This is a genomic window from Halobacillus kuroshimensis DSM 18393 (assembly GCF_000425705.1).
GTDB lineage: Bacteria > Bacillota > Bacilli > Bacillales > Halobacillaceae > Halobacillus > Halobacillus kuroshimensis.
Genome location: NZ_AUDY01000014.1, coordinates 169,982 through 213,318, shown reverse-complemented (window position 1 = coordinate 213,318; position 43,337 = coordinate 169,982). Strand labels below are relative to the sequence as shown.

The window sequence follows — 43,337 nt, the reverse complement described above, 5'->3', positions numbered from 1 at the left end:
TTGCTCCGTCAGACTTTCGTCCATTGCGGAAGATTCCCTACTGCTGCCTCCCGTAGGAGTCTGGGCCGTGTCTCAGTCCCAGTGTGGCCGATCACCCTCTCAGGTCGGCTACGCATCGTTGCCTTGGTGAGCCGTTACCTCACCAACTAGCTAATGCGCCGCGGGCCCATCTGTAAGTGATAGCGAGAAGCCATCTTTCAACTTATCTTCATGCGAAGAAAAGTATTACCCGGCATTAGCCCCGGTTTCCCGGGGTTATTCCGATCTTACAGGCAGGTTGCCCACGTGTTACTCACCCGTCCGCCGCTCGTTCCACGAGCTTCACCCCGAAGGGATCCACTCGCTTCCCGCGCTCGACTTGCATGTATTAGGCACGCCGCCAGCGTTCGTCCTGAGCCAGGATCAAACTCTCCATAAAAGTAGTTTGACTTGCTCATTTGCACACCGAATGTGCTTTGTTTCAAATTTCTTCATTAAAGAAGAAATGTTTTGACGTACTGGTTGGTTCGTTCAGTTTTCAAAGATCAAATACTGCCTTGTGCGACAGTAATCAAATTCTAGCACAACTACTCTTATTTCGTCAATAGCATTTACTAGATTTTGTTGAAAGTTTTATGTTGCTGTTACTTTCTCTGAAGCAACGTTTACTATATTACATGTTTCACACCGTTACGTCAATAGAATGATAGATATCTTTATCAACTTTTTATATTCTGCTACTATCATGGTTTTCTTATATGGATATGATCCGGACAATTAAAAAAATGAGCCTCTTCTATAGTCGAAGAGGCTCATTCAGGCTGCAAGTAATAGACGGCCTTTCTTTTTTTCTTTCTGATGATACGTGCGGCCATCCGAGCGGCCCGTTTATTGTCGGAAATGACTAAGATATCTTTTGTGCAGTCAAACCGTTCCTTTAAAGCCCGGGGCAAATAATTCAATGGAATGTTCTCGGCTCCAGGATAGGGGGAGCGGTGGGCGATGATGTAATCCCTGATATCAATCACACAGACGTTATCCCCTGAATAAGACTGTTCGAAATAAGACTTCAGAGATGATCTCCGATTATAGTAGAACAAGGTGGTCAGGAATATTATTATGGCCGATCCATATACGAATTCCATTGATCTCACAACCCTTTCAGGATTAAAAGACGAGTTCTCCGTCCCATTTCAACATGCCGCCTTCCATATTCGATACATTGGAGAAGCCCTTTTCCTTCATAAATTCTGATGCGTTCATGCTTCTGCGGCCGGAGCGGCAGACCATCACATAGGATTCATCTTTTGGAAGCTGATCTACAGACTGCGGGATGTCGCTTAGTTTAATGTGTCTGGCACCAGGAATCATACCTTGAGCCACTTCATCATCTTCCCTCACATCTATGACTTTAATATCTTCATTATTGTCCAGTTTGTTTTCGACTTCCTGTGGTGTTATTTCTTTAATTTCGTTCACGATAACCCCTCCAATTGTATTGATCCATGTTCATTTTAATTCATCATATTTCAAAGTCAAGACATCTGTTCAAGAGGTGGTTTCCTGCATAAAAAGAGTGCCACAGGCAATTTACCCAGCGGCACTCTTTCTAAAACGATCAGTTGGCTACAATATTCACAAGTTTTCCAGGGACTGCAATGACTTTTCGAACCGTTTTTCCGTTCAGCCATTCCTGAACGTCCTCATTTTCCAGCGCCTGCTTTTCAAGATCCTCTTTGGAGGCCTCCACAGGCACCATCATTTTCGCTCTTACTTTACCCATGACCTGAACGACAATCTCTACCTCATCTTCGACAAGTTTGGATTCATCGAAAGAAGGCCAAGGTTGATAAGTGATGGTTTCCTCATGTCCAAGCTTTTCCCATAGTTCTTCTGCAACGTGAGGAGCAACAGGGGAAAGCAGCTGTACAAATCCTTCCGCATAGGCTTTTGGAATCGTATCGGCCTTATAGGCTTCATTAATGAAGACCATCATCTGTGAAATGCCTGTATTGAAACGCAGTTCCTCAAAGTTTTCCGTCACTTTTTTCACCGTCTCATGGTAGACCTTCTCCAAGGGATGGCCGGATTGTTCCGGTTGAATTGAGCTTGACAGCTCACCATCCGGCATGAACAACCTCCATACACGATCAAGGAAACGACGGGCGCCGTCAAGACCGTTTGTCGACCAGGCAATAGATGCTTCCAATGGGCCCATGAACATTTCATAAAGGCGCAGGGTATCGGCCCCGTGTGAATAGACGATATCATCAGGGTTCACGACGTTCCCTTTGGATTTACTCATTTTCTCGTTATTCTCTCCGAGAATCATCCCCTGGTTGAACAGTTTTTGGAATGGTTCTTTTGTTGGAACGACACCTGCATCATATAGAACCTTGTGCCAGAAACGGGCATAAAGAAGGTGAAGAACGGCATGTTCAGCCCCACCGATATATACGTCGACAGGAAGCCACTTCTTCAAGGCTTCATAATCTGCAAATGTTTCTGAATTAGCCGGATCAATATAACGAAGATAATACCAGCAGCTTCCGGCCCACTGCGGCATGGTGTTTGTTTCTCTGCGGCCCTTCATCCCTGTTTCAGGGTCCACAACGTTTACCCAGTCATCAATATTAGCCAGCGGTGACTCCCCGGTCCCTGATGGTTTGATTTCTGTTGTTTTCGGCAGTTCAATAGGAAGATCCGCTTCTTTTACCGGTGTGATGGATCCGTCTTCCCAGTGGATGACAGGAATCGGCTCTCCCCAGTAACGCTGGCGGCTGAACAACCAGTCACGCAGACGGTATGTCGTTTGTTTCTGTCCCCGGCTGTTATCCTCCAGCCATTGTATGGCTTTTTGGATGGCTTCTTCTTTTTGGAGGCCGTCAAGGAAGTCGGAATTGATGTGGAGTCCGTCTTCTGTATAAGCCGCTTCCTCTACATTCCCGCCTTCAACAACGGGGATGATAGGCAGACCGAAAGCCTGGGCGAATTCATAATCCCGCTCATCATGAGCCGGGACCGCCATGATTGCTCCACTTCCATAGCTCATAAGCACGTAGTCCGCCACCCATACCGGAAGTTTTTCACCGTTGATCGGGTTGACGGCATAGGCTCCGGTAAATACTCCGGTTTTATCCTTCGCTAAATCTGTCCGCTCAAGGTCGCTTTTGTTTTTCGCTTTTTCAATATAAGTGCCTACTGCTTCTTTTTGTTCACTTGTTACGATTTCATCGACTAATGGGTGCTCAGGTGCAAGAACCGCGTAAGTGGCCCCGAACAATGTATCCGGACGCGTTGTAAATACATCAAAGGTAAGCTCTGTACCGTCCAGCGCAAAGGTGACTTCCGCCCCTTCGGATTTACCGATCCAGTTGCGCTGCATATCTTTAATGCTTTCCGGCCAGTCCAGCTCTTCCAGATCATCCAGAAGACGATCCGCATAAGCCGTGATTTTAAGCATCCATTGTTTCATCGGACGGCGCTCAACAGGGTGACCTCCACGCTCACTCTTTCCATCAATGACTTCTTCATTGGCCAGAACCGTACCCAGGGCAGGGCACCAGTTTACAGCGACTTCATCGATATAGGCGAGCCCTTTTTCATAAAGCTTCAGGAAGATCCACTGTGTCCACTTGTAGTAATCGGGGTCTGTTGTATTGACTTCACGATCCCAGTCATAGGAAAAACCCAGCTCCTGGATTTGACGACGGAAGTTATCAATATTCTGCTTTGTGAATTCTTCCGGATCATTTCCTGTATCCAGTGCATACTGTTCCGCCGGAAGACCAAAGGCATCCCAGCCGATCGGATGTAGAACTTCATATCCCTGCATCCGCTTCATACGGGAAAGGATGTCTGTTGCCGTGTAACCTTCCGGGTGCCCGACGTGCAGACCTGCTCCGGACGGATACGGGAACATATCCAATGCGTAAAATTTCTGTTTGTCTGAATGACTGTCTGTTTTGAACGTTTTTTCGTTCAACCAATGATTCTGCCACTTTTTCTCTATCGTTTTATGATCAAAAGCCACTTCATTTCCTCCTTTATCTCTCTCGAATAAAATATAAAAAAGCCCCTCATCCCAAATGGGACGAGAGGCTTGATTCCCGCGGTACCACCCAAATTAACACAACTTATGTGTTCAACTCGACATCTGTAACGGCGATGAAACCGGCAGAAACTACTCTTCGTTCACTTCTGCGACATCCAAGGCGAGTTCAGGACAATTAAGGACAGCTTCCACCAGCCGCTGCCTCTCTGGTACTTAATCAGAACCTTACTACTCCTTTTCAACGTCATCATATATATTCGTATCTTAATGAAAGGGCAGGCCTTTGTCAAGCGCTCCTCTTATCACCCAGCCATTCATGCTACAATAAGGTGAAATCTATTGTTTGGAGGCACAGCATGATTTTAAATAAAATACTGGAGCAGGCTCACGCTCTTATGAAAAAGGCTGTTCATGAAGGCGGCGCTGTCATTGACGGGACGTGCGGCAACGGCCATGACACCTTATTCTTATCCAACCTCGTCGGAAACGATGGTCACGTCTATGCTTTTGATATCCAGGAACAGGCCGTTGAAAATACCAGGGCACGTTTGAAAGAGCACGAAGTACTGGAAAGGGCCACGGTCATTCATGACTCTCATACGCACATTGAGAAGCACCTGCAGGAGGAGCATAAAGGCATGATCCAGGCGGCTATCTACAATCTTGGATATCTGCCGGGCAGTGATAAAAGCATCATCACAAAGCCGAATGACACCATTACGTCCATCCAAAACGTCTTGAAATCCTTAAAAAAAGGAGGCCTTGTCGTCCTCGTCGTCTATCACGGACACCCGGGAGGAAAAGAGGAAAAGGAAGCCGTCCTCCGTTATGTCTCCTCACTGGACCATAAGAACTATGAAGTTCTCAACTACAGCTTCATCAACAAGGATCGGACCCCTCCCTTTATTATCGCCATCGAGAAAAACGTATAAAACAAGCCTGGCAGTTTTAACCCCTGCCGGGCTTTAATTTATGGTACATTTTCGTATTGAAATAAAAGAAAGCCGTCTTCCGGCCGCTGATTTTCAGCATATCCTTTACAAAGCTCTTTGCATTGGACAACCGCCCGACTTTCCTGTCAGCCAGATACATCCCAACAAGGCCTTTATGGATCATTTGATGAAAGGCCCGGTCCGGAAGCTTCTGAACCTCTTCATCCGTCCTGCGCACAAAGTATTCAAATCTCCCTTTCATCTGTTCCTGATGGTCATAATAGGAACAGAAATTGAGATCTCCTTCCCGTTCATCCTCTTCCTGATCAATATAATAGTCAAGCAGAATATGAAGCCCCTGCATAAACGGAAAATAACTGTCCTCCACATTACGGGCCAGATCCTCATCCATTTTGTTCCCCAGCGCATAAGAAACCAGGCAGAAAATGCCCAAGGTGGAGCCGGTGCAGGCGGAAAATTCATACCATTTCAATTCCGGCCAGTCGGTCTGGTGATGTTCGAACCACTGCTGTAGTCTCGGAATCCTTTCCTCTTCGATCACGTGCTTATGTACCTGAAGGTCGCAGTACAAACGCCCAAGCTTCAGTGCCCGCCCATGGACAATCTGATAATTATCAGCCTGACCCAGCACATCCTGACAGGTTTTCACAAGCTCATGAAGATACCCGCCGTCATCCTTTTCTTCCCTGTATTTATAATAGTCTCGGCACGGATTTCCCGGGGTTAATGCATCAGCCATCGACAAGTGGAGCCTTTCAAAATCATCAGGATCCATGGAGGTGCTCCGGTCACATAAATTATCGAGATAATCACTGATCGTCTGATAAGCGACAATAAAGCGGACAGCAAGATCCGGGCGGTCACCGGAAAGCACGGAATAAATCGCCCCACCTTCGCAATGAAAGGTTTTATCCTTAATACTGGCCTCGGCCTGTGCTCTTAATTCTTCATTAGGGATACGGGAGGCAGCTTCTTTCCAATAGGCTAGCTCTTTATGTACTCGCGGAAACACATTCCGATACACTTCATAAAGCAGATGGACAGCATTGCTTGGAACGGACTCCTTCAAGGGTGGACACTCCTAACGTTCATTTATTATGTTGCTCAAAAAAGACTGTGTATAGTGATAGACCTGGTCATTTTCCGGCTCATTGAAAATTTCATGATAAAGGCCCGGCCACAGCTTATAACTTTTTTCACTGGTATCAACATGATTGAACCATTCTTTCGTGCGTGCCGGATCCACTAAAAGGTCTTCCTCTGCCTGCATCACTAAGAGAGGAACATCAGGAAAACGATTGACTTGTTGAAACGCCCGGCTTCCCGCCTTTTGAAACTCACGGTACCACCGCACCGATACTTTATCAATGACAAGAGGATCCTGACGGAATTCTTCAACCTTGATTTGGTTTCTAGTTACATTTTCGGGATTCTGTCCCGCTTTCATACGCAGCGAAGGTGTAAAAACATTCATTAGATATGATAAAGCTTCCAGCGGCCGGGTCGTTTTATTCCGGATCTGTACAGCTGGAGAAGACAAAATCACACCATCCAGCTGGGGCTGCTTTTCCTCCATAAAACGAATCACAGCCAGTCCACCCATGCTGTGGCCGAGAAGGAATATCTTTTTATCCGGATCCGCCTGCTCATACCAGCTTTGAATGGTTTCAACGTAATCACCAAACGAACGAATATGACCTTTCTTCCCATCGGACAACCCCTGTCCCGGCAGGTCTCCATAAATCACTGAAAAACCGTCCTGACGGAAACGATCGGCAAGTTCCTTATACCTTCCCTTATGCTCAAAAGCGCCATGGACGAGAATGATCGTTGCGCGATCACGGGTCGATTCCAGTTTTTCCACAGCCGATCCCTCTTTTCATTTGATATACTGATGTTATTCATATTATAAGGGGGCTTCGTATGATTTGCGAATATAAAGGGAAACAACCTCTCATCCACCCATCAGCTTTTACAGCAGAAGATGCCGTCATTACCGGGGATGTTGTCATAGAAGAGAACGCAAGCATCTGGTTTAAGACGGTCATCCGCGGCGATGTCTCATCGGTACATATCGGTAAAAACACAAATGTCCAGGATCTGAGTATGCTGCACCAAAGCCCTGACCAGCCTCTCATACTGGAAGACGGCGTTACGGTCGGGCATCAGGTTACCCTGCATTCTGCACACGTTAAACACGACGCTCTGATCGGTATGGGATCCATGATTCTTGATGGCGCTGTCATAGGGGAGCGGGCCTTTATCGGAGCAGGAAGCCTTGTTCCGCCCGGAAAAGAAATCCCTCCGGATACACTGGCCTTCGGGCGTCCGGCCAAGGTGATCCGTTCCTTAACAGAAGAGGATTACAAAGAAATGGACCGGATCCGGAAATCGTATGTCGCAAAAGGGCAGTACTATAAGAACCTTCGGGGCTGAAACGCTTTTCAGCTGGATGCCTGCATGAATAGAAGACAGGCGGAGGGAAATGGATACAATCTCTCAGGAAGAACAAGGGATGGCCGTATCGTAGATTGAAAGACCAATACGTACTCTTCCGTTTGTACAGTCATGAAAATAAAAAAAGCTGCTTCCTCCAACAAGGAAACAGCTTTTTTTTATTGAAAACGTCCGCTGAGCTCTTCCGCTTTATCCGTTCGTTCCCATGGAAACTCAACATCTGTCCGGCCAAAGTGGCCGTAGGCAGACGTATCACGGTAAATAGGCTTACGAAGATCGAGCATTTTAATGATTCCAGCAGGACGGAGATCAAACAAGTCACGCACAGCGCCCACCAGCTTTTCTTCCGACACTTTGCCGGACCCGCTGGTATTGATGGAAATGGAAACCGGCTGGGCCACCCCGATCGCATAGGCGAGCTGGACTTCCACCGTATCCGCAAGACCTGCGGCTACGATGTTTTTCGCAACATAACGAGCTGCGTATGCAGCGGAACGGTCCACTTTGGTCGCATCCTTCCCACTGAAGGCACCACCACCGTGACGCGCATATCCACCGTACGTATCTACGATGATCTTACGTCCTGTTAAACCGGCATCCCCTTGAGGACCGCCGATTACAAAACGCCCGGTCGGATTGATAAAGTATTTGGTTTCATCATCAATATAGCCTTCCGGTACAACCGGCCCGATCACCTGCTCTTTCAAATCCTTCTGGATCTGTTCGAGCGTGACCTCTTCAGCGTGCTGAGTCGAAATAACAATCGTATCCACGCGGACCGGATGATCATTTTCATCATATTCAATCGTTACCTGCGTCTTGCCATCAGGACGAAGATAATCGAGTGTTCCGTCTTTGCGGACATCAGAAAGACGCTTGGAGAGTTTGTGGGCAAGAGAAATAGGCAGCGGCATCAGTTCAGGTGTTTCATTGTTGGCAAACCCGAACATCAATCCCTGGTCACCAGCACCGATGGCTTCTATTTCATCATCGCTCATTTTCCCTTCACGGGATTCAAGCGCAACATCCACCCCACCCGCAATATCCGGGGACTGCTCATCAATAGCCGTCAAAACGGCACATGTATCTGCATCAAAGCCGTATTTTGCTCGTGTATATCCAATATCTTTAATCGTCTGGCGCACGATTGATGGAATATCAACATAGGTATTCGTACTGATTTCACCGGAAACCAGGACAAGTCCCGTAGTTACTGTTGTCTCACATGCCACCCTTGCATTCGGGTCGTTTTTTAAAATTTCATCTAAAATAGCATCAGAAATAGCGTCACAGATTTTGTCCGGATGACCTTCTGTCACGGATTCTGATGTGAATAACCGGCGGTTCGCTGGCATTCTAAAAACTCCTCCTTCTGTAAGTACAAAGTATTAGACGGAACTCTTTACCAGTATGTGTAGAAAAACATAAGTTCATTTCATGAGTGTCACCCTGGATCCGAAAACGTTTTCGTGCACGTTCTCAGTCAGAAATAATAAACAGGCGGCAAGGCCTGGTCATGGACATTTCCTTCATATAAAAAGAAAAAACCCTTCCTATTACCGAGGAAAGGGGCTGCTTCCTTTCGCTCTTATCGTCCAAGGAGCTGACTCCTTGCTTCAGGTTAGCACCATGTCCCTGAGGACGGTTGCTGGGTTTCAAAGGGCCTGTCCCTCCACCAACTCTGGATAAGAGAGTTTCCGTTCTCAGCTATCGTATCGAAAAGCGTGTTTAATGTCAATTAGATTCATCGGGTTTCGAAAAACCCTTTCCATCCAAATTCATCCTGGATAAACGTTCTGATAAAACCATCATAGGATAATAACAGCCATGAAATAGGGCAGAATTGAAAACTTTCCCACAATCCACTGAATAGTATGGACGATTAAAATAAATGTGTTATACTAATCTCACATTATTAAACTGCAAAGGCGGGACGATGCATATGAGTACAATAAACCAACTGTCAGAACTTAATCTTCTACTTTCCCAGGACCATGTCCACCACCAATTATCTGTTCCACATTTAGTGGAAAAGATCTTATACCGCAATGAAGGTACACTCACGGAAAGAGGGGCTGTTCAGGCTACGACCGGTACCTATACGGGACGCTCACCAAAGGACAAATTCATTGTCCGCGACGACGTAACCGAAGATAAAGTTGAATGGGGTGCTGTGAACCAGCCTATTGACGATGATACGTTTGTGAAATTATACCATAAAGTGCTCGATTATTTGAAAGACCGCAGGGAGTTATTCGTCTTTAAGGGATTTGCAGGAGCGGATGAGCGCTACCGCCTTCCTATGCAGGTACTTACAGAATTCGCCTGGCACAATTTATTCGCCCGCCAAATGTTCATCCGGCCGGAGGCATCCGAATTGGAGGAGCATGACACAGAGTTCACTGTCATATCTGCTCCAACCTTCAAAGCAGATCCTGACGTGGATGGCACGAATTCCGAAGCGTTCATAATGGTTTCGTTTAAACACCGCGTTGTCCTCATCGGAGGAACAGAATACGCAGGGGAAATCAAGAAGTCCATCTTCTCCGTCATGAACTACCTGCTTCCGGAAAAGAACGTCCTTCCGATGCACTGTTCGGCCAACATCGGCAAAGAAGGCGACGTTGCTCTGTTCTTCGGTCTGTCAGGCACAGGAAAAACGACTCTGTCCGCTGATCCTCAGCGTCGCCTGATCGGTGACGATGAGCACGCCTGGTCCCCCTACGGTGTCTTTAACATTGAAGGAGGATGCTATGCCAAGTGCATCAACCTGTCCAAAGAAAAAGAACCGCAGATCTATGATGCCATTCATTTCGGATCCGTTTTGGAAAACGTCGTCCTTCAGCCGGATTCACACGCACCGGATTATGACGATACGAGCCTGACGGAAAATACACGGGCTGCCTACCCACTGGATCACATTGATAATACAGTGCAGCCAAGTATTGCCGGCCATCCAAATGCCATCATTTTCTTGACAGCCGATGCCACGGGAGTCCTCCCACCGATCAGCCGTTTAACAAAAGAACAGGCGATGTACCATTTTCTAAGCGGCTATACGAGTAAACTGGCTGGCACAGAGAGAGGGATTACCAAGCCGGAAGCTACTTTCTCCGCCTGCTTCGGTTCACCTTTCCTTCCGCTTGCTCCCTCAGCATATGCAGAGATGCTCGGAGAGAAAATTGACCAGTTCAATACGGACGTCTTTCTTGTCAATACAGGCTGGTCAGGGGGAGCCTACGGAGAAGGCGAGCGTATCAAACTGAGTTACACACGTTCCATGATCCATGCAGCTCTGGAAGGTGAACTGAGTTCTGCCGAAACTTATAAAGACCCTGTGTTCGGGCTTCACATCCCGACCCACTGCCCGGGAGTACCGGACGAAGTCTTATTTCCGAGAAAAACATGGAACAATCCGGCCGCTTATGATGAGAGTGCCAAGGAACTTGCCGAGAAGTTTCATGCCAACTTCAAAAAGTTCACATACGCCAGTGATAAAATCAAGCAGGCCGGCCCGACCCACCACACAAACTAAATACAAAAAATCCGCCGTTATCCAACGGCGGTTTTTTTCTGTTCAGCGGTGTTCCAGCCGCTTTAAACATTCCGGAAGAACCTCATCCTTCATCATGAAGCTGAACCGGTCGTTATTTTTCAAGTTTCCCGGCAGGTGCCGGAAAAGAACAGGGCCATGCGTTTCAAAATAATGATCTTGATCAGCCAGCTCAGATATTGTAGCAAAATAGACATTCTTGATGACAGTTCCGCCTTTTCCATCGACATGATACTGCCCAAGATAAGTCAGATCATCAATATCGGCTCCTGTTTCTTCTTTCACTTCTCTTACTGCTGCCTGTTCCGCCGTCTCCCCTTCTTCTACTTTCCCACCAGGGAATTCGAGCCCTCTGTCTTTGTGCCGGGTTAACAGCCACTGATCACGAAAGCGGCAGATGATCCACACATGTTTTGGCTCTTCAGAAAAAGGGTGATCCTCGAAGGATAACCGGACAGGATTTTGATAAAAATCATAAAAAGTTTTCATGTCTCTTCAACTGCCTTTAATCCTTGTTATACGTTCGCTTTCCTGTTTAAATCGTACCATAAGCAGCCGCAAATACAAACCAGTCCCTCTCCACTTATAGGATTTCCGGTCCGTACCGACACAAAATCCCCCTATTATGTAGGAAAGAACCGCTTCAAAAGGGGAAGCGGCCCTTCTCTCAACTTTTCAATACGCCCATTTCCTCAATATGCTTCTTCGTCATTTCATCACCCAGATCATAGATCTGTTGGAAAGCCTTATGCATATCGGCATCGGTATCATCGTTATCCTGATCCTGATGGTAAGGCATAAATGGAATATGAGCCCTGTAAAAGGACCGGACGTCTGCATGAGCAATCTCATCAAAAACTTCACGCAGAGCCGTCACTTCTTCAGGGGTGGCGTAGATAATAAAATCATCATTGTTGGCATCATGATTTATCGAAATCTCCCGCGTACCGATGTTAATGTAATACGGATCTCGTCCCATCTTCACCCTCCTTTCCCTTAGTGTGAACCATGAAGGGGAAGGTTATGAATCCATTTAGGAAAGGGTGTGGGTGGAAGACTGCTGCGTCACCTCTGCCAGCTTTTCCTCATCGACTTCTATGCCGATCCCATGACCTTGAGGCACAGGTAAGGCGCCTTTCTGCACCTTCAACGGAGGCTTTACAATATCAGCTTCAAAATAACGTGTCGACCCGGACAAGTCTCCCGGTATGGTGAAATTAGGCAGCGAGGCAAGGGCAAGGTTATGGGCTTTGGATATTCCCGATTCCACCATACCTCCGCACCACACCGGCACTCCCGATGCAGCACAGAAATCATGGATTTTTTTGGCGGCTGCCAATCCTCCTACACGACTGATTTTCACATTGATGATCCGGCAGCTGCCCAATCCAACCGCCTGTACAGCATCTTGATAAGAGGTCACCGATTCATCCAGGCAGATCGATGTCTGCATTCGTTTCTGAAGCTGCTGGTGCAGGTGAAAATCGCCGGAACGGAAAGGCTGCTCAATCATCAGCAGGCCATAACGATCCAAAGCGGTCAAGTTCTCCATATCCGTTTCATCGTACTGCCCGTTCCCGTCGATCATGATGGGCAGATCCGGAGAAGCAGCCCGGACCGATTCAATCATCTCCTGTTCCTTCCCTTTGATGATTTTAAGCTTATACCTTTCAAAGCCCTCCATCTGCAGATCAGTAATATCCTCTTCAAGGTGGTCACTCAGGCTGAGGACAGCTCCCGCCTGTACCATCTTTCTCGTTCCTCCGATCAAAGAGGAAAGGCTTGTTTCCTTCTGTTTGGCATACAGATCCCAGACAGCGCCTTCCAATCCTGCTTTAGCCATCGGGTGTCCATGCACGGAAGCTGCGATTTCCTGAAACTGCTCGGGGTGGGAAAGCGGGTTATCCGCGAATAGAGGGATAAGAAAATCCTTGAGGATATGCCATGCCGTGTCTGTCGTTTCATACGTATAAAAAGGCTCTGGAAATGCCGTCACTTCTCCGTATCCGGTCAAGCCTGAGCGATCGTGAGCTTCAACGATAATAAGTGGACGTGACGTTAGACTCCCCCTTTTTGTACGAAAGGGATGTTTCATCTTCAGCTCAATCTTTTTGAGGATGATTCTCTCGATATTCATTGGTCACCGCCCTCTGTCAGGGAAAACAATTTCCTTCTCAGTAATTTGTTGGAGGCGTTTCGTGGCAGTTCCTGAACCCAGTAAATATCAGCCGGCTGCTTATATTTCGCCAGCCTATCACCAATATAACGGTAGATGTCCTCATTCCTGATCGTCTCTTTCTCCGCCACAAGAAAAGCTGCCGGCACTTCACCCCATCGATCGTCCGGACGCCCCGTAACTCCAGCCTCTTTAACACCGGGGATTTCTGAAAGCACGCTTTCTATTTCAGCAGGATAGACATTTTCCCCACCGGATATAATCATATCCTTCACACGGTCGACGACGTATAAAAAACCGTCCTCATCCTGATACCCAAGATCTCCGGTATGAATATAAGGTTCCTGCCGTGCCCGACGGTTATAATATCCTTTCGACACCATAGGACCTTGGACAATGATTTCTCCAATCTCCCCTGGGACAGGAGTGTCGATCCACAGCTGAGCAAGGCTCAATGCTTTTCCTGCCGATCCCGCCTTATCAAAAGCGGAAGCAGGGCTCAATGTTGCAATTTGTGAGGAGGTTTCCGTCATCCCATAGGTCTGGAAAACAGGGATTCCCTTTTGAGAGCAGTTCTTTAACAGCACGTTCGGAACGGGACCGCCCCCGAGCAGCATGCAGCGGAACGTATCCGGATAACCGGATGAACCCGCCCGTTTGACAAGATGCTGGAGCATCACCGTAACGACAGACGCATGGGTCACATGCTTATCCATCACAGCTTCATGGACCTGCTCTTGATCGAATTTATCCATAAGGTACACGGACATTCCGTAAACCACACTCTTGATCAATACAGAGAAACCGCCGACGTGAAAAAGCGGCAGGCAGATGAGCCACTTATCATCAGGCGTCAAACCAAGGTTGAGAGCGGAAGCAGCTGCACTATACCAATGGTTGCCGTAGGTGTGAATCACGGCCTTTGGATTTCCTGTCGTTCCGGATGTGTACATCATCGTATAGGGAGCATCAAAATCAATCTCTTTCTTCAATCCCCCTTCCTCTCTGGTCACGGAAGGTTCATTTATACATTCCACAGCCTTCACCCCTGTACCTTCCACAGCTTGGTATGCTTTCTCTGTTAAGGAGACTGCGAAAAACAATCGGGAGACATCGGCATCCTCAAGCTGATAGGAGATTTCGGGCGCTGTCAGCCTTGTATTCAGCAAAACGACAACAGCTCCTATATAGCTGACCGCATGGATGAACACAGGAAAATGAATATCGTTTCCTGAAAGAAAAGCAATATGATCACCTTCCTCCACTCCCATACGTTTTAAATCATAAGCCATCTGCCGGCTTCTTTCCTGAAGCTCAGAAAATGTCCAAACGTGTCCTTCTGGTGTTTCCAGTGCTGTTTTTTCCGGATTTAAAAAGGCTTGTTTATCCAGCCAGTGAGGAATCTTTTCCCCCATATTGTTCTCTCCTTTCCTTCATTGGAAAAGGGGCATTCCCTTCTTTGGAATGCCCCTTCACTTATGATGTCCAGTTATTAAGGGAAACGAGGGAACTGATCGAAATCAGGTTTTCTCTTTTCCTTAAAGGCGTCGCGGCCTTCTTTTGCTTCATCTGTTGTGTAGTAAAGAAGTGTTGCGTCTCCACCCATTTGCTGCAGACCAGCAAGACCATCTGTATCTGCGTTGAAGGAAGCCTTCAAGAAACGCAGGGCTGTCGGGGACTTATCCAGCATTTCACGGCACCATTGAACCGTTTCTGCTTCAAGCTCCTCCAAAGGAACAACCGTGTTGACAAGGCCCATGTCCTCCGCTTCTTTGGCACTGTATTGACGGCACAGGTACCAGATTTCCCGCGCTTTCTTATGGCCGACGATACGCGCAAGAAGACCAGAGCCATAACCGGCGTCAAAGCTTCCGACTTTCGGTCCTGTCTGGCCGAAGATCGCATTATCAGCAGCAATCGTCAGGTCACAGACAATATGTAGGACGTGACCCCCACCAATAGCATAACCGGAAACCATAGCTACGACCGGTTTAGGAATAACACGGATCAAACGTTGTAGGTCCAGGACGTTCAAGCGTGGAATCTGGTCGTTGCCGACATATCCACCGTGCCCACGTACTTTCTGGTCACCTCCGGCACAGAACGCATCATCACCGGCTCCTGCAAGAACAATCACACCGATTCTGGAATCGTCACGAGCATAGGCAAATGCGTCGATCAGTTCGGAAACCGTCTGCGGGCGGAACGCGTTGCGGACCTCCGGACGATTTATCGTTATTTTAGCAATTCCTTCGAAACGCTCGTACATAATATCTTCGTACTCTCGATCTTGAATCCAATCAAAAGACATATCATTTCCTCCTTCATTATGTTTCATCTATATACCCTCATGAAAAACGCTTTCATTGACTATTTTAACATGAAGCTATCTACAATTTTAGCAAAAATTCGCGGTTTCTCAAGGTGTACGGCATGTCCGGCCCCTTCCACCTCTTCCCAATGGACTTGCGGAAGCAGTTCAGACATCTGTTTGTTGATGTTTTGGAACTTCTCATCCTCCACCCCTGTAATAAGCCAGACTGGAACGGTTAAAGTAGTTAACTGTTCCCACCACGACGGTTGATGGCCTGTCCCCATCCCCGAAAGTGATTCCGCAAGACCCTGCTTCTGCTGGCTGAGGCGCTCACTCCGGATCTGCTGCTTCCTCTCTTCCGGGAGGCTTTCCTGGGTATGGAAGAGCGGAATCTGCTCCCAGTAATCAACGAAAGTATGCAGACCTTCCCGAAGAAGCATATCAGCCAGCGCTTTATCTTTGGCCTGTCTGGCCAGCTGTTCTTCCGTCGAAGCAAGACCAGGTGAAGCACTTTCCAGCAGGACACTTTTCACTTTATGCGGATAAAGCATAGCAAAGGAAAGCGCAGCCCGGCCTCCAAGTGAATAGCCAAGCAGATGAACCTGTTCGATTTCCAAGCGATCCAGTAGTACATGAAGATCCCTGCAGAAACGCTCCATGGAAATCGTACCCAGCGGCCCGGTGTTCCCATGGCCGGGCAGGTCGACTTTAACGATATCATAAGATCCTGTTACGTACGACAATACCTCGTCAAAGGTCCCTGACGTACCGGTAAATCCGTGGAGGAGAAGGAGAGGCTCCCCTCTTCCTGTCCGCTCCACGCCGTATTGGCGGCCGTTTATATTACTGTTCATCGTTTTCCCTCCAACGGATCACTGCGTCATGAACATCATTCCACCGGGTATTATGAAAGTCGACATGGTCATCACGGCTGACCATTGCTTCAATCACCGTCAACTGCTGAGACGATGCGCTTTCAGCAACCGCATGCCGATACTCTTCCCATGTCTGCACACACATGTGACGGCCGCCATACATTTCAACCGCCGGCTTCAAATCAAGTCCAAGCGGCGTACCAAAGAGCTCTTCAAAATGCTTCGGATCCTTGGACTGGGGCAGGTAAGAGAAAATGCCTCCCCCATCATTGTTAATGACAACGATGGTCAAAGGAAGGCCCTGACTTTTCGCCATCCATAGACCGTTCATATCGTGGAAGAAGGAAATATCCCCAAGCAGCAGAGTCGTTTTCTGACCGGCCGCGGCTGTACCGAGCGCTGTACTAATGACACCGTCAATTCCGTTGGCTCCCCGATTGGCCATCATGGTCACCCGCTTCGGTGTCGACATGAAAAAGCTGTCAACATCCCGGATCGGCATGCTGTTTCCAATAAAAAAGGTGGACTGATCAGGAAGAGCCTCGGCGAGATAAGCCACTGCATGACCTTCATTCAAGGCTGCGGACGGATCTTTCATCATTTCGGTTTTGGCGATCGTGTTCATCTGCTGCCACTCTGCAAGCCACGTTGTCTGAACATTTCCTTCAGGAAGTTCAGCGGCTAACTGCCGGCAGAGTTCCACGGCTTCTGCCCAGATATACTGGACAGCAAGACCGGCCGGCTCCCTGTACCCCGGCTCATCATCGACAACGACATGGTCTACGGTATCCTTATGGTGCTGGACCCATTTTAAATACGTTTTAGATACAGGCATCGCTCCAAAACGAAGAATGTAGTCCGGCTTCATGGTTTCTTTTACCCAGGGAGACTTCAGGAGAGCTCCATAACTCTCAATGACATGCCGTTTATCGTGATCTCCGGCCCTGAGCTGGGATAAAGGATCAGCAAAAACCGGAACGCCAAGGCGGGCAGCCAGGTCCGTGACAGCTTCCGCGAGCTCCTCATCGATTTGAGGGCCTACGACGATCAACCCTTTATCCGAACGCCCGAGCTGCTCCAACAGGTCACTAACGGCCTGAGAATCCAGTTGTTTTTTCCCTGCAGCAGGAACCGGAACCGGCAGGGTGTCTCCACGCCATGCCCCTTTGAGAGAAAAATCAGGAATAAGCGGTTCCCTGAACGGAAGATTCAAGTGGACAGGCCCCGGCTGTCCGGAAACAGCTTGATCTACCGCTCTGGCCGCCTGCCTTCTTGCATATATGAAATTATTTTCCTCGGGCAGAGCCAAATCCGCATGAAATTTCACGTAATATCCGTACATCTGGAGCTGGTTGATCGCCTGCGGAGCACCGGTTTCACGGAGCTCATGCGGCCTGTCCGCAGTCAGAACAACTAGCGGAACACGACTATAGTACGCTTCAACAACAGCCGGATAATAGTTGGCGGCGGCTGTGCCGGACGTACAGACAAGAGCTACCGGCTCCTTGGTCTGCCTGGCTATCCCCAGGGCAAAAAAAGCAGCTGACCGTTCATCAAGGTGAACCCAGTGTTTCACCTCTGAATGCTCAGCAAATGTCAGGGCCAGCGGCGTAGACCGGGACCCTGGGGAAATAACGACCTGCCTCACTCCTGAAAATGCGAGCTGGTCGACAAAATGTGTAACATACTTCGTTAAAGCTTCCACGTGTCCCATTACAAGCCTCCTAAAACTGTCAGCATCGGCTTAAGTTTAACAGCGGTTTCCTCATATTCCGCCTGTGGGTCGGAATCTTCCACCACTCCACAGCCCGCAAATAAGGACGCCTTATCCTGTTGAATAAGCGCTGAGCGGATGGCCACCGCAAACTCACCGTTATTCTTCGCATCAAACCAGCCCACAGGACCAGCATACCACCCTCTGTTCAACCGTTCATACTGACGGATATAGGAAACGGCTTCCTGCTGTGGCATCCCGCCTAAAGCTGGTGTCGGGTGAAGTTTTTCAACAACGTCCAGAAGCGTATACCCTTCATCCAGTACGGCCGTTACAGGTGTATACAAGTGCTGAAGATTCTTCAACGGATACAGCACAGGAGCATCCGGGATCGAGACAGCGCTGGAACAGGCTTCCACCGCCTCTTTAATCATATCTACGACAAATTGATGTTCCTGGCGGTTTTTTGAATCGTTCAGCAGTTCCAGCCCGAGTGCTTCGTCCTCTTCAGACGTAGCTCCCCGCGGTATTGTTCCTGCCAGACAGGTAGATACAAGCCGGCGGTTTTCAAGCTTGGCAAGCCGCTCAGGAGTAGCCCCGACAAAATAATCCCCCTGGCTCTCAAAGGCGAAAATATAGCTGTTCGGCTGTGAATCAGCGAGCTCCTTGATCACAGAAGCAGCCTGAACAGCATCCTGAAACTTTAGACGAAGTTCCCTGGCCAGGACAACTTTGCTGATTTTTCCGTGTCTGATATCTTCTGTTGCTTTTTTCACCGTTTCCTTCCATTGGGCAGGCGCTATTTCCTTCCTGCTTGTCACTACGGGAAATAACGGTTCAAAAGTGTCGGATTTAAGCAGCGTTTCGCGCTGCTCCAAGAGCTGATGGACCATCTGCTTCAAATGGTCTTCGGGGAAAATGAGAACATTCATCGTTAAATAAGAAGCCCCGTCCACTTTCGTAAGCAGAAAAGCCGGAATCGTCATCTGACTGTCGGGGAAGCTTTCCCACAGGCGTTCATCCGCTTCTCCAGGATCAAAGCTGAACCCCCCCAAAGCGGCCAACCCCGTTCCCTTCTTCTGATAATCGTCATAGACAACAGCATTATCCATAAGCTTCTGCCACAATCTCTGCACTTCCTGAAAACGATCAGTACGTTCGGCGTAAAGCTGGCTGGCCCGTCCGATGCCGACCATCGTCAAGTCATTATCCGCACTCTGCCAGAACGTCCGGTGAAGATCAACCGCCTCACCGGTATGAAAAAACTGAAAAGCATCCATATCATCTATATGTTCAACGATACTTATACATTGAGGTTCCCCTAGAAGATGCGCTCTTTGAAGGGCTTCCCCTGCTATTTCTTCTATATGAGGGGCCTTCGTATGAAGCATATTCATTCCTCCCATTCCTTAAGGGACGTTGAGTAATCCATATTTACTACACAGTTAGGCGTAACTGCATGCACCACTCTCTATTTTATTCTCTTTTTTCTATTGACTCAAGAAATCTTACCTTCCAGGAGCATTTTCACCGAATGATTGACACCCCGGGACTCTTTCCCTAAACTTAAATTGTTATCATAAAAATTGTAGAATGACAAGGGAGAGAACATCGATGAGTTCCATACAAAACCAAAATATAAAAGCTTCCTTGAATGAACGTGAAGGTTTTCAGGTGTGGTGGAGACTGCTCCGCCCCCACACTTTGACGGCTGCTTTTGTCCCCGTTTTCGTAGGGACGATGCTGGCCGCCATCGAACAGTCCTTTGATTTCTGGTTGTTTGCAGCCATGCTGCTGGCTTCCATTCTCATTCAAGCGGCTACGAACATGTTTAACGAATACTACGATTATGTCAGGGGTCTGGATAATGAGAACTCCGTCGGCATCGGAGGGACCATTGTCCGTGACGGGATCCGGCCGCAGATGGTATTGCTGCTGGCTCTCAGCTTTTTCGCTGCTGCCGGACTGCTCGGTGTCTATATATGCGCCTCCTCCAGCTGGTGGGTGGCTGCTGTCGGACTTGTATCCATGTTGTTCGGCTACCTTTACACCGGTGGACCGTTTCCCATCGCCTATACACCGCTCGGTGAACTGACAGCAGGCTTCTTTATGGGCACCATCATAATAGCGATCAGCTACTACATCCAAACGATGACGCTTACCGCTGATGTGCTGATCGTTTCTGTTCCCGTCGCTATCTTCGTCGGCTGCATCCTGTTAGCCAACAATATCCGCGACAGGGAAAACGACGCCGAAAACGGCAGGAAAACTTTAGCGATCCTCTTCGGCCATAAAGGATCCATCCGCTTTTTGACAACTCTCTTTGCCATCGCTTATCTTTGGACGGCTGTCCTTATGATCATCGGCCTGCTGCCATGGTGGTCCCTGGTGACTCTCATTAGTTTAGGAAAAGCCAGAAAGGCCATTCAGGGATTTATAGGAAAAAAAGAACCCCTGGAAATGATGCCGGCTATGAAAGCAACAGCGCAGACGAATACCCTGTATGGATTCCTCCTCGGATTGTCGCTGCTTATACAACTGTACTTCCCTCTTTGATATAAAAGGGAAACGACGTAAACACATTACACAATTGTCTGAAAGAAGGATGGAGAGCCATCCTTCTTTTCTATAGGTTTGACCATTGGATCAATGGGAATATTACATAAAGGATGGGATGACTATGAATGAAATGATGATGAAGAATACGTTGATGGAAGCCTTGGGGATGGAAGTCATGAAAGCAGAACCGGATCGTGTGGAAATGCGCATGCCAGTGGATGCCCGCACTCATCAGCCGATGGGATTCCTCCACGGTGGTGCGAACGTCGCCCTTGCCGAAAGCGCAGCAAGTATCGGCGGATTTTTAAACATCGATGCCAAAGAGCAGCAGGTCTTCGGTATTGAAATCAACGCCAATCATATGAAGAGCGCGAGAGAAGGATACGTGACAGCGACGGCAGTCCCTTCCCATATTGGTAAAACAACGATGGTTTGGGAAATCCGCATCGTACATGAATCCGGCACCCTGCTCTGCATTTCCAGATGCACCCTCGGGGTCGTTCCTTTAAAAAAGTAAGCCATCCTTACAAAAAGGAAGGAGACATGAAGCATGTTATCAGACAAGCAGATTCAACAATTCAAACAACAGATCATAGAAATGAAAGAAGAAGCTGAACAGGAAATGGAAAAGTACAAAGAGGACGATGCCAAGGAGCTTTATCCGAATGACCGGACAGGGGAAATTTCCAGCGTCGCGGACCACCCGGGAAACCTTGGGACAGATCAGCACGAACGGGAAAAACGCCACACATTTTATGAACAGGCAAGAGAGAAGCACATGGAAGCGGAAGACGCCCTGAAACGAATCGAGGAAGGCCGTTACGGCGTCAGTGAGAAATCTGGGGATCCAATCCCTGTCGAAAGACTTGAAGCTCTTCCAACCGCCCGCTACACCGTTGAAGAAGAACGGGAAATAGAAAAGGATGCCTGATAAAAAGGATGCCGTCATTAAAACGGCATCCTTTTTTTGTCAATCCATCTCCCGACGCTGTTCGGAAGGTTCTTCATCTAAATCCGGCTCTTCTTCGTCCATATTGAACGGCGTATCCCGTTCCCCGCTCTGTCGTACATCCCTTTCATAATCCCGTCTCATTTCATCGATGTCCTGGTGCTCCCGATTGTTGCGGAAACGCTGTTCCTCCGGCATTTCATTCCTATCTGTACGTTCATAACGGGCAGGCTCATAATTGATATCCTCCGGTCCATCCTCGTTCCCGTTCATTCCACAGCCACTTAAGGTAACCATCACCAGCAAAGCAGCTCCCATGATTTTTTTCATCCATGAACACCTCTTTCCAAATAGTAAGAGCATGTTTACTTTCTCCTTTTACGATGGTTTTACACATGGGAGAACGCACTGGTTTTCCAGCTCATAGATAACGACCCTGACATCCCAGCCAGCATCCTGAAAAAAATCCTATGTTTTTCTATAAGTGAAGGACATTCTTTCCTCTATGTCATTTTCCTTTTCAATATAAAAAGAACCGGCGAGTTATTAACTCGCCGGCTTTCCCATTACGCCGCAGATGAGGAACGCGGACTTTTCTGTTCAATCCAAGGCTTCATACGTACAAAGAGCAGCGTGAACAACGCACTTACTATAATTCCTTTAAGAGCGTTGAAAGGAAGAATCCCCGCCACTACCGTAATCCACTTCACCTGGGCACTCATCGTTTCCCATCCCATGAACCAGCTGTAGGCTGGTAGAATAACGAAGTAATTGAGCACGCCCATACCGAACGCCATAATCAAAGAACTCGTCACAAGTCCTGATACAAGCGATTTAACACTCTTGAATTTGTGATAGATCATCGTTACCGGAAGGATAAATAAGAGACCTGCTGCAAAATTTGCAACTACGCCTACAGGGTCTCCTGCACCGGTATATATAAAATAAAGACCATTTTTTAACGCTTCAACAAGGATGCCTGCTGCGGGTGTAAACATGATGCCTGCAAGCAATGCAGGTACATCACTGAAATCCACTTTCAAGTACTGCGGAAGCAGCGGCAACGGAAAGTTCAGCAGCATCAGGACCATGGAAATGGTCCCAAACAAAGCAATCGTAATCAGTGTAAATAATTTTCTTGATGACTGAGCCGGATAACGGTTCATCATCGATCTCCCCCTTCATCTTTACACATTGATTCACATCCCAGATGAAGGTGAGCGGCTGAGCCTGACCAATAAAAAAACCCCTGAAGCATTGGGCTTAGGGATGGTCTTGGTCCACGGCTAAATAGAGGCAGCATATCTAGCATGCGCTGCCTGTTCCGCTCGACATCTTCTCCCATCCAGACTGTAACTGTCGGTCCCGGACTCTCACCAGGTCAGCCATGCAGAAGAACTGCACGGGTCACGGACTTAAAGGTCACTATGCCTTCTTACCGTCGGTCGGGAATTTCACCCTGCCCCGAAGATGGAATCAATATAATTTTGTATCTTTATTTTATACAAAACCTTTGCCCGGTGCAAGCAGGAAGTTCTGCAAGCTGATTCCCCTGACATTTTTTATCAACAGCCTATTCCACCTAACCTATCACACCGGCCTACACCGTCTACCTTTGCAGGAATACTATACCTATGTACTACAAAATTTCTTTGATAAAGGTGGAAAAAATATGGCGAATTGCAGGAAAGTTTCCGTTCCGGGGAAACTGCCGATGAAGTTTCCGAAGAAAAAAGAAAAACATGAGAAGAAGCATTACTGTCCGACTGGATGTAAGTGTCATTTCAAAAAACCTGAACTCAAGCCCGCTAATCTGAACAGCGACTGTTTTGTGGAAAATGCGCTCGTGGGGACCAAACAGGTTCAGAAGGTGGCTGAAGCTACTCTTCCACTTACTCTATTTACTGCTCTAGGCGTTGGCAGCATTGTATCTGTAGAGGTCGTTCCTAACTTGGAGAATATTACAATGAATGCCCGCATCATCAAGAACAAAGTCGTTAATATTGGATTAATTCCAGCTACCATTACACTTAACTTCTTAGATGTAGATGGAGGCTTACAAGTCGGAGTACTGAATACAGCAATTCCTTTTCAAGCTCACACCGATTTTCCAGGCGCCTGTCCGGAAGATAACTTGACCGAAACACCGCTGGAAGTCGAAGGTATCTTCACACAGGAAGGTGTTCCTGTCGTCGACGTTGCAGGAACTGCTTTAGTGGAAGGGATTATTGTGAAAATCATTCTCAAAACAACGATCACAGTTACGCGTCCTGTCATTCGTGACGCGCATGGAAATGTTTGTGATTTGAACCCTGACCGCTGCAAACAGGATACGGACGCCCCATCATTCACCTTCCCAGGGCCAGATGACGACGGAATCCTTTAATGGAAAAGAAAGAGAGCTTATCGGGTGATAAGCTCTCTTTCTTTTCCATTAAACAACGGTCCTTCTTATGCTAATTCCCCAATCAGGAAGCCGGTGTGCTGCATACAGACACATCCGTGATCAGAAAGGTCTTTCAGCCGCAGCTAACCGAATCTTTCAGCCTATTCCAATAAATCTATCACACTGGCCTACACTGTCTATCCCTTCAGGAATAGTATACCTATGTACAACACAAATTCATTGATAAAGGTGGAAAAAATATGGCGCACTGCAGGAAAATTTCCGTGCCCGGGAAACTGCCGATGAAGTTTCCTAAGAAAAAAGAGATATGCGAGAAAAAAAATTATTGTCCGTCCGGATGTAAGTGTAACTTCAAAAAGCCTGAACTTAAGCCAGCCAAATTGAACAGCGACTGCTTCGTAGAAAATGCTTTGGTTGGAACCAAGCAGGTACAGAAAGTTGCTGAAGCTACCCTGCCGCTCAGTGTATTTGCAGCTGCAGGTGTAACCATTGCCAGCCTTGTATCTGTAGAAGTCGTCCCTAATTTGGAAAACATTACGATGAACGCCCGTATCATTAGAAACAAAGTTGTCAACATCGGTCTGATTCCAGCGACCATTACCGTCACTTTCCTTGATGCTCTCGGTGCGTTGACTACTGGAGTTCTTAACACATCCATCCCATTCCAAGCCCACACTGACTTTCCAGGCGCATGCCCAGAAGATAACTTGACGGAAACACCGCTGGAAATTGAGGGGATTTTCACCCAGGAAGGCGTTCCTGTTGTAGGAGCTGCCGGCCTCACTCTAGTAGAAGGAATTATTGTGAAAATCATTCTTAAAACAACAATCACGGTTACTCGTCCGGTCATCCGCGACGCACACGGAAATGTCTGTGATTTGAATCCTGGTCGCTGCAAACAAGATACAGACGCCCCATCTTTCACTTTCCCAGCTCCTGATGACGGGGGTCTTCTATAATGCAAAAGAGAGCTCGCCACATGGCAGGCTCTCTTTTTTCCATTCCAGTTTTATATCAATTCCTTCAAGGACTGCGCTTCTTTGTTAACGGCTTCTCCTGCTTCGACTACCTGCTGATAGCCACGGGATGCACCTTCGAGGTTGTGCAGTGCTTCCACCAGTTCCTTCTGAATCATCTCGGTTCCCTGATTGATACGGGTGATTTCTTCCGTAATCTTGTCCACATTTTCCCGGACTTCCCCAATGGAATGCTCCACTTTGTTGGAGAGCTTCCGGACTTCCTTAGCAACCACATCAAATCCTCGACCGTGCTCCCCGGCCCTTGCGGCTTCTATAGCAGCATTTAATGACAAAAGATTCGTCTGGGAGGCGATTTCCTTGATGGTTTTCACAACCCCCTGGATATTCTGCGCCTGTATTTTCAAACCTGCCAGTGTTTTCGTGTTCTCTTTGGAAGTCTCATTAATGAGAGCGATCTGACTGTTCAAAGCCTTATGCTCCTTCATCCCTTCCTCAGCTCGGTTGTTCAAGTTCAAGGATACATTCTGAAGCTCTTCCACCGTTCCGGTCAATTCATTCTGCCTCGGTGTGATGTCAGAAGCCACCTTCATTATCCCGATAATGCTGCCGTTCTTATATACAGGCATGTAAGTAGCTTCCAGCCACACCTCATGACCTGAAGCATCTTTGCGCTTGATCTTATCCTGAAAGCTTTTCCCATTCCACAACGCACGCCAGAATTGTTCATATGCGTTGCTTTGCGTGAAATCGCTGAAGCAGAATTCCTTGTGATGCCTGCCAATCAAATCCTGGCTCTTCCGATAGTTCATCGTCTGTGCAAAGATATCGTTCGCATAGGATACCCTGCGGTCCTTCCCAAAAAATATGAGGGCCAGATGATCCTCAACCGCTTTAAACAATTCGACATGGGTCGTTTCTTTTTCTACGACATCCCAATCCAAATTTCTCCGCCTCCAGAAATTGCAAAGTTTTAAATCCAATCGTCTTGATTTCAGTATAACAGAGGCGGTTCCTGAACAGTCTTGAAAATGAGCCGTAATTATGTAAAAAAATACATAAAAAAATCCCGCTCCTAATGAGCAGGACCATCCACTTTATCCGTCGCGTCCAGCAGAAGCCTCAGTGTTGCAGAAACCGTTGAGACGTCTACGAGGCCGTCTTCACTGTCTTTCACTTTTCCTAACTGAAGCATAATGTAGTCATCATACCCCTGAACGTGAACCTGGCCGGCATTGATTCTTCCTTTCAACATTACAATCTGCTGATGCAGTGCTTCACGGTCCATGCCGATCACTCCTTAACACTATAGAAGATTATATCGGCTAGTGTCCCCAAATATGCATGAAAATAAACAAAATACTATAGAACGTTGAGGGAGTGGCTGGTATAAAATGATTACACACAGATGGTTGATGATACCGGACTTTGCGAGAGCATGTGTTTTTCATGTAATCATAAGTTCAGCTGTTGAAAATGAATCTCAACAGCTGAAGGAATATACGAGCCCTGGACATGATGGTTTGAACAAAAAGAAGATTATCAAGCGTCTATCATCCCACTCTATTCCCTTTCACCTCAGGTGATTTCACGAGGAGTGCTCGGTGGTGACGCCTCCAGGAACAGCTGAGGCCGTGCCCACGATAAGCATCCACCGATACGCGGTTCGGGAAACCTCTGACTTATTGAAGGAACAGCATATTCTCAGTCATTTTAATCATCCAGTGGATTTAGACTTTCTTTTCCAGTCATGCCGGCGATCAATTCGACAAGAAGGGTGATTTCCTCTTCCATATCCTGAATGCTCGCTGTTTCTACAGGGGAATGCATATACCGAAGCGGCAGCGAGACAAGACTGACCGGCACACCTTTCCCTGTCAACCGCATCTTATCAGCATCCGTACCTGTCGCTCTGGGAGTCAGTTCATATTGAACATCCATATCGAGAGAGGAGGCTGTCTTTTCCAGCAGTTGATTAATTTTGCGGTTGATCGGAGCCCCTTTGGCAAGTACCGGACCCTTCTCAAGACGGACGTCCCCGTGTTTCCGTTTGTCTACACCCGGATAATCCGTAGCGAACGTCACGTCACAGGCAATGGCCATCGTAGGTTCTATGCCTGCTGCTGCAAAATAGGCACCGCCCATATTCGTTTCTTCATTCACCGTGCTCGCTGCATACACACCGACATTCAATTTTTTCTCAGATAAGCGGCGCAGCACTTCCCCGACAACGAACTGACCGGTCCGGTTATCAAGACCACGGCCGGCTATGTATCGGTCCATCAGCACTTCCGGCTCCCTTTTATAAACGGCCAGATCGCCAATCTGTACGAACTTTTCGACTTCCTCCTTGGATTTGGCTCCGCAGTCGATAAACAGTTCTTCAAGTCCGAAGTCTCCCTTCAGTCCACCGTGGTGCTGGGCATTGACACCAATGACGCCGGTTAGTGTCCCGCCGTGACCTTGAATGCTCACTTTCATCCCTACGGCCGCTTTAGGGTTAATGCCCCCCATCTTATCGACATACACATACCCGTTCTCATCGATCCGATTGACGACAAGAGCAATTTCATCACAATGACCCGCCAGCATGATTTTGAAATCCGCTTCCGGGTTGAGCACAGCAATCGCATTGCCGGCATGATCGGTCTGAATCACATCTGCGTAAGGACGCATTTCTTCGATCCAGCGTTTTTGTATTTCCATCTCCATACTCGACGGAGACGGGGTATTTAACAATTCCATTAGAAAGTCCAGACGTTCTTTTTCCACAGGTAAACACCCTCCTTCGTAATTATCTTAACAAAAAAACAGACGGACTTCATATGGATGCATACTTCTGTTCTTTTTAGGGAAAAGGAATAGGTAGGAATTAGAAAGGAGAATTTCTTATGGACTTGAACCAGCAGTTTTACGAAGGAATGCAGCCTCAGGAATATGTGGATCAGATGCAGTCCCATCAAAATGATTTTTTGTACATATATGAACATTTCTCTACACAAGTGGAGGATGTACCTCTTTTTGAAAACGTACAGAACAAACAGTGGAGAGCTTTGGTGCTGACCGAAGACTGGTGCGGCGATGCAATGCTGAACCTGCCTATTTTCCTCAGGATTTCAGAAGCCGGACAAATCGATACGCGCTTTTTCCTCCGGAATGATAACCCGGAGCTGATGGACCGCTATTTAACAAATGGCACCTCCCGTTCCATTCCAAAAATCATTCTGATCGATCCAGAAGGGAAAGAAGCAGCTGTCTGGGGGCCTCGGGCACCGGAACTGGAACAGTACGTAACCGACTCTCTTACAAACCTCCCAGATAAAGAAGCACCGGATTACGAAGAAAAGCGCAGGGAAGTCCTGCTTTTCGTTACAAAAGCCTTCCGTGATAACCAGGATCTATGGAAGTACGTCTATGAAGATATGAAACAGACCCTTCAATCCTGACACACCAAAACCTGCTTTCTCCATGAAGCAGGTTCTTTTTACGTTTGTTTTGCCTGGATTCAAGCCATACTGTAGGTAAAAAAGGGGGCCGGGTTATGCAGCACCTCATCCGCCTTTACTTTCAACTGCCTTTATTTGTCCGCCTTCTAAGTACGGTATTCTTCACGATGACCTTATTCGGCATCATTATCCATATCATCGAACCTGAGAATTTCCCTACCTTTTTTGACGGCTTATGGTGGGCTTTCGTAACAGGTGCCACTGTAGGATACGGGGACTATGTGCCTTTAAGTCCTGCGGGGAAAGCTGTGGCTATTCTATTAATTCTCTCGGGAGGAGGGCTCGTCACCTTTTATATGGCCACGTTATCAGCTTCTACGGTGAAGCATGAAACCAGTTTGTCCGAAGGTCGTGTTCCGTATAAGGGAGCCGATCACATTGTCCTGATCGGCTGGAACGAGCGGACCCGCCACTTAATTGATATGCTGCAGGATCAGAACCTTCACGAACGGATTGTTATGATTGATCAGACCATGAACCAGTTTTATCAGCGCTTGCCAAGCGTCCACTTTATCAGCGGCAGTGCGACAAATGAAGACACGCTGGAGCATGCCAATATTAAAGAAGCCCGGATGGCAATCATCACGGCGGATCCATCCATGGAGGAACAGCAGTCGGACCAGGCTGTGATCCATCAGATTGTTGCCTTGAAAGGGCACCACCCGGAATTGTTCATTATCGCGGAGGTGCTGACAGACCGCCAGAAAATTAATGCGCAGCGTGCCGGCGCCAGTACAATCATCCGTTCCAATGACTTTATGAGCAGCCTGTTTTACCAGGAGCTTTACCGCAATGATCCTGTCAAACCATTCGAGCTCCTCCTTTCCCTGTTGACCGAGCGTCAGTTTCACGAAGAGAAAGTTACCGAAACACTCGCAGGTCACCCGATCTTAACGGCTTATGAATTTTTCTTGAAAAAAGGATGCCAGATTATCGGCATCCGAAAAAATGGAGAGCTGTCCTTTCACCTTGACGAAAACATCGAATTGGAAAAGGGAGATGAGCTCATATTGTTCTCACCTCTGAGGAAGTAGCACTTCTTCTGCCGCCTGAAGGAGCTCTTGACCTGATTGGATGTGTTCTTCCGGAAAAGAGGCATCTTTGTCCACAGGCTCCTGGAACTGGTCAAAAATGGCCCGGATGTTCCCTTCTTTGACATTGTCATCAAGGCCGGGATTGTATTTATGAGAAAGCAGAAACGGCTCCGTCATTTCAATCATGGCGTAATCTGATGGTGCATCAAGGGATCCGGACGTCACTACAAAAGGCAGGCGGATAAATTGATAGCCAACGCGGTCATCAATTTTATAATCAAAATAGCCGTGTTCATAATCCCAGTTGTCCGCCAGTTTAAATCCGATCGTTTTCAAAGCTGCTTCTGCATCCTGAAAAGAAAAGACCTGTCCCGTCAATGAAGAGGTTAAAGGTATCATTGTCATTCCTCCTTTATGTTTTACTATGCCCCAATAAAAAAAGCGCGGCTCATCCAATTCATGGATGAGCCACGCTTTTGCGCTTTACAGGCGTTTTTCGAGTTTTTCTTTTTCTTCTTCAAATCCAGGCTTGCCAAGAAGGGCGAACATATTCTTCTTATACGCTTCCACTCCAGGCTGATCAAACGGGTTGACCCCGAGAAGATAGCCACTGATGGCACAGGCTTTCTCGAAGAAGTATACAAGATAACCAAACGTGTAGGCGTCACGCTTCGGAAGGTGAACAATCAAGTTCGGAACATCCCCATCTGTATGCGCCAGCATTGTACCAAGGTATGCTTTTTCGTTGACCTTGTCCACAGTGCTTCCAGCCAGGTAGTTCAACCCGTCAAGGTTCTGATCATCTTCTTCAATGGTCATGTCAGAGCTTGGCGTTTCCACGTGAAGAACCGTCTCAAACAAGTCTCTGCGCCCTTCCTGAACATATTGTCCAAGAGAGTGAAGATCTGTAGAGAAGTTGGCAGAAGCCGGGAAGATCCCCTTCTGGTCTTTTCCTTCACTTTCGCCAAACAACTGCTTCCACCATTCAGAGAAGTACTGAAGGGATGGTTCATAGTTGATCAGCATTTCAATCGTTTTGCCTTTGTTGTAAAGGACGTTACGAACCGCTGCATATTGATAGGCCGGGTTTTCAGAAAGCTTTTCGGCACTCAGCTCCTGGCGGGCCTTCTGCGCCCCTTCCATCATGGCATCAATATCAATGCCGCTCGCTGCAATTGGAAGCAGTCCAACAGCAGTAAGGACAGAATAACGACCGCCCACATCATCAGGGACCACAAAGGATTCGTATCCCTGCTCATCAGCAAGTGTCTTCAATGCACCTTTGTTGGCATCTGTTGTAGCATAAATGCGTTTCTGCGCTTCTTCCTGCCCATATTTGTCCTCCAGGAACTTACGGAAGACACGGAATGCAATCGCCGGCTCTGTCGTCGTTCCGCTTTTAGAAATGACGTTAATGGAAACATCTTTATTTTTAAGGACATCAAACAGCTCATTCATGTATGGAGCGCTGATGCTGTTTCCTACGAAGAAGACCTGTGGTGTGTCACGGTCTTCCTTCGCCAGCGTGTTGTAGAAACTGTGGTTGAGCATTTCCAAGGCTGCTCTTGCCCCTAAGTATGAACCGCCGATACCGATGACAAGAAGGACGTCCGAGTCGGATTTAATTTTTTCTGCGGATTTTTTAATGCGGGCGAATTCTTCCTTATCATAGTCCTCGGGAAGATCGACCCACCCTAGAAAGTCGTTACCTGCTCCTGTCTTTTCATGGAGCGCTTTGTGGGCTGTTGATACAGCACCCTGCATATATTCCAATTCATGTTCGCCAAAGAATGGCAGCGCTTTTTCATAATCAAAACGAATATGTGTCATGTCATACCCTCCAAATCGTCAATTTTATACCTGACCAATTTCACTTTATCGAAACCTCCATAGCAAATCAAGCAAAGCTCCACTTGTAAACGGATACATCGGCAAAATGTTTTGTAAAAGAAAAAGGCACGGATCCCCGCGCCTTTTTCGATAAACCTTATTTAGACATTTCCAGGATTTCTTGAACGTCTTCTTCGTGCAGCTTGTTAAAGTTACCGAATGGTCCGCGTTTCATCGCACGGTCAACGATTACGTCAAACTTATCATCGCCGATGTCATAGTCAGCAAGCGTTTGGGGTGCACCAAGGGATGTCCAGAATTTACGAAGTTCCTGGATACCTTCTTCAGCCACTTCACGCTCTGATTTCCCTTCAGTTTCTACACCAAACACTTTTTCACCAAGACGGGCAAAGCGTGAAACATTAACCTCAAGGTTATGCTTCATCCAGTTCGGGAATAGAATCGCCAGTCCACCGGCATGCGGAATGTCATAAACCGCTGAAACCGCGTGCTCGATGTTATGGCTTGCCCAGTCTCCGCGGTAACCCATCTGCATCATCCCGTTCAATGCAAGCGTACCTGCATAAAGGATCGTTTCACGATGCTCCAGGGATTCAAGGTCTTGAAGCAGCTTCGGAGCTGTTTCAATGACAGAGCGGAGGACACCTTCAATCATCTCATCCTGCACAGGAGACTGTGTCGGATTGTGGAAATACTGTTCGAATAGGTGTGTCATCATATCGACAATGCCATATACCGTCTGATCTTCAGGAACTGTTGCTGTGTAGGCCGGATCAAGAATAGAGAAGGCCGGGTTGGTCAATGGAGCCGCACCCCATCCGTATTTCTCATTCGTTTCCCAATTGGTAATAACAGCGCCCGCATTCATTTCAGAGCCTGTCGCTGCAAGCGTCAGCACTGTACCGAATGGAAGAGCATCTTCAGGTGTCGCCTGACGGGTTACGAGATCCCAAGGGGCACCCTCATATTTAGCACCTGCAGCGATGGTTTTCGTAGCATCAATGACACTACCGCCACCGACAGCAAGAAGAAAATCAACATTTTCCTGTTTGGAAATCTCCACCCCTTTTTCGACCGTTGTCAATTTAGGGTTTGGTTCAACTCCGGAAAGCTCAAGAACTTCAACCTCAGCTTTTTTCAGCTGGTCCATGACCTGGTCATAAACGCCGTTTTTCTTAATACTGCCTCCGCCGTATACAACAAGGACTTTTTTCGCCCCTTCCGGCAGCTGGCCGGGCAGTTGTTCAATTTGATCTTTACCAAAGATCAGTTTGGTTGGGTTATGAAATGTAAATGTATCCATGGATTGGAAGCTCCTTTCTTTTCTTAACGTGCTTTCCTATTATCCCCGATAATTTCAAGAATCTCAAAAGAAATGCTGTCTGGAATGAACATCGGCTTCGAGATCCATACTAAATACAAGAGAAGAAAAGGAGGTCTGAATATGAGCTGGATACAACGGACGGCTCTCCTGCTGATCATCATCGGCGCCATCAACTGGGGACTTATCGGACTTTTCCAGTATGATCTTGTTGCCGGGCTGTTTGGCGGTGGTGAGCAGCGTGCATTCCTTGCGCGTATCATCTATACGGCTGTAGGGATCAGCGGACTTATTGCGATTTCCCTTTATTTCATCCCCGCAGCACAAAACAGTGATGTACCGGCCGACACAGCTGTTGAACACGAATAAAAAAAGAGACCAGGGCAGGCCCTGGTCTCTTCTTCATTCCTTATTTGCGGAATTTTTCGCGGTCATCAGACTGTTTGATCCAGTCTTCAAGCTTGTCTTTCAGCGTGTTGAAGCCTGCAGCTTCTTCCTGCTGTTTTGGAGCCGCCTGTTTACGTGGACGACGCTCCTGCTGTTTAGGTGCTTCCTGAGTCGCACGGATGGATAGAGAATACTTGTTGCTCTTCTCATCGATGTTCAGAATTTTAACCTGAACTTCATCTCCTTCAGAAAGGTGTTCATTAATATCTTTTACATAACCGTGAGTAACCTCGGAAATGTGTACAAGACCTTGAACCTGCTCATCCAATGCTACAAACGCGCCGTAAGGCTGAATGCCTGTGACTTTACCTTCTAATACTTGACCTTCTTGGAACTTCTCTGACATGCTATACAACTCCTGATTCATTAAATATTCGCTTCTTTTCACGCAATAAATGATTTTACCACAAAGGCGCGAAATAAGCAATATCCCGTCTATGTTCACGAATCGTTCAGACATCATTTGTTCGCATCGTGATATACTAGAAAAAAGAATAAAGGAGGATTCAGCGTATGTCCGTAGGAAACAATATCCGAAAGTACCGGGAAATGAAGAAATTCACGAAAGAGGAACTGGCTCTCAAAGCCCGGATGGGCGTCCACACATTGGAAAGTTATGAATCTAATGAGCGCACACCAGAACTTGATACCGTCTTAAAGATCTCGACGGTTCTGGATATTCCCGCCTCCGAACTGATGGAATTCCACGATGAAGATGAATCTCCTTTTGACGAAGAACTTACACAGCTGGTCCAGGACATCGGCGTCAAAAGCTCTAAACTGATCTTAAGGAAAGCCCGTGACTTTTCAGAACAGGACGTACTTCGGGCTATGAATCTGCTTTATGACCTGAATCAGCAGAAAAATTAAAAAAGAGGTTTATAAACTATGAAACAGGGTTATATTAAATAACGTAAGACTTTCTCGTATTCCCCCTGTGTAAGCAAAGCGAGCGTTCGCTTTGCTTTTTTTTTGGCCAAAATCCCTTCCCGAACAAGTTAGTTTCATGAAGGACCCGGTTTCGGTTATGATAAGGAAAAATGGCTGATGGAGGCGAGAACTTTGGAAGAATTTCAACAATATACCCCAAGAACCGGGACCCGCTCGGTCAAATGGGATCTCATTGAAGACTTTTATCAGGATAAAGATGTTTTACCGATGTGGGTGGCCGATATGGATTTCAAGACGCCGCAAGCGGTTACAGACGCACTGACATCTAGAGTCGAACACGGCATTTTCGGATATACCATTCCCGACCAGGATGTGAAGGATTCCATTACGGGATGGCTTCGCAATCGTCACGGATGGGAAACAGAAACGGACTGGATTACTTTCAGCCCGGGTGTCATTCCATCTCTGCACATGATTATTCAATCGTTGACGGAAATCGGCGACAACGTTCTCATTCAGACGCCGGTCTATCCTCCGTTCTACAGTGTTGTCAAAGACCATGGCCGACATATCGTTAAAAACCCACTCCTTCATAAAGAGGACAGGTATGAAATAGACTTTGAAGATTTCGAGAACAAAATCAAAGATAATCAGGTAACCATGTTTATCCTATGTAACCCTCACAATCCTGTCGGGAGGGTATGGACGAAGCAGGAACTGGAGGAAATGAGTCGGATCTGCCGGAAGCACGGTGTGAAAATCGCAGCGGATGAAATTCATGCCGACTTGATTCTCCCACCGAACAAGCATATACCCATCGCTTCTCTTTCTGAAGAAACGAACCAGCAGACGGTCACATGCCTTTCCCCTACGAAAACATTCAATCTTGCCGGTCTGCAGGCATCTTATGTCATTACTGCAAACAAGGAAGATAAGAAAAAGCTGGATAAACACTTTAAAAATCAAGGCATGATGATGCTGAACACCCTCGGTATTACGGCGATGGAAGCCGCGTATACGCATGGATCCGACTGGGTTGACGCATTGACAGAAGTGCTGAAGGAGCATCGCGACTATGTGATTCAGCGGCTGGAGAATGAAACAGGATCTGTGCGTGCGCTTCCGATCGAAGGGACGTATCTGTTATGGCTGGACTGTTCACAAATGGGACTTTCCCAGACGGAATTGAAGAAGTTCATGCAGAAAGAGGCCCGTGTCGGCTTAAACGACGGTGCGTCCTTCGGAGAAGAAGGCCGCGGCTTTATGCGCCTCAACCTGGCTGCTCCGATGTCTACACTTGAGGAAGGTGTCACACGCATCATTAAAGCTGTCCAGACCTTTGAACAATCTTAATATAGAATAAAAAATAAGGCTGCCGGGAAAAAACGGCAGCCTTATTTTTTTATTATTCCTTCTGTCTGCATAGAGGTATCCGTAAACGCCAGGATGGCCGTCCGTCTAGTTGGCAAAGGGCGTGTTATTCCTGCTGTTTATCCGGTTCCGTGGGATCACTCGTTTCATCCTTGTCTGCGTCCATGGTAATTACTCCACAGGCTGCACGTTCCCCTGCATCTCCTGCCGGCTGGGTCATTCCATCATCTGGTCCGCTCTGGATGATCAAGGAAGTCCCTTCATCCCTCAGAAGCGACTTCTGGTCTTCTTTCAGCTTCGCCTCCGAAAGCATGACCTCAACATCAATCATACCGCTCTGATCAGCCTCCACGTTCGGCATATCCCCCACATGCGCCCCTTTGGGATTCATGAGACCATGCTCTTTGGACATAGGATTGAAATGGTTCCCGGCACTCTTGAACTCAGGCGCATCACATTTTGGAAATTCATGAACAGCTATCCCGTGCATCCCCGGTTCAAGCCCTTCTACTTTCAATTTCACCTGAACGCCTTCAGGCTGTTCGGTCAATACGGCTGTTCCGATTTTGTCATTATCTTTGTTATAGATAGATGTTTCCAACGGCGATCTTTCCTCTCCGGAGCACGCCGTCAAAACAACAGCGATCGTACCGGCACACATAAAGGCACGCTTCATGGGTTCAAAACCTCCATTTGATGAAATCTGCTTTTTCTAGTGTCCCCCATGCTGCTGAAAATATAATAAAGCCGCATTAGGCAGGCACCTAATGCGGCTTTTTCGGTTCGCGATCTTCCTGTTCATTTATGGAGTAATTCTGATCAAATGTATGCTCTTCTTTTTGAGAGGCTTTAATAATCCAGATCATGGTCACCGCTGCAGCCACAATGAACAGCAGAAGCATCAGGACAGCAGGAATATACTCAGACTTATCTTCTGGGAAGTACAGAAATTCCATCATGGTGAACCCCACCCTTCTTCCCCAAGTATATCAAACATCTGGAATTCCGCATCCGTTTTCATAAGATCTACATATTTTTTGTTACAATGAAACAAGAGATGAATTTAGGAGGGAATAAAATGTCTGAGATCCAGGTCGGTTCTAAAGTAAAAGCACACTATAAAACAGGGATATATATGGGAGAAGTGAAAGAGGACCGCGGGAAGTTTTACCTCGTTCAGGTGCTCGCCGTTGATAAACATCCGATGCAGGGCGACCTTCACAACCCAGGTAAAACAGAGAATGTTTTTTTTCATCAACGGAAAGCGCTGAGTTATCTTGAAAAAGCCAACGTCCAAAAAGAAGCCGTTCATCCTTATGAAGGGACAGAAATCCCCGAATACCAGGAATCTCTCAAGCTGTCTGTTGAAAAACTGAAAGAAAAATTAAACCGCCGGGACACCGATTTCAACAGCCATGCGGCAGAGCAGCTGAATGATCTGGAAAAACAATATTTCGGTTGAAACCAACGACATTTGTATTCGCTTTCGTGGTGTGGTAATTTTAAAATGTTGAAAGAAATGAAGGAGGAAAAACCCATGACAACACATATTGGAGCACAACAAGGAGATATCGCGGATAAGATCCTGCTTCCAGGAGACCCGCTCCGCGCCAAATATATTGCTGAAAACTTCCTGGAGGATGCCGTCTGCTATAACGAAGTACGTGGCATGTACGGATACACAGGTACATATAAAGGAGAGCGCATTTCTGTTCAGGGAACAGGGATGGGGGTACCTTCCATCTCCATCTACGTCAATGAACTGATGGACAGCTACGGCGTGCAAAAGTTGATCCGCGTCGGCTCATGCGGAGCACTGCAGAACGATGTAAACGTACGTGACGTGATTCTTGCTTCCACATCGACAACGGATTCCCAGATGAACCGCATGGTATTCGGCGGCATCGACTATGCACCGACAGCGGACTTCAATTTGTTGAAGAACGCCTACGATGCAGGAACAGCAAAAGGGTTGGACTTGAAAGTCGGAAACGTCTTTACAAGTGACAGTTTCTACCGTGACAATGCAATGGATCTATTCAACCTGCTTGCTGAGTACAACGTGCTGGCTGTAGAGATGGAAACAACCGCTCTTTATACGCTTGCAGCGAAATACAACCGCCAGGCGCTGTCCGTTCTTACTGTAAGTGATCATATCCTTACCGGAGAAGAAACGACGGCCGAAGAACGTCAGACCACCTTTAACGAAATGATTGAAGTGGCTCTTGAAGCAGCCATCCAGGATTAACAATCAAAAGCACATACGCTTACAAGCGTATGTGCTTTTTTATATCCACAGTTGAGATGTTGACGAGAAACCCTTCACACGGGGCAAACATGAACAAGGGTTCTGCCGTCGATGATCAGGACACGGTCACCGATGGTCATATAGATTTCCCGCCCCTGCACCATGTCCACCTTCCCGAAGTATACTTGGGAGGCTGTATAAAGCAGCAGCATCGTACCTATATGCTTATCCACTTTGGATAGCAGCAGAGGCGTTCGGACGATCTGCATCAGCTGCCGGGTCTTGTTTCTTATTGAAACAGCAATAGAGATAGGAAGCCCTCCTTGAAAAACCGCTTCCTATACAATATCCATCCACACAAAAAAAGCCTGGGCTGAAGCCCAGACGTAAATAATCGATATAGAATGGCTGCCCCGCATTTCGTTTATACAATCCCGCCGCGCATATTGGTGGATGCCTGCCGCGGCACGGCGTCAGCTCACTTGGACAGGAACTTATGTTTTTTTAATGGTTCACATAATAGGCAAGTGTCCTCGCCATGACTCCTGTAGGTCCTTCAGGGCCAAGGGCGTGCCCGGATTCTGCTACAGACGTTCCGGCAATATCGAGATGCACCCACGGAACCCCCTCCGCAAAAGCCCCGACAAACGCTCCACCCATGATCGCATGAGCTTTGCGTGTTGGAGAATTATTCAAGTCAGCAATGCTGCTTTTCCTTACCTGAGCTTTATAATCATCGTTATACGGAAGAAGCCAGATCCCTTCTCCAGTCTCCTGACCTGCCTTTTCGATTTGTTTATAAAAGGACTCGTCATTCGTCATCGCCCCTGTCATCCACGATCCCAGGGCCGTGACTACTCCTCCGGTAAGTGTAGCCACATCAATAACCCTGTCAGCCCCTTCTGAGCGGGCATACGTTACTGCATCGCCCAGTGCCAGACGCCCCTCGGCATCTGTATTCAGTACTTCAATGGTTTGACCACTCATGGAAGTAATCACATCATCAGGTTTAAATGCTCCACCGGATATCATATTATCCGTAGACGGAATCACAGCCATGACGTTCTTCTCAGGCTTGATGCGCCCTATGGTTTCCATAGCTCCGAGAACGGCAGCAGCGCCTCCCATATCCCCTTTCATACCAGGCATGCCTGTTTTCGGTTTAATGGAATAGCCCCCCGTATCATACGTTATGCCTTTCCCTACAAGAGCAGTGACATCCTCCCACTCCTCCAGTCCTTGATACTTCAGAACAATCAGCTTCGGCGGCTCTACAGAACCCTGATTTACAGCGAGGAGCGCTCCCATGCCCAGGTTTTCCATATCTTCTTTCTCAAGGATTTGGGCATCGAACCCAAACCGCTCCGCCATTTTCAGGGATTGTGCGGCGAGTTCGGATGCAGTAAGAATGTTGGAGGGAAGGTGAACCAGTTTCCTTGCTGTATTGGCCCCTTCTGCATAAGCCATCCCTTCCGCAACGGCTGTTTCCATCGCAGCTTGATCGAACTGAGCAGAAAAAATGGACAGGCTCTTCAGCCGTTTGACTTCATCCGATCCGGTTTTATAATTTTCCTGCTTATAGGTTGATAAACCGATCGTTTCCGCTAACAACGCCGTCCACTCTTTATATTGCTGACCATCAGGAATTAGAGTCTCCAGCAAAAGGGAACACCGCTCCACACCTTGAGCCTCAATCTGCTGAAAAGCCTGTCCCCACAGGTTTCTCCTATCAGTTTTTGTCATCATCTGCCTGGACCCAAGACCGATACATAAGACCCGGACCATTTGATTCTCATACGGAACAATCACATTTTCCACTCGGCCCGGCGGGGGCTGAATGAGACCACTCTTTAAATAATCCGCTGTATGTAATCCTGCTGCATCTTTTATCTTCTCTATCAGAATGCTTTGATTCTCATCCGCAGACACCCCGACGACAAGGGGATCTTCGGGTTTCCACTTCTGTGTTATTGTCAACATAACGCCACCTCCTTCTCCAGTATACAAGATACGCATCCCTCCTTCCTTATGAAGGGACGTTTTATCGGAATGTATGATATAATGTCTTTGTTTATAAGCAACAAACGACTTACATAAAGATCAACCATCTCGATACCCTGCCGGATGAGAAAGGATGTTACAATGCTGTTAGATTTACTGCAAAACTTCCCCCTCTGGGCCTCCATCGCTGCAATCGTTTTTGCCCAGGCGGTAAAAGTCCCCATACAATTCATTGCTTCCAGACAGTTTAATGCCACCCTTGCCTTCAGTACAGGAGGCATGCCGAGCAGCCACTCTGCCGCTGTAACAGCCCTGGCTACAGGCGTAGGGATTGAGCAGGGCTTCGGTTCATCCATTTTCGCTGTCGCCTGCGTTTTCTCTATCATCGTCATGTTCGACAGTACAGGTGTCCGACGGCAGACAGGGGAGCAGGCCATCATGTTAAACATCTTATTGAATGATTTTAACCGCTTCGTCAGTGAAGCGAAAAGCTGGCAGCAGAAAGAAGGGTATCAAAAAAAAGAGGAATTGAAAGAGCTGCTCGGACACCAGCCCATTGAAGTGTTTTTCGGGGGCCTGACCGGCATCCTGCTTACATTCCTGCTTCATTCTCTGATCTATTAAAGGACAAAAACACTTCCGCCATTCTTAACGGAAGTGTTTTTTTATGGTTTGATTGCAGAACGGAATACCTGCTGGGCTTCATTTTCATTCAGAGTGTCCAGTTCTTCTTCCGTCAGCTGACCTTCTCCTTCTTTGATCACATACACGTCCAACGTTTTCTTTCCCCATTGGTCATACACATCCTCCACGCTGGAGAAATAAAGATCCAGCTCCTCCCCTTCAATAGCCCCTCCAATATCAGCCACCACTCCATACCCATATCCGGGAATAAAAAGGATGGTCCCTAAAGGAAACACGTTCAAATCAGCAGCGATTGTGGAATACAGGTCCCTCGTTACATTCACTCCGGAGAACGTAATGCCGTAGGCCTGGTGCTCAGGCGTTTTTCCCGTTGATTCAAACCCGGCTGTATAGCCCGTAGCGGTAACCTGACGGCTTTGATACTGGGACAAATCAATCGACTGTTCCAGCGTCTGAACCGCCTCAACAACTGCGCTTTTCACTTGTGGGTCTGGATCAGCCGTCGTGTTGTTCCTGTCTTTTATTTCACCGATCACCCATTCTCCCAGATCAGATAGAGATAGATTTGTTACATAGGAAGCCGTGCTCACCACAGCCCCTGCGAATAAGAAAGGAAGAAACAGCCTTTTCGTACGTCCTGCAAACATGTCATCACCTCTAGATGTAAGCATGTCCAAGACCGATCATTTTATTCAAATAATTGAACCAGAAGAAGGGGCATCGATCCTTAGATCGATGCCCCTTCTTCTCTTCTCAGAACATTTGATATCCGCTCTTCCTTAATTTCTTAATAACAATGCCAGCTGCAATAGTGCCGACAAAACCGCTGGTCAGGATCACAACGTCCACGACACCTAGACGGCCGAGCTGTTTAAACACAGCCGGGAAGGCTGTGCCCGGCTGCGAGAAATATTCCGTCCACGGAAAGTTATCCACGATAAACAACACGATGACAGGATACACGATGGACATGATCCAGGATGAGCGCAGAATCATATTTAATAGAAAGGATATCCCGAAAAACAGTACAAAAAACAAAAGAATGGATACAGCAAATTGGACAATATTCAACGTCGCTTCCCCCTACTCCCCTTAAAAGGGACGTACAAATCCATTATTCATTCTAAACCGCTTCCTATGAAAGCGCAAGCATATCCGGACGTACGAAAAACGCGAAAGCATGAACTGCTTTCGCGTTTCCTATATCTTTTAGAAGTTAAAGAAGTTCAACTTCCCTTTCTTTAGAACGAGCGGAAGACCGCCTAACTTTAGAAGATAACGGTTGTCGATAACTTTCTTCATGGCAGTCGCTGACCAGCCGAAGAGTTTCTTATCATCAAAGACAACACCGATGGCATCATTGTGCCCAAGGGAAGCAACCGTACCTTGAATATTAGGCTTGAATGGCTCAAGGTGATCGTCACCTTTCACGAGACGGGTAAGGTTTTTCGCTGTATGCTCCGCTTCCTGGATGGCAATCTGCGCTGTCGGAGGATAAGGGCGCTCTGTTTTCTCATTCATAATGAGAGCACAGTCCCCTACGATGAATACATCATCGTATCCTTCTGGACGAAGATCATCACGAACCGGGATACGTCCGCGGTTCGCTTCGAAACCGGCTTCTTCAACCAGTGAGTTCCCGCGTACACCCGCCGCCCATACGACGGTGTTCGTATCGATTTCTTCACGCTGTTCGTCTTTTTCGAAAACCAATCTGTTTTCGGTTACTTCTTTGATCATCGCACCGATTTTGAACTCGACACCGCGCGCTTCCAAAGAGTTCATCGCATATTCAACAAGTTCAGGATCAAATCCTGGAAGAGCTGTCGGGGCAGCTTCGACGTTGATAATACGCACTTTGTCACGTGGAACATCGTATTCCTTGCATAGTTCAGGGATACGGTTCGCAAGTTCACCAACAAATTCAATCCCTGTAAACCCGGCACCGCCGACAACAATGTTCAAACGCTTCTGCTGTTTTTCAGGCTCGTTGTTGTACTTCGCAAAGTTGTATTCAATATGCTGGCGGATCAAACGAGAGCTGTTAATGCTGTTGATTGTGTACGCATGCTCTTTAAGTCCAGGGATACCGAACGTAGCCGCTTCGAATCCAAGACCAATGACAAGGTAGTCATAAGAAAGTTCGCCGTCTTCAAGGATTACCTTTTTATCGGCGGCTTTAATATCAGTCACTGTATCCTGAATGAAGTTGACTTTGCTTGTATCCACAACATCTTTGATTGCGATACGTGTGCGGTCATGGTGAAGCGTACCTGCTGCGTTCTCATGCAGCCAAGTTGTTTGATAGTGGTAGCTGTGCTTGTTCACAAGTGTTATGTTGGCATCGTTCGCCCCAAGACTCTTCTGAAGTTTGACAGCTGTCATGATGCCCCCGTAACCGGCACCGATAATGACAATGTTCGGATTCTTCATGAATAATCACTTCCATCTCGTATTTTTTTCCATCCGTCACCTATATCATTGTGACCTGTTTCACACAAAAAGACATTAAAAAAACCTGTTGAAATCAGGTGAAAAATGTCACAAATCATAACTATATGGTCTATCATCATCTTAGACCTTTTCCCCTTGATTTTCAACCCAAAATCAAGTTATCAAAATTATTGAACAATTAGTGCCTTTGGAAAGGTTTACATATGTTCAGTGTTCCCATTGTAAATTTTTTTATGATAGAATAAATTTTAGTGAAATTTTTTTCAGGAGGTTTATTATGAGCGATAAAATATACGATATTACAGTCATCGGCGGCGGCCCCGTCGGTCTGTTCACAGCTTTTTACGGTGGAATGCGTGAAGCGAGTGTCAAAATCATCGAAAGCCTCCCGCACCTTGGAGGGCAGCTGACTGCCCTTTATCCGGAAAAATACATTTTTGACGTGGCCGGCTTTCCTAAAGTCCGTGCACAGGAGCTGATTGACAACCTGGAGGAGCAGGCGATGGCTTTCAACCCGACCATTGCGCTTGAGGAGGAAGTCATCCATGTAGAGCGGATGGAAGATGAGTCTTTAAAACTGACCACGAACAAAGATGTCCAC

47 protein-coding genes, 1 rRNA gene, 2 riboswitches and 1 other annotated feature (1 of these 51 cut by a window edge) are annotated in these 43,337 nt (G+C 47.3%); of the genes, 17 read left to right on the top strand and 31 right to left on the bottom strand.

Going from position 1 to position 43,337, the window contains the following annotated elements; all coding sequences use genetic code 11:
* The 4 genes from H615_RS0118240 to leuS form a co-directional block, all read right to left on the bottom strand.
* Positions 1-418, bottom strand: a 16S ribosomal RNA gene (locus H615_RS0118240); the annotation flags it as partial.
* A gap of 373 nt (positions 419-791) precedes the next feature.
* Entirely contained in the window at positions 792-1,007 is a 216-nt protein-coding gene (locus tag H615_RS22735; RefSeq protein WP_242520310.1) for a rhodanese-like domain-containing protein, read from the bottom strand.
* Positions 1,008-1,146: 139 nt separating this feature from the next.
* Positions 1,147-1,458: a rhodanese-like domain-containing protein gene (locus H615_RS0118230; protein ID WP_027956487.1), complete on the bottom strand. Its 312-nt coding sequence runs from the start codon at positions 1,456-1,458 to the stop codon at positions 1,147-1,149.
* 139 nt (positions 1,459-1,597) lie between these two features.
* Complete coding sequence (gene leuS, locus H615_RS0118225; RefSeq protein ID WP_027956486.1) at positions 1,598-4,012, bottom strand: leucine--tRNA ligase; 2,415 nt, start codon at positions 4,010-4,012, stop codon at positions 1,598-1,600.
* 53 nt (positions 4,013-4,065) lie between these two features.
* Positions 4,066-4,284: a binding site (T-box leader), on the bottom strand.
* Between the two features lie 105 nt (positions 4,285-4,389).
* On the opposite strand from leuS, the gene mnmM reads away from it, so the two are divergent.
* The gene (mnmM, locus tag H615_RS0118220; protein WP_027956485.1) at positions 4,390-4,965 is read left to right on the top strand and encodes a tRNA 5-(aminomethyl)-2-thiouridylate-methyltransferase MnmM; all 576 of its coding nucleotides are present in this window, start codon (positions 4,390-4,392) and stop codon (positions 4,963-4,965) included.
* Positions 4,966-4,981: 16 nt separating this feature from the next.
* On the opposite strand, the gene H615_RS0118215 is transcribed toward mnmM, so the two are convergent.
* Entirely contained in the window at positions 4,982-6,055 is a 1,074-nt protein-coding gene (locus H615_RS0118215; protein WP_027956484.1) for a tetraprenyl-beta-curcumene synthase family protein, read from the bottom strand.
* Positions 6,056-6,067: 12 nt separating this feature from the next.
* A complete protein-coding gene (locus H615_RS0118210; RefSeq protein WP_027956483.1) occupies positions 6,068-6,850 on the bottom strand; it encodes an alpha/beta hydrolase in 783 nt (260 codons plus the stop codon).
* 59 nt (positions 6,851-6,909) lie between these two features.
* Between H615_RS0118210 and H615_RS0118205 the strand changes: the two genes are divergently transcribed.
* Entirely contained in the window at positions 6,910-7,422 is a 513-nt protein-coding gene (locus H615_RS0118205) for a gamma carbonic anhydrase (protein ID WP_027956482.1), read from the top strand.
* 179 nt (positions 7,423-7,601) lie between these two features.
* On the opposite strand, the gene metK is transcribed toward H615_RS0118205, so the two are convergent.
* Positions 7,602-8,798 carry a methionine adenosyltransferase gene (gene metK / locus H615_RS0118200; RefSeq protein ID WP_027956481.1) on the bottom strand — a complete coding sequence of 399 codons (1,197 nt, stop codon included), beginning with the start codon at positions 8,796-8,798 and terminating at the stop codon, positions 7,602-7,604.
* 230 nt (positions 8,799-9,028) lie between these two features.
* Positions 9,029-9,135, bottom strand: a riboswitch (SAM riboswitch).
* Between the two features lie 250 nt (positions 9,136-9,385).
* Between metK and pckA the strand changes: the two genes are divergently transcribed.
* On the top strand, positions 9,386-10,978 hold the full coding sequence (gene pckA / locus H615_RS0118195) for a phosphoenolpyruvate carboxykinase (ATP) (RefSeq protein WP_027956480.1): 1,593 nt from the start codon (positions 9,386-9,388) through the stop codon (positions 10,976-10,978).
* 42 nt (positions 10,979-11,020) lie between these two features.
* Here pckA and ytkD read toward each other — a convergent pair whose 3' ends face one another.
* The 8 genes from ytkD to H615_RS0118155 all read right to left on the bottom strand — a co-directional run bounded on the left by ytkD (position 11,021) and on the right by H615_RS0118155 (position 19,466).
* A complete protein-coding gene (ytkD, locus tag H615_RS0118190; protein ID WP_027956479.1) occupies positions 11,021-11,485 on the bottom strand; it encodes an RNA deprotection pyrophosphohydrolase in 465 nt (154 codons plus the stop codon).
* 178 nt (positions 11,486-11,663) lie between these two features.
* Positions 11,664-11,975 (bottom strand): hypothetical protein, encoded by a 312-nt coding sequence (locus tag H615_RS0118185; RefSeq protein WP_027956478.1) that lies wholly within the window; start codon positions 11,973-11,975, stop codon positions 11,664-11,666.
* Positions 11,976-12,029: 54 nt separating this feature from the next.
* Complete coding sequence (gene menC, locus H615_RS0118180) at positions 12,030-13,133, bottom strand: o-succinylbenzoate synthase (RefSeq protein WP_027956477.1); 1,104 nt, start codon at positions 13,131-13,133, stop codon at positions 12,030-12,032.
* A complete protein-coding gene (locus H615_RS0118175) occupies positions 13,130-14,587 on the bottom strand; it encodes an o-succinylbenzoate--CoA ligase (protein ID WP_027956476.1) in 1,458 nt (485 codons plus the stop codon). The genes menC and H615_RS0118175 overlap by 4 nt, the downstream gene beginning before the upstream one ends.
* Before the next feature lie 77 nt (positions 14,588-14,664).
* Positions 14,665-15,483 carry a 1,4-dihydroxy-2-naphthoyl-CoA synthase gene (gene menB, locus H615_RS0118170; protein WP_027956475.1) on the bottom strand — a complete coding sequence of 273 codons (819 nt, stop codon included), beginning with the start codon at positions 15,481-15,483 and terminating at the stop codon, positions 14,665-14,667.
* A 59-nt stretch (positions 15,484-15,542) separates the two neighbouring features.
* Positions 15,543-16,340, bottom strand: coding sequence for a 2-succinyl-6-hydroxy-2,4-cyclohexadiene-1-carboxylate synthase (gene menH / locus H615_RS0118165; RefSeq protein ID WP_027956474.1), 798 nt, complete (start codon positions 16,338-16,340; stop codon positions 15,543-15,545).
* Positions 16,330-18,075 (bottom strand): 2-succinyl-5-enolpyruvyl-6-hydroxy-3-cyclohexene-1-carboxylic-acid synthase, encoded by a 1,746-nt coding sequence (gene menD, locus H615_RS0118160; RefSeq protein ID WP_027956473.1) that lies wholly within the window; start codon positions 18,073-18,075, stop codon positions 16,330-16,332. Before menD ends, menH begins: the two co-directional genes overlap by 11 nt.
* Positions 18,075-19,466, bottom strand: coding sequence for an isochorismate synthase (locus H615_RS0118155; protein WP_027956472.1), 1,392 nt, complete (start codon positions 19,464-19,466; stop codon positions 18,075-18,077). The genes menD and H615_RS0118155 overlap by 1 nt, the downstream gene beginning before the upstream one ends.
* A gap of 223 nt (positions 19,467-19,689) precedes the next feature.
* Between H615_RS0118155 and H615_RS0118150 the strand changes: the two genes are divergently transcribed.
* The 3 genes from H615_RS0118150 (at position 19,690) to H615_RS0118140 (ending at position 21,565) form a co-directional block, all read left to right on the top strand.
* A complete protein-coding gene (locus H615_RS0118150; protein WP_027956471.1) occupies positions 19,690-20,631 on the top strand; it encodes a 1,4-dihydroxy-2-naphthoate polyprenyltransferase in 942 nt (313 codons plus the stop codon).
* A 133-nt stretch (positions 20,632-20,764) separates the two neighbouring features.
* Positions 20,765-21,151 (top strand): hotdog fold thioesterase, encoded by a 387-nt coding sequence (locus tag H615_RS0118145; protein ID WP_169516225.1) that lies wholly within the window; start codon positions 20,765-20,767, stop codon positions 21,149-21,151.
* 33 nt (positions 21,152-21,184) lie between these two features.
* Positions 21,185-21,565, top strand: a complete 381-nt coding sequence (locus H615_RS0118140) for a TraR/DksA C4-type zinc finger protein (RefSeq protein ID WP_027956469.1) — start codon at positions 21,185-21,187, stop codon at positions 21,563-21,565.
* A gap of 39 nt (positions 21,566-21,604) precedes the next feature.
* Here H615_RS0118140 and H615_RS0118135 read toward each other — a convergent pair whose 3' ends face one another.
* Positions 21,605-21,913, bottom strand: coding sequence for a hypothetical protein (locus tag H615_RS0118135; protein ID WP_027956468.1), 309 nt, complete (start codon positions 21,911-21,913; stop codon positions 21,605-21,607).
* A 236-nt stretch (positions 21,914-22,149) separates the two neighbouring features.
* Positions 22,150-22,752 carry an ECF transporter S component gene (locus tag H615_RS0118130; RefSeq protein WP_027956467.1) on the bottom strand — a complete coding sequence of 201 codons (603 nt, stop codon included), beginning with the start codon at positions 22,750-22,752 and terminating at the stop codon, positions 22,150-22,152.
* Between the two features lie 160 nt (positions 22,753-22,912).
* A riboswitch (FMN riboswitch) is annotated at positions 22,913-23,059 on the bottom strand.
* A 196-nt stretch (positions 23,060-23,255) separates the two neighbouring features.
* Here H615_RS0118130 and H615_RS0118125 point away from each other — a divergent pair.
* Complete coding sequence (locus H615_RS0118125; RefSeq protein ID WP_027956466.1) at positions 23,256-23,969, top strand: hypothetical protein; 714 nt, start codon at positions 23,256-23,258, stop codon at positions 23,967-23,969.
* A 260-nt stretch (positions 23,970-24,229) separates the two neighbouring features.
* A complete protein-coding gene (locus H615_RS0118120) occupies positions 24,230-24,949 on the top strand; it encodes a hypothetical protein (RefSeq protein ID WP_027956465.1) in 720 nt (239 codons plus the stop codon).
* Between the two features lie 50 nt (positions 24,950-24,999).
* Here H615_RS0118120 and H615_RS0118115 read toward each other — a convergent pair whose 3' ends face one another.
* The 3 genes from H615_RS0118115 to H615_RS0118105 all read right to left on the bottom strand — a co-directional run bounded on the left by H615_RS0118115 (position 25,000) and on the right by H615_RS0118105 (position 27,712).
* Positions 25,000-25,911, bottom strand: coding sequence for a methyl-accepting chemotaxis protein (locus H615_RS0118115; RefSeq protein ID WP_027956464.1), 912 nt, complete (start codon positions 25,909-25,911; stop codon positions 25,000-25,002).
* A 131-nt stretch (positions 25,912-26,042) separates the two neighbouring features.
* Positions 26,043-26,255 (bottom strand): hypothetical protein, encoded by a 213-nt coding sequence (locus H615_RS0118110; RefSeq protein ID WP_027956463.1) that lies wholly within the window; start codon positions 26,253-26,255, stop codon positions 26,043-26,045.
* A 425-nt stretch (positions 26,256-26,680) separates the two neighbouring features.
* Entirely contained in the window at positions 26,681-27,712 is a 1,032-nt protein-coding gene (locus H615_RS0118105; protein ID WP_425307012.1) for a M20/M25/M40 family metallo-hydrolase, read from the bottom strand.
* 146 nt (positions 27,713-27,858) lie between these two features.
* On the opposite strand from H615_RS0118105, the gene H615_RS0118100 reads away from it, so the two are divergent.
* Both H615_RS0118100 and H615_RS0118095 read left to right on the top strand, forming a co-directional pair.
* Positions 27,859-28,413 (top strand): thioredoxin family protein, encoded by a 555-nt coding sequence (locus H615_RS0118100; RefSeq protein WP_027956461.1) that lies wholly within the window; start codon positions 27,859-27,861, stop codon positions 28,411-28,413.
* 95 nt (positions 28,414-28,508) lie between these two features.
* On the top strand, positions 28,509-29,507 hold the full coding sequence (locus tag H615_RS0118095; RefSeq protein ID WP_027956460.1) for a potassium channel family protein: 999 nt from the start codon (positions 28,509-28,511) through the stop codon (positions 29,505-29,507).
* Here the strand turns inward: H615_RS0118095 and H615_RS0118090 are convergent.
* The 3 genes from H615_RS0118090 to H615_RS0118080 all read right to left on the bottom strand — a co-directional run bounded on the left by H615_RS0118090 (position 29,490) and on the right by H615_RS0118080 (position 32,661).
* The gene (locus H615_RS0118090; RefSeq protein ID WP_027956459.1) at positions 29,490-29,906 is read right to left on the bottom strand and encodes a YugN-like family protein; all 417 of its coding nucleotides are present in this window, start codon (positions 29,904-29,906) and stop codon (positions 29,490-29,492) included. The two genes, H615_RS0118095 and H615_RS0118090, sit on opposite strands and share 18 nt — an antisense overlap.
* Before the next feature lie 84 nt (positions 29,907-29,990).
* Complete coding sequence (locus H615_RS0118085) at positions 29,991-31,337, bottom strand: glucose-6-phosphate isomerase (RefSeq protein WP_027956458.1); 1,347 nt, start codon at positions 31,335-31,337, stop codon at positions 29,991-29,993.
* 157 nt (positions 31,338-31,494) lie between these two features.
* Complete coding sequence (locus tag H615_RS0118080) at positions 31,495-32,661, bottom strand: iron-containing alcohol dehydrogenase (RefSeq protein WP_027956457.1); 1,167 nt, start codon at positions 32,659-32,661, stop codon at positions 31,495-31,497.
* A gap of 141 nt (positions 32,662-32,802) precedes the next feature.
* Here H615_RS0118080 and H615_RS0118075 point away from each other — a divergent pair, with 141 nt between their 5' ends.
* Positions 32,803-33,048: a DUF378 domain-containing protein gene (locus H615_RS0118075; protein WP_027956456.1), complete on the top strand. Its 246-nt coding sequence runs from the start codon at positions 32,803-32,805 to the stop codon at positions 33,046-33,048.
* 40 nt (positions 33,049-33,088) lie between these two features.
* Here H615_RS0118075 and yugI read toward each other — a convergent pair whose 3' ends face one another.
* Positions 33,089-33,472, bottom strand: coding sequence for a S1 domain-containing post-transcriptional regulator GSP13 (yugI, locus tag H615_RS0118070; protein WP_027956455.1), 384 nt, complete (start codon positions 33,470-33,472; stop codon positions 33,089-33,091).
* Positions 33,473-33,639: 167 nt separating this feature from the next.
* On the opposite strand from yugI, the gene H615_RS0118065 reads away from it, so the two are divergent.
* Together H615_RS0118065 and H615_RS0118060 are read left to right on the top strand one after the other, a co-directional pair.
* Positions 33,640-33,996, top strand: a complete 357-nt coding sequence (locus tag H615_RS0118065) for a helix-turn-helix domain-containing protein (RefSeq protein ID WP_027956454.1) — start codon at positions 33,640-33,642, stop codon at positions 33,994-33,996.
* Positions 33,997-34,188: 192 nt separating this feature from the next.
* Positions 34,189-35,370: a MalY/PatB family protein gene (locus tag H615_RS0118060; RefSeq protein ID WP_027956453.1), complete on the top strand. Its 1,182-nt coding sequence runs from the start codon at positions 34,189-34,191 to the stop codon at positions 35,368-35,370.
* A 124-nt stretch (positions 35,371-35,494) separates the two neighbouring features.
* Here the strand turns inward: H615_RS0118060 and H615_RS0118055 are convergent, their stop codons facing one another.
* Both H615_RS0118055 and H615_RS0118050 read right to left on the bottom strand, forming a co-directional pair.
* A complete protein-coding gene (locus H615_RS0118055; RefSeq protein ID WP_027956452.1) occupies positions 35,495-36,064 on the bottom strand; it encodes a superoxide dismutase family protein in 570 nt (189 codons plus the stop codon).
* 88 nt (positions 36,065-36,152) lie between these two features.
* Complete coding sequence (locus tag H615_RS0118050) at positions 36,153-36,347, bottom strand: hypothetical protein (protein WP_027956451.1); 195 nt, start codon at positions 36,345-36,347, stop codon at positions 36,153-36,155.
* Between the two features lie 119 nt (positions 36,348-36,466).
* On the opposite strand from H615_RS0118050, the gene kapB reads away from it, so the two are divergent.
* Both kapB and deoD read left to right on the top strand, forming a co-directional pair.
* Positions 36,467-36,850 carry a kinase-associated lipoprotein KapB gene (gene kapB, locus H615_RS0118045; protein ID WP_027956450.1) on the top strand — a complete coding sequence of 128 codons (384 nt, stop codon included), beginning with the start codon at positions 36,467-36,469 and terminating at the stop codon, positions 36,848-36,850.
* A 75-nt stretch (positions 36,851-36,925) separates the two neighbouring features.
* A complete protein-coding gene (deoD, locus tag H615_RS0118040) occupies positions 36,926-37,636 on the top strand; it encodes a purine-nucleoside phosphorylase (RefSeq protein WP_027956449.1) in 711 nt (236 codons plus the stop codon).
* 74 nt (positions 37,637-37,710) lie between these two features.
* On the opposite strand, the gene H615_RS0118035 is transcribed toward deoD, so the two are convergent.
* Both H615_RS0118035 and H615_RS0118030 read right to left on the bottom strand, forming a co-directional pair.
* Positions 37,711-37,905, bottom strand: coding sequence for a hypothetical protein (locus H615_RS0118035; RefSeq protein WP_027956448.1), 195 nt, complete (start codon positions 37,903-37,905; stop codon positions 37,711-37,713).
* 235 nt (positions 37,906-38,140) lie between these two features.
* Complete coding sequence (locus H615_RS0118030) at positions 38,141-39,616, bottom strand: leucyl aminopeptidase (RefSeq protein ID WP_027956447.1); 1,476 nt, start codon at positions 39,614-39,616, stop codon at positions 38,141-38,143.
* Between the two features lie 162 nt (positions 39,617-39,778).
* On the opposite strand from H615_RS0118030, the gene H615_RS0118025 reads away from it, so the two are divergent.
* Positions 39,779-40,261, top strand: coding sequence for a divergent PAP2 family protein (locus tag H615_RS0118025; RefSeq protein WP_027956446.1), 483 nt, complete (start codon positions 39,779-39,781; stop codon positions 40,259-40,261).
* A gap of 41 nt (positions 40,262-40,302) precedes the next feature.
* Here H615_RS0118025 and H615_RS0118020 read toward each other — a convergent pair whose 3' ends face one another.
* From H615_RS0118020 to H615_RS0118010, 3 genes are all read right to left on the bottom strand, one after another.
* Entirely contained in the window at positions 40,303-40,929 is a 627-nt protein-coding gene (locus tag H615_RS0118020) for a 3D domain-containing protein (protein ID WP_027956445.1), read from the bottom strand.
* 106 nt (positions 40,930-41,035) lie between these two features.
* Positions 41,036-41,353, bottom strand: coding sequence for a YuiB family protein (locus H615_RS0118015; protein ID WP_027956444.1), 318 nt, complete (start codon positions 41,351-41,353; stop codon positions 41,036-41,038).
* Positions 41,354-41,491: 138 nt separating this feature from the next.
* Positions 41,492-42,715 carry an NAD(P)/FAD-dependent oxidoreductase gene (locus tag H615_RS0118010; RefSeq protein ID WP_027956443.1) on the bottom strand — a complete coding sequence of 408 codons (1,224 nt, stop codon included), beginning with the start codon at positions 42,713-42,715 and terminating at the stop codon, positions 41,492-41,494.
* A 298-nt stretch (positions 42,716-43,013) separates the two neighbouring features.
* Between H615_RS0118010 and H615_RS0118000 the strand changes: the two genes are divergently transcribed.
* Positions 43,014-43,337, top strand: the start of a protein-coding gene (locus tag H615_RS0118000) for an NAD(P)/FAD-dependent oxidoreductase (protein WP_027956442.1). Its footprint extends 663 nt past the window's final position; only the first 324 of its 987 coding nucleotides appear in the window; its start codon is at positions 43,014-43,016; the stop codon falls past the right edge of the window.

Excerpts from the sequence above, each read along its gene's own strand:
- mnmM (WP_027956485.1), top strand. The coding sequence starts at position 4,390 with ATGATTTTAAATAAAATACTGGAGCAGGCTCACGCTCTTATGAAAAAG.
- H615_RS0118205 (WP_027956482.1), top strand. The coding sequence starts at position 6,910 with ATGATTTGCGAATATAAAGGGAAACAACCTCTCATCCACCCATCAGCT.
- metK (WP_027956481.1), bottom strand. The coding sequence starts at position 8,798 with ATGCCAGCGAACCGCCGGTTATTCACATCAGAATCCGTGACAGAAGGT.
- pckA (WP_027956480.1), top strand. The coding sequence starts at position 9,386 with ATGAGTACAATAAACCAACTGTCAGAACTTAATCTTCTACTTTCCCAG.
- ytkD (WP_027956479.1), bottom strand. The coding sequence starts at position 11,485 with ATGAAAACTTTTTATGATTTTTATCAAAATCCTGTCCGGTTATCCTTC.
- H615_RS0118185 (WP_027956478.1), bottom strand. The coding sequence starts at position 11,975 with ATGGGACGAGATCCGTATTACATTAACATCGGTACGCGGGAGATTTCG.
- menC (WP_027956477.1), bottom strand. The coding sequence starts at position 13,133 with ATGAATATCGAGAGAATCATCCTCAAAAAGATTGAGCTGAAGATGAAA.
- H615_RS0118175 (WP_027956476.1), bottom strand. The coding sequence starts at position 14,587 with ATGGGGGAAAAGATTCCTCACTGGCTGGATAAACAAGCCTTTTTAAAT.
- menB (WP_027956475.1), bottom strand. The coding sequence starts at position 15,483 with ATGTCTTTTGATTGGATTCAAGATCGAGAGTACGAAGATATTATGTAC.
- menH (WP_027956474.1), bottom strand. The coding sequence starts at position 16,340 with ATGAACAGTAATATAAACGGCCGCCAATACGGCGTGGAGCGGACAGGA.
- menD (WP_027956473.1), bottom strand. The coding sequence starts at position 18,075 with ATGGGACACGTGGAAGCTTTAACGAAGTATGTTACACATTTTGTCGAC.
- H615_RS0118155 (WP_027956472.1), bottom strand. The coding sequence starts at position 19,466 with ATGCTTCATACGAAGGCCCCTCATATAGAAGAAATAGCAGGGGAAGCC.
- H615_RS0118150 (WP_027956471.1), top strand. The coding sequence starts at position 19,690 with ATGAGTTCCATACAAAACCAAAATATAAAAGCTTCCTTGAATGAACGT.
- H615_RS0118145 (WP_169516225.1), top strand. The coding sequence starts at position 20,765 with ATGATGATGAAGAATACGTTGATGGAAGCCTTGGGGATGGAAGTCATG.
- H615_RS0118140 (WP_027956469.1), top strand. The coding sequence starts at position 21,185 with ATGTTATCAGACAAGCAGATTCAACAATTCAAACAACAGATCATAGAA.
- H615_RS0118135 (WP_027956468.1), bottom strand. The coding sequence starts at position 21,913 with ATGAAAAAAATCATGGGAGCTGCTTTGCTGGTGATGGTTACCTTAAGT.
- H615_RS0118130 (WP_027956467.1), bottom strand. The coding sequence starts at position 22,752 with ATGATGAACCGTTATCCGGCTCAGTCATCAAGAAAATTATTTACACTG.
- H615_RS0118125 (WP_027956466.1), top strand. The coding sequence starts at position 23,256 with ATGGCGAATTGCAGGAAAGTTTCCGTTCCGGGGAAACTGCCGATGAAG.
- H615_RS0118120 (WP_027956465.1), top strand. The coding sequence starts at position 24,230 with ATGGCGCACTGCAGGAAAATTTCCGTGCCCGGGAAACTGCCGATGAAG.
- H615_RS0118110 (WP_027956463.1), bottom strand. The coding sequence starts at position 26,255 with ATGGACCGTGAAGCACTGCATCAGCAGATTGTAATGTTGAAAGGAAGA.
- H615_RS0118105 (WP_425307012.1), bottom strand. The coding sequence starts at position 27,712 with ATGGAATTGTTAAATACCCCGTCTCCGTCGAGTATGGAGATGGAAATA.
- H615_RS0118100 (WP_027956461.1), top strand. The coding sequence starts at position 27,859 with ATGGACTTGAACCAGCAGTTTTACGAAGGAATGCAGCCTCAGGAATAT.
- H615_RS0118095 (WP_027956460.1), top strand. The coding sequence starts at position 28,509 with ATGCAGCACCTCATCCGCCTTTACTTTCAACTGCCTTTATTTGTCCGC.
- H615_RS0118090 (WP_027956459.1), bottom strand. The coding sequence starts at position 29,906 with ATGATACCTTTAACCTCTTCATTGACGGGACAGGTCTTTTCTTTTCAG.
- H615_RS0118085 (WP_027956458.1), bottom strand. The coding sequence starts at position 31,337 with ATGACACATATTCGTTTTGATTATGAAAAAGCGCTGCCATTCTTTGGC.
- H615_RS0118080 (WP_027956457.1), bottom strand. The coding sequence starts at position 32,661 with ATGGATACATTTACATTTCATAACCCAACCAAACTGATCTTTGGTAAA.
- H615_RS0118075 (WP_027956456.1), top strand. The coding sequence starts at position 32,803 with ATGAGCTGGATACAACGGACGGCTCTCCTGCTGATCATCATCGGCGCC.
- yugI (WP_027956455.1), bottom strand. The coding sequence starts at position 33,472 with ATGTCAGAGAAGTTCCAAGAAGGTCAAGTATTAGAAGGTAAAGTCACA.
- H615_RS0118065 (WP_027956454.1), top strand. The coding sequence starts at position 33,640 with ATGTCCGTAGGAAACAATATCCGAAAGTACCGGGAAATGAAGAAATTC.
- H615_RS0118055 (WP_027956452.1), bottom strand. The coding sequence starts at position 36,064 with ATGAAGCGTGCCTTTATGTGTGCCGGTACGATCGCTGTTGTTTTGACG.
- H615_RS0118050 (WP_027956451.1), bottom strand. The coding sequence starts at position 36,347 with ATGATGGAATTTCTGTACTTCCCAGAAGATAAGTCTGAGTATATTCCT.
- kapB (WP_027956450.1), top strand. The coding sequence starts at position 36,467 with ATGTCTGAGATCCAGGTCGGTTCTAAAGTAAAAGCACACTATAAAACA.
- deoD (WP_027956449.1), top strand. The coding sequence starts at position 36,926 with ATGACAACACATATTGGAGCACAACAAGGAGATATCGCGGATAAGATC.
- H615_RS0118035 (WP_027956448.1), bottom strand. The coding sequence starts at position 37,905 with ATGCAGATCGTCCGAACGCCTCTGCTGCTATCCAAAGTGGATAAGCAT.
- H615_RS0118030 (WP_027956447.1), bottom strand. The coding sequence starts at position 39,616 with ATGTTGACAATAACACAGAAGTGGAAACCCGAAGATCCCCTTGTCGTC.
- H615_RS0118025 (WP_027956446.1), top strand. The coding sequence starts at position 39,779 with ATGCTGTTAGATTTACTGCAAAACTTCCCCCTCTGGGCCTCCATCGCT.
- H615_RS0118020 (WP_027956445.1), bottom strand. The coding sequence starts at position 40,929 with ATGTTTGCAGGACGTACGAAAAGGCTGTTTCTTCCTTTCTTATTCGCA.
- H615_RS0118010 (WP_027956443.1), bottom strand. The coding sequence starts at position 42,715 with ATGAAGAATCCGAACATTGTCATTATCGGTGCCGGTTACGGGGGCATC.